This window comes from Paenibacillus agilis (assembly GCF_007786455.1).
In the GTDB taxonomy this organism is placed as follows: Bacteria; Bacillota; Bacilli; order Paenibacillales; family Paenibacillaceae; genus Paenibacillus_B; species Paenibacillus_B agilis.
In genome coordinates this window covers 461,370-519,040 of the sequence record NZ_VNJK01000001.1, presented here as the reverse complement: position 1 = coordinate 519,040, position 57,671 = coordinate 461,370, and the positions used below count along the sequence as shown (strand labels likewise).

45 protein-coding genes (2 of these 45 cut by a window edge) are annotated in these 57,671 nt (G+C 44.0%); 14 read left to right on the top strand and 31 right to left on the bottom strand.

Annotation, left to right across the window (positions count from 1 at the left end; translation table 11 throughout):
- The 3 genes from FPZ44_RS02300 to FPZ44_RS02290 all read right to left on the bottom strand — a co-directional run.
- A protein-coding gene (locus FPZ44_RS02300) for an FG-GAP-like repeat-containing protein (protein ID WP_144987011.1) crosses the window boundary here: on the bottom strand, nt 1-3,278 show its 5' portion. Its footprint begins 304 nt before the window's first position; the window shows 3,278 of its 3,582 coding nt (coding positions 1-3,278); the start codon lies at nt 3,276-3,278; the stop codon falls past the left edge of the window.
- Between the two features lie 371 nt (nt 3,279-3,649).
- Nucleotides 3,650-7,213: an FG-GAP-like repeat-containing protein gene (locus FPZ44_RS02295; RefSeq protein WP_144987009.1), complete on the bottom strand. Its 3,564-nt coding sequence runs from the start codon at nt 7,211-7,213 to the stop codon at nt 3,650-3,652.
- 384 nt (nt 7,214-7,597) lie between these two features.
- A complete protein-coding gene (locus FPZ44_RS02290; RefSeq protein ID WP_144987007.1) occupies nt 7,598-11,110 on the bottom strand; it encodes an FG-GAP-like repeat-containing protein in 3,513 nt (1,170 codons plus the stop codon).
- Between the two features lie 653 nt (nt 11,111-11,763).
- On the opposite strand from FPZ44_RS02290, the gene FPZ44_RS02285 reads away from it, so the two are divergent.
- The 5 genes from FPZ44_RS02285 to FPZ44_RS02265 all read left to right on the top strand — a co-directional run bounded on the left by FPZ44_RS02285 (nt 11,764) and on the right by FPZ44_RS02265 (nt 17,457).
- Entirely contained in the window at nt 11,764-13,464 is a 1,701-nt protein-coding gene (locus tag FPZ44_RS02285) for a peptide ABC transporter substrate-binding protein (RefSeq protein ID WP_144987005.1), read from the top strand.
- A 124-nt stretch (nt 13,465-13,588) separates the two neighbouring features.
- Nucleotides 13,589-14,527, top strand: coding sequence for an ABC transporter permease (locus FPZ44_RS02280; RefSeq protein ID WP_144991640.1), 939 nt, complete (start codon nt 13,589-13,591; stop codon nt 14,525-14,527).
- Entirely contained in the window at nt 14,524-15,480 is a 957-nt protein-coding gene (locus FPZ44_RS02275) for an ABC transporter permease (RefSeq protein ID WP_144987003.1), read from the top strand. Before FPZ44_RS02280 ends, FPZ44_RS02275 begins: the two co-directional genes overlap by 4 nt.
- A gap of 16 nt (nt 15,481-15,496) precedes the next feature.
- A complete protein-coding gene (locus FPZ44_RS02270; RefSeq protein WP_144987001.1) occupies nt 15,497-16,498 on the top strand; it encodes an ABC transporter ATP-binding protein in 1,002 nt (333 codons plus the stop codon).
- On the top strand, nt 16,495-17,457 hold the full coding sequence (locus FPZ44_RS02265; protein WP_144986998.1) for an ABC transporter ATP-binding protein: 963 nt from the start codon (nt 16,495-16,497) through the stop codon (nt 17,455-17,457). Before FPZ44_RS02270 ends, FPZ44_RS02265 begins: the two co-directional genes overlap by 4 nt.
- Nucleotides 17,458-18,271: 814 nt before the next feature.
- Here the strand turns inward: FPZ44_RS02265 and FPZ44_RS02260 are convergent.
- The 3 genes from FPZ44_RS02260 to FPZ44_RS02250 form a co-directional block, all read right to left on the bottom strand.
- Nucleotides 18,272-18,946, bottom strand: coding sequence for a DUF559 domain-containing protein (locus tag FPZ44_RS02260; protein ID WP_144986996.1), 675 nt, complete (start codon nt 18,944-18,946; stop codon nt 18,272-18,274).
- A gap of 336 nt (nt 18,947-19,282) precedes the next feature.
- Nucleotides 19,283-20,830: an L-glutamate gamma-semialdehyde dehydrogenase gene (gene pruA, locus FPZ44_RS02255; protein ID WP_144986994.1), complete on the bottom strand. Its 1,548-nt coding sequence runs from the start codon at nt 20,828-20,830 to the stop codon at nt 19,283-19,285.
- A gap of 24 nt (nt 20,831-20,854) precedes the next feature.
- Nucleotides 20,855-21,775, bottom strand: a complete 921-nt coding sequence (locus tag FPZ44_RS02250; protein ID WP_144986992.1) for a proline dehydrogenase family protein — start codon at nt 21,773-21,775, stop codon at nt 20,855-20,857.
- Between the two features lie 214 nt (nt 21,776-21,989).
- On the opposite strand from FPZ44_RS02250, the gene FPZ44_RS02245 reads away from it, so the two are divergent.
- Nucleotides 21,990-23,342, top strand: coding sequence for a sigma 54-interacting transcriptional regulator (locus tag FPZ44_RS02245; protein WP_144986990.1), 1,353 nt, complete (start codon nt 21,990-21,992; stop codon nt 23,340-23,342).
- Between the two features lie 254 nt (nt 23,343-23,596).
- Here FPZ44_RS02245 and FPZ44_RS02240 read toward each other — a convergent pair whose 3' ends face one another.
- From FPZ44_RS02240 to FPZ44_RS02200, 9 genes are all read right to left on the bottom strand, one after another.
- Nucleotides 23,597-24,679: a cation diffusion facilitator family transporter gene (locus FPZ44_RS02240; RefSeq protein ID WP_144986988.1), complete on the bottom strand. Its 1,083-nt coding sequence runs from the start codon at nt 24,677-24,679 to the stop codon at nt 23,597-23,599.
- Nucleotides 24,680-25,027: 348 nt separating this feature from the next.
- Entirely contained in the window at nt 25,028-25,543 is a 516-nt protein-coding gene (locus FPZ44_RS02235; RefSeq protein WP_144986986.1) for a DUF2179 domain-containing protein, read from the bottom strand.
- Nucleotides 25,544-25,812: 269 nt separating this feature from the next.
- On the bottom strand, nt 25,813-26,667 hold the full coding sequence (gene cobS / locus FPZ44_RS02230) for an adenosylcobinamide-GDP ribazoletransferase (protein WP_144986984.1): 855 nt from the start codon (nt 26,665-26,667) through the stop codon (nt 25,813-25,815).
- The gene (gene cobU, locus FPZ44_RS02225) at nt 26,664-27,230 is read right to left on the bottom strand and encodes a bifunctional adenosylcobinamide kinase/adenosylcobinamide-phosphate guanylyltransferase (protein WP_144986982.1); all 567 of its coding nucleotides are present in this window, start codon (nt 27,228-27,230) and stop codon (nt 26,664-26,666) included. Before cobU ends, cobS begins: the two co-directional genes overlap by 4 nt.
- Nucleotides 27,227-28,279, bottom strand: a complete 1,053-nt coding sequence (gene cobT, locus FPZ44_RS02220; protein ID WP_418789118.1) for a nicotinate-nucleotide--dimethylbenzimidazole phosphoribosyltransferase — start codon at nt 28,277-28,279, stop codon at nt 27,227-27,229. The genes cobU and cobT overlap by 4 nt, the downstream gene beginning before the upstream one ends.
- 62 nt (nt 28,280-28,341) lie before the next feature.
- Nucleotides 28,342-29,187 (bottom strand): ABC transporter ATP-binding protein, encoded by an 846-nt coding sequence (locus FPZ44_RS02215; RefSeq protein ID WP_418789162.1) that lies wholly within the window; start codon nt 29,185-29,187, stop codon nt 28,342-28,344.
- Between the two features lie 20 nt (nt 29,188-29,207).
- Complete coding sequence (locus tag FPZ44_RS02210; RefSeq protein WP_144986975.1) at nt 29,208-30,281, bottom strand: FecCD family ABC transporter permease; 1,074 nt, start codon at nt 30,279-30,281, stop codon at nt 29,208-29,210.
- Between the two features lie 17 nt (nt 30,282-30,298).
- Nucleotides 30,299-31,291, bottom strand: a complete 993-nt coding sequence (locus FPZ44_RS02205) for an ABC transporter substrate-binding protein (RefSeq protein WP_144986973.1) — start codon at nt 31,289-31,291, stop codon at nt 30,299-30,301.
- Nucleotides 31,292-31,612: 321 nt separating this feature from the next.
- Nucleotides 31,613-33,976, bottom strand: a complete 2,364-nt coding sequence (locus FPZ44_RS02200; protein WP_186785880.1) for a fibronectin type III domain-containing protein — start codon at nt 33,974-33,976, stop codon at nt 31,613-31,615.
- Between the two features lie 653 nt (nt 33,977-34,629).
- On the opposite strand from FPZ44_RS02200, the gene FPZ44_RS02195 reads away from it, so the two are divergent.
- Nucleotides 34,630-35,118 (top strand): phosphatase, encoded by a 489-nt coding sequence (locus FPZ44_RS02195; protein ID WP_261378177.1) that lies wholly within the window; start codon nt 34,630-34,632, stop codon nt 35,116-35,118.
- A 78-nt stretch (nt 35,119-35,196) separates the two neighbouring features.
- Here FPZ44_RS02195 and FPZ44_RS02190 read toward each other — a convergent pair whose 3' ends face one another.
- On the bottom strand, nt 35,197-35,754 hold the full coding sequence (locus FPZ44_RS02190; RefSeq protein WP_144986970.1) for a nitroreductase family protein: 558 nt from the start codon (nt 35,752-35,754) through the stop codon (nt 35,197-35,199).
- A gap of 127 nt (nt 35,755-35,881) precedes the next feature.
- Here FPZ44_RS02190 and FPZ44_RS02185 point away from each other — a divergent pair, with 127 nt between their 5' ends.
- The 3 genes from FPZ44_RS02185 to FPZ44_RS02175 all read left to right on the top strand — a co-directional run bounded on the left by FPZ44_RS02185 (nt 35,882) and on the right by FPZ44_RS02175 (nt 38,916).
- Entirely contained in the window at nt 35,882-36,886 is a 1,005-nt protein-coding gene (locus FPZ44_RS02185) for a lipoate--protein ligase (protein WP_144986968.1), read from the top strand.
- A 264-nt stretch (nt 36,887-37,150) separates the two neighbouring features.
- The gene (locus FPZ44_RS02180; protein ID WP_144986966.1) at nt 37,151-38,056 is read left to right on the top strand and encodes a DMT family transporter; all 906 of its coding nucleotides are present in this window, start codon (nt 37,151-37,153) and stop codon (nt 38,054-38,056) included.
- A gap of 50 nt (nt 38,057-38,106) precedes the next feature.
- Nucleotides 38,107-38,916: a Cof-type HAD-IIB family hydrolase gene (locus FPZ44_RS02175; RefSeq protein WP_144986964.1), complete on the top strand. Its 810-nt coding sequence runs from the start codon at nt 38,107-38,109 to the stop codon at nt 38,914-38,916.
- A gap of 143 nt (nt 38,917-39,059) precedes the next feature.
- On the opposite strand, the gene FPZ44_RS02170 is transcribed toward FPZ44_RS02175, so the two are convergent.
- On the bottom strand, nt 39,060-39,920 hold the full coding sequence (locus FPZ44_RS02170; RefSeq protein ID WP_261378176.1) for an MBL fold metallo-hydrolase: 861 nt from the start codon (nt 39,918-39,920) through the stop codon (nt 39,060-39,062).
- A 235-nt stretch (nt 39,921-40,155) separates the two neighbouring features.
- Between FPZ44_RS02170 and FPZ44_RS02165 the strand changes: the two genes are divergently transcribed.
- Together FPZ44_RS02165 and FPZ44_RS02160 are read left to right on the top strand one after the other, a co-directional pair.
- Nucleotides 40,156-40,872, top strand: coding sequence for a glycerophosphodiester phosphodiesterase (locus FPZ44_RS02165; RefSeq protein WP_144986963.1), 717 nt, complete (start codon nt 40,156-40,158; stop codon nt 40,870-40,872).
- Complete coding sequence (locus FPZ44_RS02160; RefSeq protein ID WP_418789117.1) at nt 40,869-41,240, top strand: SH3 domain-containing protein; 372 nt, start codon at nt 40,869-40,871, stop codon at nt 41,238-41,240. The genes FPZ44_RS02165 and FPZ44_RS02160 overlap by 4 nt, the downstream gene beginning before the upstream one ends.
- Before the next feature lie 125 nt (nt 41,241-41,365).
- Here FPZ44_RS02160 and FPZ44_RS02155 read toward each other — a convergent pair whose 3' ends face one another.
- The 8 genes from FPZ44_RS02155 to FPZ44_RS02120 form a co-directional block, all read right to left on the bottom strand.
- Nucleotides 41,366-42,457 (bottom strand): sulfate ABC transporter substrate-binding protein, encoded by a 1,092-nt coding sequence (locus FPZ44_RS02155; RefSeq protein WP_261378175.1) that lies wholly within the window; start codon nt 42,455-42,457, stop codon nt 41,366-41,368.
- Between the two features lie 22 nt (nt 42,458-42,479).
- Nucleotides 42,480-43,544 carry a sulfate/molybdate ABC transporter ATP-binding protein gene (locus tag FPZ44_RS02150; RefSeq protein ID WP_144986961.1) on the bottom strand — a complete coding sequence of 355 codons (1,065 nt, stop codon included), beginning with the start codon at nt 43,542-43,544 and terminating at the stop codon, nt 42,480-42,482.
- Complete coding sequence (locus FPZ44_RS02145) at nt 43,534-44,388, bottom strand: sulfate ABC transporter permease subunit (RefSeq protein WP_144986959.1); 855 nt, start codon at nt 44,386-44,388, stop codon at nt 43,534-43,536. The genes FPZ44_RS02150 and FPZ44_RS02145 overlap by 11 nt, the downstream gene beginning before the upstream one ends.
- Nucleotides 44,388-45,200 (bottom strand): sulfate ABC transporter permease subunit CysT, encoded by an 813-nt coding sequence (cysT, locus tag FPZ44_RS02140; RefSeq protein WP_144986957.1) that lies wholly within the window; start codon nt 45,198-45,200, stop codon nt 44,388-44,390. The genes FPZ44_RS02145 and cysT overlap by 1 nt, the downstream gene beginning before the upstream one ends.
- 258 nt (nt 45,201-45,458) lie before the next feature.
- Nucleotides 45,459-45,782, bottom strand: coding sequence for a LysM peptidoglycan-binding domain-containing protein (locus FPZ44_RS02135; RefSeq protein ID WP_144986954.1), 324 nt, complete (start codon nt 45,780-45,782; stop codon nt 45,459-45,461).
- Between the two features lie 338 nt (nt 45,783-46,120).
- On the bottom strand, nt 46,121-46,726 hold the full coding sequence (locus FPZ44_RS02130) for a TetR/AcrR family transcriptional regulator (RefSeq protein WP_028593160.1): 606 nt from the start codon (nt 46,724-46,726) through the stop codon (nt 46,121-46,123).
- 13 nt (nt 46,727-46,739) lie between these two features.
- Complete coding sequence (locus tag FPZ44_RS02125) at nt 46,740-47,372, bottom strand: YigZ family protein (protein ID WP_144986953.1); 633 nt, start codon at nt 47,370-47,372, stop codon at nt 46,740-46,742.
- A gap of 124 nt (nt 47,373-47,496) precedes the next feature.
- Nucleotides 47,497-48,852 (bottom strand): glucose-6-phosphate isomerase, encoded by a 1,356-nt coding sequence (locus FPZ44_RS02120; RefSeq protein WP_144986951.1) that lies wholly within the window; start codon nt 48,850-48,852, stop codon nt 47,497-47,499.
- 315 nt (nt 48,853-49,167) lie between these two features.
- On the opposite strand from FPZ44_RS02120, the gene FPZ44_RS02115 reads away from it, so the two are divergent.
- Nucleotides 49,168-50,076: an NAD(P)-dependent oxidoreductase gene (locus tag FPZ44_RS02115; RefSeq protein ID WP_144986949.1), complete on the top strand. Its 909-nt coding sequence runs from the start codon at nt 49,168-49,170 to the stop codon at nt 50,074-50,076.
- 137 nt (nt 50,077-50,213) lie between these two features.
- Here the strand turns inward: FPZ44_RS02115 and ppnP are convergent, their stop codons facing one another.
- The 3 genes from ppnP to FPZ44_RS02100 form a co-directional block, all read right to left on the bottom strand.
- Nucleotides 50,214-50,552 carry a pyrimidine/purine nucleoside phosphorylase gene (gene ppnP / locus FPZ44_RS02110; RefSeq protein WP_144986947.1) on the bottom strand — a complete coding sequence of 113 codons (339 nt, stop codon included), beginning with the start codon at nt 50,550-50,552 and terminating at the stop codon, nt 50,214-50,216.
- A gap of 82 nt (nt 50,553-50,634) precedes the next feature.
- Nucleotides 50,635-52,653, bottom strand: coding sequence for a transketolase (gene tkt / locus FPZ44_RS02105; RefSeq protein WP_144986946.1), 2,019 nt, complete (start codon nt 52,651-52,653; stop codon nt 50,635-50,637).
- 409 nt (nt 52,654-53,062) lie between these two features.
- Nucleotides 53,063-54,085: a Bug family tripartite tricarboxylate transporter substrate binding protein gene (locus FPZ44_RS02100; protein ID WP_144986943.1), complete on the bottom strand. Its 1,023-nt coding sequence runs from the start codon at nt 54,083-54,085 to the stop codon at nt 53,063-53,065.
- Between the two features lie 229 nt (nt 54,086-54,314).
- Between FPZ44_RS02100 and FPZ44_RS02095 the strand changes: the two genes are divergently transcribed.
- Entirely contained in the window at nt 54,315-55,505 is a 1,191-nt protein-coding gene (locus FPZ44_RS02095; protein WP_144986941.1) for an MFS transporter, read from the top strand.
- A 117-nt stretch (nt 55,506-55,622) separates the two neighbouring features.
- On the opposite strand, the gene FPZ44_RS02090 is transcribed toward FPZ44_RS02095, so the two are convergent.
- The 3 genes from FPZ44_RS02090 to FPZ44_RS02080 all read right to left on the bottom strand — a co-directional run.
- Nucleotides 55,623-55,898 (bottom strand): hypothetical protein, encoded by a 276-nt coding sequence (locus FPZ44_RS02090; protein ID WP_261378174.1) that lies wholly within the window; start codon nt 55,896-55,898, stop codon nt 55,623-55,625.
- Between the two features lie 96 nt (nt 55,899-55,994).
- Nucleotides 55,995-56,900, bottom strand: coding sequence for a formyltetrahydrofolate deformylase (gene purU / locus FPZ44_RS02085; RefSeq protein ID WP_144986939.1), 906 nt, complete (start codon nt 56,898-56,900; stop codon nt 55,995-55,997).
- A gap of 24 nt (nt 56,901-56,924) precedes the next feature.
- Nucleotides 56,925-57,671, bottom strand: the 3' portion of a protein-coding gene (locus FPZ44_RS02080; protein ID WP_144986937.1) for a deoxyribonuclease IV. The gene runs 378 nt beyond the window's last position; 747 of the gene's 1,125 nt are visible here — the last part of the coding sequence; its start codon lies beyond the right edge, outside the window; it ends in the stop codon at nt 56,925-56,927.

Sequence of the window (57,671 nt, the reverse complement as noted above, 5' to 3'; positions counted from 1 at the left end):
GTTACCGGAGCTAGGACCCCGCTCCGCTCCACAATTTCATACGACTCGATACCATCCAAATCGATTGCGCTTGGCCATGAAAGAGTGAATGACTGGTACGTAACATCACTTACGCTCAACTGTGCACCAACAGGCCATGTAGGTGCTACCTTATCGTCGTCACGAATGGTTATTTCCAACTGACGATGAGTACCTAACTTAGCACCCCGAGTTGGGGATTGCAGCTTCACTTTAAATAAACGCTCCTGATCTGACTTGTCATTATTAAGAAGTGGAATTAATACAGTCTTCTCCGTTTCTCCATCCGCAAACGTCAACGTACCTGTCGAAGCCACGTAATCGACCCCAGCCAGTCCAGTTCCGTTTTCTGTTCCGTATACAACACTCGTGACTCCACTGCGATCACCGACGCGTTTCACCTTTACTTGTGCATAGCCCGAATGCTCCCATACTTGCTGTGAAGCATGGTTGAATTGAAAAATTCCAGACACGAGAAGATTATCATAAATCGTTATGTCTCCTCTATCTTGATACCTGTTCGCAAGATCGTCTTTTCCATCTCCATTGAAGTCACCGATTAAATATTGTGAAAGGAACCAAAACATATCGCCATCAAACGATCCTTGTAGTTGGAAGCCACCGCTCCCGTCATTCACAACTGCTTCTACCCCTAGCCAATAAACAAACACGAAGTCTTTATAGTTGTCACCATTCAAATCGGCAAGATGAATCTCGCGTATCCACTCTGCCGTGGGAATACGATGAGTTCCATTGAAATTCCCTTGCGCGTCACCATGATAAACGACAACTTCTTGCTGCGTATTAGATCCATGAAAAACCACAAGATCCGTATAGCCATCACCATTAAAGTCTGCTGCCTGCGGGTGCCATGCATGTTCAATAACTTTCAGCTTCTCAAACGTTCGGTTTCCGTTGTTTTTGTACAAATGCAATTTCATATTTTGTTCTGTTCCCTCATAAGCAGCGACATCTAAGTGACCATCGCCATTCCAATCTCCACTTAATAAACGGTAGGCAGTATGAGTTAAAGGCTGTCTCATTACCTCAGTAAACGTGTAATTCCCGCTACCTTGTAAAATAATAAGTTGATTACCACTCTCATAAGCAATATCGTTAAGCCCATCCTTTGTGAAATCACCGACTTGATAGTCATAATGCGACCCTAGATGGATTTGTGCTACTTGCTCATAGCCACCATGCGCATTCTCGCTCGTGACACAAATTCCACTACCTCTTGGTCCCAACCACTCTTCTTTCCCATCCTGATTCAAATCAACACTATATTCAACTTGCCCACAACCTTCTATTGGTAGTCTTCCATGTAGCTGCCATGTATTATCGGACAGAAGCCTGACAACATTGGCTCGTCCCCAACCATCACGCACGATCAATTCATCAAAGCCATCTCCATTGCCGTCCCCCTTATACAAGACGTGTTTTCCCGCTGGCAGATCCCTGAAGCTCACACTATTTTTCTGATAAGAAGGAATAACGGGCGCTTCACCTACCTTCGGCAGCGTTACATGCCCAGACAAAGCTTTGCTTCGTTCGCCGTTAGCATTTTTCGCGGTTACCTGAACCTGATAGGTTTTCCCTGGTGCAAGCCCAGTCAACGTATGACGATAAACGTCCTTCGTCACCGTAACAGGAGTAAACGCTTGATTCGTTTCCTTAATCTCATACAATTCAATTCCTGCACGGTCTTGAGCTTGCGGCCAAGCTACAGTCATCGAGTATGGTGTAGCATCTGCAATATCCACAACTGCACCAGTTGGCCAATGAGGAACGGATGGGTTAGAACGAATAATGATATCTGTCTTCCGATTGTGGCCTAGTGCGACACCACTCGTCGGGTATTTTAATCGTACCGAGAATGTACGAACGCCTTCAAAGCTACCTATTTTTGTTATTGGCACCGTTACAGTTTTAACGGTTTCGCCATCGTGAAATGCTAACGTTCCTGCTGTTCTCTTATAATCAGTCCCAGCCTTAGCTGTCCCATCAGATGTGTCGTAATCCACAACGATGTAACCTGAACTTCCCCCTGTACGGTGTACTTGCACCTGCACCGTATCTGCATGCGAAGCTACTTCTTGTTCTAGTTGGTTAAAATGTACCTCTCCGGTCACAGGGAAGTTTATCGCAACTCTTAATGCATTGTAATAATAGCTCGGATAGGAAACCAAGTCCTCTCTCCCATCTCCATTAAAGTCCACCTTTTGATCAGGTAAGACAATGCTGTTCATTTCTTCAGGCATGCTGAACTTCCCATTTCGATTCCATAATACATATCTAAAATAAGCATCCCAATCGTCGTAGAGTATGAGTTCAGGAAACCCGTCCACATTCACATCCGTAATGCGCATTTTATAACCCTGGGTGACAAAATCAATCTCGGATTTGCGAGTAAATTGCGTCCCTGTGTCACCATAGTGAACTTCAATTTTCCCACCTCTACCGATAATGTCAGAAAATCCGTCTTGATTGACGTCTGCAACTTCGAAGCCACTTCCCAACGCAAGTGTCTTTGCCTGTGTGAATCCTAACTGTCCGTTCCCATTAAATAAAATAATTGGCTGCTGGTACAACTGATACGCGAAATCCAGATGCCCATCCTTATTCCAATCACCTGTTCTAACATTTACATGGCCGTACAGCGCATCCGACTGATGGGTATAGCTGCCTACTTCTGTATACGTTACATTTGCTGATCCACGTAGGAAGTGCACCTTTGTCGAGGAAACAAAAATGATATCCTTTATTCCGTCCTTATCAAAATCAGCAATTGCCTGTTCCAAATAGGGGGCTAGCGGAATCGTACTTTTCAATTCATAGGAGCCTGCTGTAGTGCGGCCGAATATTTCGACCTGAGATGAGCTAAATGCCAGCACCTCACCAAATTGGTCTCCATCCAAATCTTCAATATGTACTCGCTCTAAGGTCGAATCTGCTTGCTTGGCCGCTATCGGTTGACGAGTAAGTGTACCATCTGAAGCGATAAAATAAAGGACAAGTAAATAATTATCTGTTATTACGGCAAGATCAGCATTTCCTTCGTTGTTCAAATTCCCGACATAGTTATGGCGTGTTTGATCACTAATTGTAAACTCATTCCACCAGTAGTTGTTGTTCTTCTTGTTGTCCACTGGTGGAGCTGCCTGTGCAGTGAACGAAGTAGGAAACATAGAAACAACCAACAATACTGTAAGCATTCGCGCAATACTCTGTTTAACAGAAATACCCCATTTGATTTTCATACCATATTCTCCTCTACTAGATTAGTAAAAGCGTCTGCATGACCATGATGACGAAGCAATACATTGGTATAGAAAAAAATGCCGAGGTGCGAAACATCATGTCGAATATGAGGGTGTAACGCTGAGAGTAGTTCATCTGTAACAACGATGCTGTTTTGGAAAAATGAAGAAAATTGTCTATCCGTCTGTATCGTAGCATATTTATGAGACCATGCAACTGATCTGGCAAAACTAGTGAAATTGTTACAGCAACCTTCATTTTCTCTACCATTTCGAGCTGCTAGTACTTTACTATAAAAAAAGCAGCCTGCTCCATTATAGGAGCAAGGCTGCCTCTCTTCATGATACGTTTATGAAATTACGCGATCTACTCATACCGCTAAACTCAGCCTTTCATCACCTAACCACTGAGGAAGCACGTATGGAAGATCTATCAAAGGCGGCTCTATAGGTAGTTCACTTGGTGATTCTATCGGCACATCAATGGGTGCTGAATGTAACGGCTTCGGCAGCTTCACGCAAGCCTGCACGGTCACACAAGTCTGAAGCGGCCAGCTTGTCAGCCCCTTCCTATCCTTCGCTCTTACTTGCAACCGATATGACTTGCCTGGCGTCAACCCTGATGACCACGAATAAGTATTTACATTCCCAGCCACAGACACAGGAGCTAACGCTCCATCTCGCTCTACGATTTCATAAGAAGCAATGCCATCCAAATCGATTGCGTTCGGCCATGAAATCGTAAAGGAACGATAGGTTACATCGCTTACAGTCAACTTCGCACCAACAGGCCATGTAGGTGAAATATTGACGTCCTTACTAATGTTCACTTCTAGCTGATGATGTTGCCCTAGCTTGGCACCGCGAGTTGGTGATTGCAGCTTCACTTTAAACTTCCGATTTCCATTCGACGTGCTGTTCTTGATTAATGGAATCTTAACCGTTTTCTCCGTCTCACCATCTGCAAATTTCAGTGTTCCTGTAGAAGCGACGTAATCCACGCCTGCCAATGCGGTTGTATTCTCGGTCCCGTAAACGACACTCGTAACTCCGTGACGATCACCGACACGCTTCACCTTCACTTGCACGAACTCCGCAGTTTCCTGCACATTCTGTGAAGCATTGCTAAATTGCAAGGAGCCCGCAGTCAACATGTTATCATACAGTTCAAACCCGCTATAATCTTCCCGCCTGTAACCTATATCATCTTTACCATCGCCATTGAAATCTCCCATCAAATAGCGAGAGCTTAGCCACAGCATTTCATTATATACACCTTGTGGTTGGAAACTGCCCTTCCCTTGATTCACAACGGCTTCTACTCCTGAAAAATAGACGAGCACGAAATCTTTATTTGAGTCATTGTTCAAGTCTGCCGAATGAATTTCATACACTCCATCTGGTGGTGTGTAACGATAAGGCGTACTGTCAAAGGAGCCCTGCGCATCCCCATAATAAACAAACACATCTGAGCCCCAATGAGAAGTAACGATGTCATCATACCCATCTCCATTAAAGTCTGCTGCTTGAGGAGTTGTCGGGTTATAAATTTCTTTTATTTTCTCAAACGTGTTATTCCCCTTATTTTTGTACAGATGCAAATGCCCATCATAAGCAGCTACATCCGTCAAACCATCACCATTCCAATCCCCCGTTAACAACTTCACCCCATGATGAGAAAGTTGCTGTCTGGACAGTTCTGTATACTTATAATCACCCGTGCCTTTAAGTATGATTAGCTCCGCATTTTGATTCATGTACACGATATCGGCAATTCCATCATTCGTAAAGTCATCCACCTTATAGTCGTAGTGTGGCTCCAGCAACACTTCAGCTACTTGTTCATAATCTAAAGTCGCACCTTCGCCTATAATGCGGATACCTGTTCCACTTGGGGCTAGCCATTCTTCTTTGCGATCCCCATTCAAATCAGCACGATAATTGACTTCTCCCCATTGTCCAGTAGGCAGTTTCCCGTTGAACAGCCACGATTGATTGGAGAGAGGTTTCATCATCATCGTGACAGCAGAGTCATACACAATCAATTCATCCATGCCATCGCCGTTGCTGTCCACTGCATTCATATTGTACTGCCTTGGAAAATTATCAAAGTTCACAGCATTTAAGCGATAAGACGGATCGGCGGGTACGGGGTTATGGTTTGGAATCGTAATAGGTCCCGCTAACGTCTGACTTAGCTTGCCGTTCACATTTTTCGCATTTACTTGAATCTGATACGTTTTCCCAGGTACAAGACCTGTATTCCACGTATAGCTGTACACATCATTTGTCACGGAAATTGGTACAAATGCCTGATTTTTTTCGCTAATTTCATAAGCTTTAACGCCCGCGCTATCTTTTGCTTGCGGCCAAGCGACGGTCATTGAACTTGATGTAACATCCGCAATATCTACGGCTGCTCCATTTGGCCACTGCGGAACAGAAGAATTGGAACGAATATGAACCGTAAGCGTCCGATTAGATCCTAGATCAACACCGTTTGTTGGATTTTTCAATCGAATCGTAAACGTTCGTGAGCCATTAATCTGATCCACAGATGTAATCGGAACAGTCACCATTTTAGCCGTCTCGCCATGGTTAAATTCCAATATGCCTGCTGTCCTCGTATAATCCGTGCCGGACTTAGCCGTACCATCATTCGTTCCATATTCAACCACCGTACGGCCCGAACTGCCTCCTGTACGCTGAACCTGTACTTGAATGAATTTCTGATGTGCATCTACTTCCTGTTGGGTCTGACTAAACTGAATTTGGCCAGAAAAATCGCCGTTTCGCTTAATGATGATTTCATTCGTATTAAAGTCCTGATTCGAAATAAAATCTTCTTTTCCATCTCGATCAAAGTCCAACTTTTGCTCAATATAAGACGGATTGACGAAAAAGACAGTTTGTTCAGGGAAGCTGTACGTCCCTTCACGATTCCAAATAACGTACGAAATATAATCCATAGAATCATAGAGTACGAGCTCAGGATAACGATCCCCATTTATATCCGTGCTATAAATTCCATAGCCCCCTTCAGCAAACCCAATCGGAGACTTACGAGCGAATTGCCCCCCAGTATCACCATAATGCACGGCATAGTTTCTTTCATAGCCCACACGATTGTAGCCGATGATGTCGGAATATCCATCCTGGTTCATATCATCCACTACAAAGGAATCAATATCTAAATCCTTTACATAGCTAAATCCCAACTGTCCATTTCCTTTAAACAAAATAGCGTGCTGCTCATACAACTGATAGACGAAATCGATATGGCCATCTTTGTTCCAGTCACCAGTTTGTATGTCTACGATGGAATGCAAAGCTGCTGTTTTATGTGTGTAGCTGCCGACTTCCTGATAGGTGAGATTCGTTGTTCCTCGTAAAAAATGTAGTTTCGTAGACGACGCAATAATAAGATCTTGAATACCGTCTTTATTAAAATCAGCTATCGCCTGGCCTGAATACGATGCTATTGGGATCGTGCTTTTTAATACATAGGTACTAGATGCAGTGTCTCTACCAAAAATCTCGATTTTAGTGCTGCCAAATGCCAACACTTCTCCAATTTGATCACCGTTTAAATCAGCAATATGTAGTCGCTTTACGTTTGGGTCAGCTTGTTTAGCAGTAACCTGCTGGCGTGTAAGTGTTCCATCTGACGATACGTAGTATAAGACGAGCAAATTATTTTCCGTAATAACGGCCAAATCCGCATGCCCCGTATTGTCTAGATTACCTGCAGCTTGACTGTAAACTCGCTCGTTCAACTTAAGCGCTCTCCAATCGTAATAATTACCGCTCCATGACTTGTCGATAACCGTGGCCGCTTCAACAACATAAGAAGTTGGAAATAAGGATACAAACACGAAGACGGCAAGTGCTGCTGCCAGATGGCGCCGAGCAGCGATTAACCATTTCCTTTGCATGCAGGATTCTCCTTTACTTGATTAATAAATTACTGATACGACGATGAATGTAAATAGCAACTTTGTGTAGAGTGAGTTCATGCTGTAAGAGGCAATGTCGAATGCGAAGTTTTCGTAGATGAGTTATGCTGTAATCTTGATCAAACAGATGTAAATCATGTGGAAATTAATAGGTTTCGTCAGTATATTAGCATAGATAGAAGTACAATAATTCATATTGGCAAAACTAGTGAAAATGTTACATCGAACCTCTTTTTCTCTATCTTTTCGCACTTATACTTGTGTGTGGTACTGCTAGTTTTCACACAGAAAAAAAGCACCTCGCTCCCATATCGCTACTAGGAACAAGATGCCTTGGTAATAGAGAAAAATAACTTTTTTAAATTAGTATCTTGTATAAAGGGTCTTATGATTGCTTGTCTGTGTCACAGGTATTAGATGCGGAACCTGTATGATAACCGTCAACGATGCGGTACTTACTACTCTCTTCGTATCTCTTGCGCGCAGTTGGAACGTGTACGTTCTCCCCGGTATTAACCCGCTATTCCAAGTATAGGAATACTTATCTCCCGATACGATTACCGTTTCTAGCGCTGCATTGGTCTCCACAATCTCATATGTCGAAATGCCATCCACATCTAGCGCTGCTGGCCACGAGAGGGTCAACGTTTGATAGGTAGCTTCCGTTACACCAAGTACCGCGCTCTTACTCCAACTTGGCGATAACTGATCCATATCATCACCGTCATGGATCGTAATAGCTACTTCCTGATGCTCACCTAATTGAGTACCGCGACTAGGCGATTCGAGTTTAATGCTAAATGTTCGTTCCACATTTGAATCCTCTTGATCAATAATCGGAATGCTTATCGTCTTCTCCGTCTCACCATCGGCAAATAGAAGTGTGCCAGAAGATGCTACATAATCAACGCCAGCAATTGCCGTACCATTTTGCGTACCATAGACGACACTCGTCACCCCTGACCGGTCACCGATTCGTTTTACTTTCACTTTTACGTGACCAGCATCTCCTTCTACCGTGGCAGTCGGGTGCTGGAATTGCAGCTGACCATAAGCTTGCTCATTTATATAAGTGATATGCTGTCCCTCATACTCAGGATTATAAATCGATATATCTGTCTTTCCATCGCCTGAAAAATCACCAAATACGATAGTACTGGAGTATTTCAATTCTTTATTAATCAGTTCCTCAACGGCTTTGAATGAACCTTTCCTATCATTGAAACTGATCAAAGGTTTCGAATACCTCGGCAGCAGCACAATGTCAACATAACCATCACGATTCATATCTAGCAGTTCATAAGGATCATACCATTTAAGGATAGGAGAGTTCTCGATTCGTTTTGCTAAAAAACCTTGTTCACCTCCATAATAGATGACAAATCCCTGCTCAGAATGAGAAACAATATCATCATATCCGTCAGCATTCATATCGTTTGAACGCCCCGTTTTATAGCCTGGCAATTGGGTTACGTATTCAAAATGACCACCCTCATTTCCCTTATACACGCTAATCTTATCCGAAACGATCGCTACATCTAAAATTCCATCTTTGTCCCAATCACCACTGATAATGTTTTCAATGGAGTAGCTTGCATAAGGTAAGCGGCTTAGCTCGGTATAAGTATAGTTTTCTCCTCCTTTTAATAGAATGAGCTCATTATTATGGGTCGCATATAAAATATCTGCGATGCTATCTTGTGTAAAGTCCGCAATATGATATGCATGGTATGCACTTAAAGACGGAAGCGAAATATCTACTAAAAATCCAAATTTCTCAGTTTTGTCAAATCCATTAACACACAGATATTGCCCCCTATAGTAACTGTTAACTATCTCCTCTTTACCATCTCCATTCATGTCTATACTTTTGCCCGCCCGCGAACCACAAAAATTGGTTTCCGATTTGATTCGATACCCATCAGCAAAGTTCCTAACCAACATTTCTTGAGCAGGACTCACAATAATAAGATCATCAATCCCGTTTCCATCCACGTCTGCAGAACCGACTTCTCCAAGATCGAATGATTTACCCTGAATAATCGTAGAGAAAGCTGGGGCTTTGGCTGGATCATACCCCTCTGTTGGAACGGTTACCGACGCAGACAGCGGCAGACTAGCCACCCCTTTTTTCGTCTTAGCAGTAACCTCAAGTTCGTATTTCTTCCCCGGAGCTAAATTGGTTAGCCATGAATGATTGTACACATCTGCCGTAACACTGACTGGCTCCAAAGCCTGCTTTGCTTCTTTTATCTCATAAGAAACAATACGATCTCTTTCATTCGTCGAAGCCTTTGGCCATTCAACAGTCAGGCCCGACAAGCTGACATCTGCAATGGTAAGAGAGGCGTGCGCTGGCCATTTCGGTGCGCCTACATGTGGAATTTCATTACCGTCATCATCAGCAATAAAAATATCCACCTTTGAAACTTGTCCTAGTCCAGCTCCACGAGTCGGGTTGCTAAGTTGCACCGAGAAACTACGCTTTTTATTACTGCGCTCATCGTTATCGATTATCGGAATGGTCAGCCACTGTTCTGTCACACCGTGAGGAAACTGGATAATACCATGAGAACGCTTGTAATCCACACTAGCCTTTGCCGTTCCATCAACCGTCGTATATTCCGCATACGCAAGGTTGTCGTTTCCATCCGTACGTGTTACTTTTACTCTCACAGCACCGCTATTTTCAATGACCGGCAACTGCGAAGCTGCAAATTGAATGTAGCCATTAGCTGCCATATTCAAGTAAAAGGTTACTTTATTTCTATACGAGTCGTAGTAATATATATCTCTCTTTCCATCGCCATTCAAATCTGTAAATTTCGAGTTCGGTGTATATGTAAAATTTTCACGCTCAGAAAAAGATTGTCCGCGATTACTCCACATTAATTGAGTGGGTTTAATTGCAGAGATATCATTCCAATCAATAACAAGATCAGGATACCCATCCCTATTCATGTCTTCAGCAATTACACTTGAAAGTCCATCTATCCTAGTATTCAAAAAATTTCTGAATGTACCGCTCGCATCGCCATAAAAAATAGCAATGCTTCCTCCCGTTTGATTTTGCGCAAAATCCAATTCACCTACTATATCGTCGTATCCATCTGCGTTCATATCCGCTACTTCAAATGGAAATGAATCTTCATCCGATTTCGGTAAGAAAGTTACGTAACTAAAGGTCATATCCCCATTATTTTTATATACGAATGTGTTCGTCCACCCTGCCTGTAAAGCAAAATCTAGCTGTTTGTCATTGTTCCAGTCACCACTTTTAAGTGTATTTACAATTTTATTGTCGGTAGAAATGCTTCCTACGTTCGAATAAGATAACCCTCCACTTCCTTGCATAATATGCAAAGCCTTCGGAGCAGCTAATATCAAGTCACCGATACCATCATTATTAAAGTCCCCTGCCAAATACTGCGTTACTTCTCCAATCGGAATTTGCTGTTTGAATTCATATTTGCCTTTAGCATTAACCCCATAAATTTGAACCATCTTTTGATTAAACACTAACAATTCTGCCTGTTTATCACCTGTTAGCTCAACAATTTCAGCCTTGTGAGGGAGTAGACTTTCGTAAATGGGAACACACTCTTTTACAAATGTGCCATCTAACTTTGTCTTATACAGTACAAGCCTGCATTTGTCCGTAACGATAACGAAATCCCCGCCACCCTGATTGTCCAAATTGCCTGCGCTCAAATATCGTACGGATTCTGTCGGCACAAACTCTCCCGCTTTACGAAATAAATCGCTAGGCTCTTGCAAAGCTTGTGCCTGTACAGTAGAAAATGGAGCAATCAAGCTTACAACCATAACAATCGCTAGCAAAGTACTAAACATACGACGTAAATGATACCTTCTCATGTTAATTCCCCTTTATTTTGTTTTTTGTTACTTTTTTCTTGCCTATAACATGCGAGTTGAACAGAGAAGTTACGAGCTTACCATCCGTCTGTGAATGCTTGTTGTCGAGGAAAACTCATTTTGCGTGGTGATGTAAAATCTTGAGGTAGGTTGGAACAGCAGTATCGTAGCATACTCATGTGTACTTCTTGTGTTTTTGTCAAAATTAGTTTAAACGTTCCACAAAGTCCCACCTGATACGAAAATTACAGATTCCATCCTACAAAATTAAAGCGTTGTGATTCTAGTTAAAAACAACCCATCATAGGACAAATGATCTGACGGCAGTACAATAGCATATTTGGTTGTCTTAATGACCTTAACCCCAAAACTAGTGGACATATTACAATGCATTCCATTTTCTAACCTGTTTCGCTATATTTTACTAGTACATCGGTAAGATCTATTTGTCGAGTCTAGTATCTTTTTGAAAAATAAAATTACCAAAGATCCTCGCTCTATAAAATATTCGATTATAGTGAATAAATTTCAAACATGTAGATGAACGTTTGTACATATGATAGGGACTAACCAAGCGTCAATTTGTTCTTCAGCGCCTACAAACGACAGTTTGAACTTGGTTCACTATTTAAAAGGATGAAAGGGGATTAACGATGAAGAGACGAACGATGTTCGTATTACTCGTACTAATGCTATCAGTAAGCACGCTTCTAAGTGCGTGCACAAGCTCCACAACTCCTGAGGCGAATAAACCTACTGAAACGCAGAAGCCAAATAACGAAACGAAGACCGATCCTCCAACTGAGACGGCTGCCAAACAAGAATTTCGCTTCAACATAGGTACTGAACCCCCTTCGTTAGACCCAGGTCTAGCTCAGGATGTTACTTCATCGACGATTCTCTCTGCCACATTTGAAGGTCTAACGAGCACCGATCAAAATAGTAAAGTAATACCCGGCGTAGCAGAAAAATGGGACATCTCACCTGACGGCAAAAAATATACATTTACGCTCAGACAAAATGCCAAATGGTCTAATGGCGATCCCGTTACCGCACATGATTTTGAATATGCATGGAAACGAGTACTAGATCCGAATCTCCCGCAAACATCACCTTATAACTACCAACTGTATTACATTAAAAATGGTGAAGCTTACTTTACCAAAAAAATAACCGATCCCAATCAAATTGGTGTCAAAGCAACGGGCGACTACACGCTTGAAGTCGAACTTGAAAATCCAACACCTTATTTCCTTGATTTAACAGCCTTTGCAACCTATTTCCCAATACACAAATCTGCTAAGGACAATCCTGCATGGGCAAATGAGGCAAATACGCTCATCTCAAATGGACCATTAAAGGTGTCATCTTGGGCGCACTCCTCACAGCTCGAGCTTGTGCCGAATGAGCACTATCATAAACGTGATGAGATTAAACTGACAAAAGTTACAGCAGTCATGATCGAAGACACAAATGCCATATTGAATATGTACGAGACAAATGCGCTCGATTATATTGGACCACCGACCAATGGTGGTATTCCAAGTGAACAAATTCCGATCCTACAGCAAACGAAGAAAGATGAGATTGCCATTAAACCACTAGCTGCATCCTATTATTACTTATTCAACAACAAGCAGAAGCCATTTGATAATAAAAAGGTTCGTAAAGCATTGGCTCTAGCGATTAACCGCCAGCTAATAACTGAAAAAATTACGCTTAGTGGTCAGCAACCGGCATTCGGAATCGTTCCTCCAGGCATCAACATTGTCAATGATGAGTACCGCAACCAAGTGGATGGCAACTACTTCAAGGAAGATATAGCAGAGGCCCAGAAACTACTCGCAGAAGGACTGAAAGAGTCTGGTCTTGATAAAGTGCCTGCATTCACCCTCATTTACAACACCAATGATCTTCATAAAAAAGTGGCTCAGGCGGTTGCAGATATGTGGAAACAAAACTTAAACATCGATGTAAAACTGCAAAATATAGAATGGACGGTATTCCTAGATCAGCGCTCAGCACTTGACTATTCTGTTGCTCGTGCTGGATGGAATCCAGACTATAATGACCCGATGACATTCCTCGATCTATATACGACCGGAAGCGGCAACAATGATATTGGCTTTAGTAACAAAAAGTATGATGATCTCGTGAAGGCTGCAAAGAAAGAAGTAGACTTAGTAAAACGAAGAGATTTGCTTGCAAGCGCTGAAAAAATTCTTATTGAAGAAGAGATGGCGATACTTCCAATCTACTACAACGCCACTGCTCAGCTGCTCAAGCCTAACATCAAAAACGTATATGTAGATCCACTTGCTAATTTCCACTTTGCTCGCGGCTACGTCGAGTAATTCGCTTATAGGATCACCCGCAAGTCGGGATACAGGCAGCGTGCTGTTTGTATCCCGCTTTTACACATGAATACAAGCGTCTTAACATGAACTACTTGATTACGCGAGGGAGTGATCTCATGTGATGTTGCGATATATGTTGAACAAATTCGTATTTTTTTTCTTAGCTATGTTCGTTCTGTCTTCCATTACGTTTATCTTAATGAAAGCGATTCCTGGTGATCCTTTCATTTCAGAGAAAGCCGTTCCTCCTGACGTGAAAGCTCGTTTGCTAGCTCAGTATGGTTTGGATAAACCATTATTTATTCAGTACACTACCTATTTAACGAATTTGCTATCTGGTGATTTAGGCATCTCAATGAAGCTTGCTAATCGTGCTGTCGTTGATTTCATTCGCGATTCATTCCCACTGTCTCTCAGACTGGGTATTGCAGCCATTTTCACTTCCGTCATTATCGGCGTTACTTTAGGCATGACGGCTGCCTTTCGTCACCGCAAGCTCATGGATTCGACCGCCATGATCATCGCTGTGCTCGGGGTATCCGTTCCAAGCTTTGTTATGGCTGCTGTATTGCAATGGCTATTCGCCGTTCGTATCCCGATGTTCAATGTTGTCGGGCTCGTGCAAGCCAAAGATTACGTCCTGCCAACACTGGCACTTTCCGCTATGCCTATCGCCTACATCGCAAGACTAACACGATCGAACATGCTTGAAGTGCTGCATTCTGACTACATTAAGACAGCACGCGCAAAAGGGCTGAACAGTTGGACGATAATGCGGCGTCATGTGCTCCGCAACGGTATATTGCCGGTCGTCACCTTTTTGGGTCCACTTACTGCTAACGTTATCACAGGCTCTTTCATTATCGAGCAAATATTCGGAATCGGTGGGTTAGGCAAAATTTATGTTCAAAGTATCGGCAATCGCGACTACTCGCTCATTATGGGCATTACGATATTTTACGGTCTTATTTTAATGACCGCTCGACTTCTCACAGATATCGCTTACGGATTTATTGATCCTCGAATTAAGCTTGGCAAGCGAAAGGAGGGTTCCGCATGACCCTTCACAATCAAAATACTGCTGCTGCAGAGCTTGAGCTTGCGTTAACTACTGAACACTTTCAAAAGGCAGTGGTTGATCATCATGATGCAGAAGCTATCGAACGTGCCAGTACATCGGCTTGGAAAGATGTATGGTACAGGCTAAGCCGCAATTGGACAGCCATGACAGGGCTATGTATTTTAACAGCTCTCATTGTTATGGCGATTATCGGACCATGGCTAACTCCTTATGACTTTTCAAAAAATGATCTGATGTCTACCAGTCTTGCTCCATCTGAAAAGCACTGGTTTGGAACCGATGATCTCGGACGAGATATGTTCGCCCGTACATGGATGGGCGCACGCATTTCACTCATTGTCGGCTTCGCTGCGGCTTTCATTAACTTGATTATCGGCGTCATTTATGGCGGGATCATGGGTTATGTCGGCGGACGAATCGGTGACATCATGAACAAAATATCTGAAATCATATACTCGATCCCGGATTTACTAGTAGCAATCCTGCTCGTGGTCGTATTTGAGCCAAGCCTGCTTACGATTATATTGGCATTTTGCCTCACAGGCTGGATCAATATGTCTTGGATTGTTCGGGGTCAAATCATTCAGCTTAAAAATCAAGAATATGTACTTGCTTCACGTTCGTTGGGCGCGTCCGGGATGCGCATTTTATTCCGTCACCTACTGCCTAATACCCTTGGTCCCATTATCGTTATGCTCACCATGGCGGTTCCAGCAGCCATCTTTGGTGAGGCTGTCCTCAGCTTTCTAGGCTTGGGTGTTCAGTTGCCTGCAGCTTCTTGGGGAACGATGATCAACGATGGCACAAAGGTCATGCTGCTCTATCCATGGCGCATGCTGTTCCCTGCCATCATGATCAGCTTGACGATGCTCGCCTTCAATATGTTCGGTGACGGCTTGCGTGATGCACTTGATCCTAAACTGAAAAAATGATGGAGGTGAGCACCATATGCAGCAAACTACACCGCTATTGGAAGTGCAAAATTTACAAGTCTCCTTCAAAGTAAGGGATGGAGAAGTACAAGCAGTACGAGACGTATCGTTTCATGTCCATGCTGGCGAAGCCGTAGCCATCGTAGGTGAATCGGGATGCGGAAAAAGCGTAACAGCGCAGAGCATTATGCGGCTGCTACCTACCCCTCCATCCTTTGTTAAGAATGGAAAGCTGCTATTTAAAGGTCGTGATTTGCTTCGTTTGAAAGAAAAAGAAATGCAATCGATTCGCGGCAAGGAAATCGGCATGATTTTTCAAGACCCAATGACATCGCTAAATCCGACGATGACGGTCGGCAAACAGATTGCAGAAGTACTCCGTCGCCATCAAAAAGTTGGACTACACCAAGCAAAGCAGCAAGCAATCGAGATGCTTCAACTTGTCGGCATTCCAAATGCTGCTTCCCGATATGCACAGTACCCGCATGAATTTTCCGGCGGTATGCGACAACGGGCAATGATTGCGATTGCTCTCGCTTGCCAGCCTGCGCTGCTCATTGCGGACGAGCCAACGACCGCGCTCGATGTCACCATCCAAGCTCAAATTCTTTGTGTCATGAAAGATTTGCAGCATAAATTCAATACATCGATCATTTTAATCACTCATGATCTGGGCATCGTTGCTGACTTATGCGATCGGGTAATCGTCATGTATGCGGGAAAGATCGTCGAGACAGGTACAAAGTGGGAAATATTTAAAAACCCTCAGCACCCGTATACGAGAGGATTGCTACGCTCCCTGCCACGACTCGATCAGGCGAAGGATGAGCCACTGGTCGCGATTCATGGCACGCCGCCTGATTTGCTCAAGCCGCCTGCCGGTTGTGGTTTCTTTGCTCGATGTGAGCATGCCATGCAAATATGCAAAGAGGTAGAACCCAACCCGACAGCGCTTAGTGAATCGCATATATCTCGTTGTTGGAAGCTGCACCCGTTAGCGAAGGAGGTCGTCGTATGACAGACAGCTCACCTTTGCTACAAGTCAGCGGATTAAAGAAACATTTTTACGTGAAGCGCAAGGGAGTGTTACGAGCCGTAAACGATGTGAGCTTCTCCATAAGGAAAGGAGAAACATTAGGCTTAGTTGGCGAATCTGGCTGTGGGAAGTCTACCGTTGGACGAACCTTGCTGCGGCTGTATGAACCTACAGCTGGAAGCGTTACGTTCAATGGAACCGACATTTACAAGTTGAATCATAAGAAACTAAAAGCTGCTCGACGCAAGATGCAAATGATATTTCAAGATCCCTACGCTTCCCTTAACCCACGGATGACCATTTCAGAAATTATCGGTGAAGCATTGGATATTCATCAATTAACAAGCAGTAAGGCGCAGCGCAAACATCGCATTGAACAGCTGCTGGATCAGGTCGGGTTGTGTCCTGAGCATGCGTGCCGCTATCCGCATGAATTTTCAGGCGGTCAGCGTCAGCGTATTGGCATTGCACGAGCGCTAGCCGTCGACCCGCAGTTCATTGTATGCGATGAGCCTATTTCTGCGCTGGATGTATCCATACAGGCACAGGTCGTTAATCTGTTAAAAGATCTGCAAGGGCGACTCGGCCTGACTTACTTATTTATTGCGCATGATCTGTCGATGGTAAAGCACATTAGCGATCGTGTGGCCGTCATGTATTTGGGAAAAATAGTGGAGCTGGCGGACAGCGACAAACTATATGGTGAACCGCTTCATCCATATACGAAGGCACTCATGTCCGCCATACCTGTGCCTGATCCCGATGTAGAAGCAGCGAAAGAGCGCATCGTGCTGCAAGGAGAGATTCCGAGCCCGCTCTCCCCGCCTTCAGGCTGCCATTTCCGCACACGCTGTCCGGTAGCCACGGAACGCTGCTCTCGCGAAGTACCGGAATATCGAGAAGTACTTCCACAGCACTTTGTAGCGTGCCATCAGGTGTAGCTGTTAGGTGTGCTGTTAGGTGTAGCCATCAGATTTAGTTGTCATGTCTAGTTATCAGATCTAGTTTCAGATTTCGTTATCAGGTCTAGCTCTCAGTTCCAGCCGTTAGATACAGGAAACAGATGTAATCTTCGAATTTAGTTAGCATTTCTTCTATCGGCTGTAACTGTCAGAGATCTAGTTGAGTTCTACTATCAGCTGTAAGCAATCGTTCTGTCCGTCATTTGTATTGGAGGTGTAGGTGAAAGGCTTGTGAAACTAGCCCATACAGGGCATTCACAAGCCTTTTCCTGCATGCGCGCTGCCGATAAGAAGGAACTGAGCGCTACTTGAACGCTCATTATCACAATTTGAGTATTTGTCGAAAACCACGCCAATCATGTAACGGTACTAACCACACGCCATAAAATTCTCAAACTTCAAACTTCAAACTTCAAACTTCAAACTTCAAACTTCAAACTTCAAACTTCAAACTTCAAACTTCAAAACACATTTTGCACCTCGAACACTCGGATATGGACAAAAGTGCAGGTATTTTTCCGAAAATCATTCCTTCTTCAAGCCGAATGCGCAAAAATGCATTTATTTTTTCCTTAAACCCGGTAATTTAGGTTTTGGGTTCAAATTAACTGCACTTTTGTCCACTTTGGCCCTAAAATGTGCATTTCACCTTTAAATAACTGCATTTTTGTCCACTGTCCACTGTCCACTGTCTACTTCTACCTCTATTTCTATTTCTATTCTCAACTTCCTATTGCCCGCTGTCCACTCTCGAAATCTCGTATCCTCGTGGTACCCTTTCAAGCCAAACCATTTACAACAGTTTCAATGCATGCTGCTGTATCTCATACCGAGCAACCCGTTTCCCTTCACTTCCTATTACTGCACGGAACAGGCCTTTCGCTTGTAACGATTGCAGCAACCGTACCGCAGTACGATGACTAACTTCTAGATGACTTGCCACATCCACAGGTTTGAGCGGACGAGCTAGTTTGCAAGCAAGTCGGATCACCTCATGCTCATGCTCTGATACTTGCTTTAACTGAATCGGTTCTGCCCCTGAGAGATAACGACTTAACACCATGCGCAGCAGTGTTACGCACAGCTCAGGTCGATGAGCGATATCGTCGTAGGAAAATGAAATGACTTGATAGCCCATAGCCACTAGAAAAGTTTCTCGATTCAACTCGTAGCTATATTTTTGTCGATCCATATCACGTACATGCGGTCCAAATCCCTTAATCTCTATAATCAATTTCGCCGCTGGAGACAACCATACAAAATCACAAAAGTAGGATTGACCTCTCCAATCCACTACCTCGTATTCGGGATGTAAATGATCAAACTTCCCCTGCAAAGGCCACCATACCTGTTGACAAAATAACATTTCAGCATGCTGATGACCACGTTCGAGCCTCCCTCTTCTCTCGCCAGTTCTTCTCTTTATATGAAACTGAATAAATTCATGATGCGCTTCCTCAAAGCTCATTTTCATCCTCCTTTCCCATATAACAATCTGAAAAATGCGGTATGAAACAGGTAACAAAAAAAACGTCCCGCTGCATTCTGCTTGAGAATGAAAACGGGACGTTCTTCGTCTGTATGATATTATATCAGCATTTGTAACATTATCCCATGAGGAAAGTGGTCAAATGTTAAAATTAACTCTAAGCATTTTGGGTATGTCATAGTTATCACTACATGCACTCTACTAAAAAGAGCACTGCTAAATAAAGTTCTACTACATGAGCCTTATTTAGGGACGCCTTGTAATTGCCCCTCATCAAAAGGTTCTAACTTTTATCTCAGGCAGGCTAGAAATTTATTAATACTTCTCCGATACCAGCTTCGCCTGTGTGAACAATAGCAAGTAATCTTTGCCTCCAGCTTTCGAATCCGTACCCGACATGTTGAAGCCGCCGAACGGATGAACGCCTACCAACGCACCTGTACACTTACGGTTGAAGTACAAATTGCCGCAGTGCATCCGCTCACGCGCATACTCCAAATGCTCACGTTTTGCACTGAACACAGCACCAGTCAAGCCGTATTCCGTATCGTTGAATATAGCAATTGCCTCTTCAAAGCTATCCGCCTTGCACAACGCAAGTACAGGACCAAAGATCTCTTCTTGCATAATGCGTGCACGAGGAGCCACATCAGCAAATACGGTAGGCTGAATGTAATATCCGTTGCCCTCTGCGATAGAGCCTCCCGCGACTAAACGACCTTCCGCCTTGCCAATCTCGACATATTGAAGAATTTTTTCATAGGCATTTTGATCAATAACAGGGCCAATCGCAACATTTTCCACTGCTGTGCCTACCGTCAAAGCTTTCGTTTTCTCAATTACGAGTTCTACAACAGCATCGTACACATCGGCATGGATAATCGCACGCGAGCCTGCGGAACATTTTTGACCTTGGAAGCCAAACGCAGATTGTACAATGGCAGTAGCCGCTTCTTCAACAGGAGCACTATTATCAACGACAATACCGTCCTTGCCGCCCATTTCAGCAATTAGACGCTTAATCCAGATCTGTCCTGGCTGAGTACGAGAAATACGTTCATTAATCCGCAAACCTACATCACGCGAACCTGTAAACGATACGAAGCGAGTACGCGGATGATCGACAATCAAATCGCCTATTTCTGCACCTGAACCAGGAATAAAGTTAATAACGCCAGCAGGTAGGCCAACCTCCTCCATCAGCTCAACAAACTTCGCCGCAATAACTGGAGAAGTAGATGCTGGTTTCAGCACGACCGTATTCCCTGCTACAACAGCTGCTGCTGTCATGCCCGCCATGATTGCCAATGGGAAGTTCCATGGTGGAATCACTACGCCTACACCTAGCGGGATATACGTTAAGCGGTTATCTTCGCCTTCAAGTACAGTCAAAGGCTGCGGTCCACTTAAGCGAATCATTTCTCTACCATAGAACTCTAGGAAATCTATTGCTTCTGCAACATCTGCATCCGCTTCTCCCCAGTTCTTGCCGACTTCATAGACGAGCCAAGCGGAGTATTCAAACTTCCGTCTGCGCATAACAGCCGCCGCTTTGAACAAGTAGCCTGCTCGTACTTCTGGATCAACATACTGCCAAGTTTGGAACGTAGCATCTGCAACTGCGATCGCACGCTGTGCCAGTTCTGCATCCGCTTGAGAAAGGTGCCCAATCACCTCGTCTTTATTGCCCGGATTGATCGAAACTACCTGCTTCTCCGTTACGATTTTCTCTCCATTGATGATGAGTGGATACGAGCGGCCAAGCTCACTTGCCACTTGCTTAAGTGCCTGCTCCATTGCCTGTCGGTTAGCCTCTACTGTAAATGCTGTGAACGGTTCGTTGCGAAATGCTGCTATTGTCATCGATAAATTCCTCCTATGAATCCATTATGATTTGAATAAGGACTTCAGTACGAATAACACATTAGCGGGACGTTCAGCCAAACGGCGCATAAAGTAGCCATACCAATCATCCCCATACGGCACGTATACACGCATAGTGTATCCTTCATCAGCTAATTGCTGCTGTGCTTGCACCCGAATGCCATACAGCATCTGAAACTCAAACTGACTCTTCGGAATGCCTTTTTCCTTTACGAACTGCTTCACATGCTCGATGATAGCTTCATCATGTGTGGCGATAGCTGCATAATTACCGTCAAGCAAATGCTGCTCGATGATTCGCTTAAAGTTGCGATCCACATCTTCTTTGCGTGGAAAAGCGACCTCATGCGATTCCTTATAAGCACCTTTCACAAGACGTAAGTTCGGTCGATGCACGGCCAGTGCGGAAATATCATCTGCACTCTTGTAGAGATAGGCTTGAATAACAAGACCAATCGTCTCACCGTATTCCTTCCGTAACTGTTCAAATATTTCGATGCTTACACGGTTATGCGCGTAATCTTCCATGTCGATCCGCACAAAGTTGTTGTGCTGCTTCGCTACATCCAAGATCATGCGCATATGCTTCATGCACAGCTCCACAGATATATCAAGGCCTAGTTGCGTCATTTTCAAAGACAAATGAGAGTTCGCGCCGCTGCTTGCAATCTCATGCAGCGTACGGATGCAATAATCAGTTGCTTCTCGCGCTTCCTCTGCTGTCGTGATGAACTCTCCAAGATGATCGAGTGTTGCTACGATACCCTTCGCATTCAATTCTCGAATGGCTGTAACCGCTTCCGAAATTTGCACGCCAGCGACGAATCGCTTTGCTCCAAAACGAAGCCCATACTTTTTGGCTGTGCGGTTTGCAGCTCTATTTTTAGATAAAAACAAAAAGGTGTTCCGCAATAGACTTTCCATCTACTAAAACGCCCCCTAGCCCATTCAATAGTGTTTAATTTTTGAACACTTTTTTAGCTATTGATTAATTATAAACACAGGTGGTTTATTTTGTAAATACATATACAGGAAGTAATTCATTTCACAATCTACGGAAAATGGAAAGACCGTTGCAAACCAATACTACGTTTGACATAATATGGACAACAGCTATTGTGGAGAGGACATATTTGATATGAGGCTAGAACTGAATCAACAGGAACCTGTCCAGTCTTGGACAGCATTAGAACAGCACGCACTGCTTAATGGACTGCTCGAAACGGTGAATGATGCAGTCACAGTCGTGGATAAGGATGGAATCGTCCTATATTGGAATCATCAAGCAGAGATCATGTACGGTATATCCCGCGAAACGATCATTGGGAAGCGAATCGCAGAATTTTTCCAAAGGGAATCGATTATGCTGTTTCAAGTAATGGAGAGCCGCACTCCGATTCGTCAGCTATATCATGAGCCGCGCCCAGGCGTACACGTTATGATCAATACGAGTCCCATATTCGATGCGGAGGGTCAGCTACTCGGTGCAATTGCAATCGAAAGCAATATGACCTCTTACGTCAAGTTAAGTGCAGAAATGTATCGAAAATCCGATGCTGACAAGTTCGTTTCCGTCGTAGCACCATTTAAGCCTGAACAACTCCATCGAGCAAAACTCGTCGTGGAGCGAAATCGACCACTGCTGCTTACTGGCGAGGCTGGATCAGGCAGACGCAGCTGTGCAGAATGGATATACGAGCAATTAGAGCTGGAAGGTCTGTTTGTCACCATGAGCTGTGCGAACATGCCTGAGGGTATGCTTGAGGCCGAGTTATTCGGCTATCAAGGCGAAGGCGATAGTGAGCGGCCTGGGAAGCTAGATCAAGCGGAGAACGGCATCTTATTCCTAAAAGATGTCGACCTGCTGCCGCTGCCTGTGCAAGAGAAGCTGCAAGATATGCTGACAAGCGGCAGCTATAGCCGCATGAAAGGCAATACGCAGCTCACCTTCCGCTGCCGCATTATTGCAACGTATACAGGCGCAGCGCAGCGTGAGGAAGATACGGAGCTGCCGGTAACTTGGCTACCAGCGCTGTACTACACGTTCGTGCAGCACCATGTGCCTGCCGTGCGTGAACGTGAAGAAGAGCTGCCGCAGCTGTGCAACTTGTACATTGCGGAAGCCGCGGATAAATACGGTTTCCCGCAGCCTGCGCTCCAGCACGACGCCATGGCGCAAGTAGCGGCCTATGATTGGCCGAACAACTTGCCGCAGCTGCGCAGTGCAATGGAGCATGCCGTACTCGCCGCGCATGAGGCGAGCGCAAGCACCATTTCAGCGAAGGAGCTGCCGGACTATGCGCGGCTGACGACGCTCGCTGAGCTGACCGAGGATGAGCTGCCATTGAGCGCTCATTCCGAGGAAATGGAGCGCAGCCGCATTGGCGACGCGCTCAAACGCGCGCAGGGCAACAAGGCACGCGCTGCCCGGATGCTAGGCATCTCGCGCGGTGCTTTGTATTACAAGCTCCGCCAGTATGAGCTTGAATAAGGAAGGCGGCTCCCCCGAGCGCCAAGCGTTGCAAGGTTATTAGGGATACTGAGATGCAGTGCACGCTTTCTTCATGGGGCAAAAAATGCGTAAATATAAAAATGGCGGTACAGGGAGAGAAATGCTAACCCTGTACCGCCATTTTTTCGCTATATGTTTTGTTTGTTTATGAAATAGAAATTCCATTTCGTGAATCGTTGCCATTATTATGCTTGCTGTGCTGGTGATCATGTTCATAATTTTTATTTTTAGCGCTATTCGTGTTTATGTCCATGATCTTTATGATTAGGTTTGTGATCGTGTTTGTGGCCACTATGATCGTGTCCGTGATCATGTTTATGGCTATGTTCATGTCCACTCTCATCATCTTCATGATTATGATCATGCTGCTCTCCCGCTTGCGGCCCAACTTCACATATTAGATCCCCATGCTGCACCGAGGAGTCTTCAATCTGAACGGTAGCATGATCAATCTCATACTTTTCCTTCAAGAGCTTTAGCGCCTCATTTAATACAAGATAACTATCTGTCCCGTCCTTAACTTTCAAATGACAGCTTACTACGTCGAATCCTGAAGTCACCGTCCAAATATGAAGGTCGTGAACATCGGTAACTCCTGAAATGCCAGCTAACGTTGAACTTACTTCCTCCGTATTTAATCGAGATGGGGTACCTTCCATCAGTACGTTCACCGAATCTCTAGTGACACGCCATGCACTTAAAATGATAAGAATTGCGACGATAATGCTAATAATCGGATCCGCTATATACCATTCGAACTTCCACATAATGAATCCAGCTACAATGGCACCAATCGAACCGAGCATATCACCTAGTACATGCAAATAGGCACTGCGCATATTCAAATTGTTTTTAATATCGCCTCTCATGAGTACATAAGCGGCTGCGATGTTTGCCAAAAGACCCGCAAATGCAATCCCCATCATCGACAAACTCGCTACTTCCTGCGGATTTATAAGTCGTTCATAAGCTTCCCACAGGATAACGCCAGAAATAATAACGAGTGTAATACCATTTATGAGTGCAGCTAAAATTTCAAATCTGTAAAATCCATAAGTCTTCTTCGGTGAAGGCTTCCTAGCTGCAAAGATCATCGCAATCAAACTGAGCAGCAGCGATGAAGCATCGCTTAACATATGCCCTGCATCAGACAATAACGCAAGGCTATTCGTAATTACGCCCCCTACTACTTCAACAATGAGGAAGACGAAAATAATAATTAATGACCAGAGCAGCGCTTTCTTATTCGCGCCCCTTCCATGTGAATGCCCATGGTCGTGTCCATGACCGTGGCTATGTCCGTGATGCATGCCCATAGTAAGTTCCCCTTTCGTTCCATAACATTTCCTCTTAATACCCACATTATACTGTCATTCGTTATTATATTCAAGTGATTATTTGAATGTTTATAAAGTTTATTACTTTTAGCTCTTTAATTTTTAATCCTTAAATATTTTAGCTCTTTTTCCTTTGTTCTTTAATTTCTTTAACTCTTTATTTCTTTATTCCTCAATTCCTCTTCCTTCTGAAACAAACATACAAAAAGACCGCCACCTTTTAAGTGACGGCCTTCCACATATACATATTAAGCATTAAGGGTCTCAAATTATTTTGTTAGAGACACACCAAGCTCAATACCAGTCTGTGTCTTTGCCGTTATTTCGTTATCTTCGCGTCGACTTCGTCCAGAAGCCTCCATGCAGCTGTGTTGGCTCATACGTTACAATAAACGCTTTGGGCTCCATTTCCAATATCGATTGATACAACTTCTTTTGATTTTTGCGCTTGGCGAGAACTTCAAACATCATCCGATGGCCATCTCGGCCACTTCCCAGCCAACATGTAACCCCATAGCCAGAATCACGCAGCTGATTCGCCAACTGAGTATCCGGATCGTTTACGATAATTCGCAGCGTTACATAACCTAGCGCAATCTTCTCCTCGATCCAGGTACCGACTAGTACACCAAGTCCGTAACCTAAGGCGTATACGATCAAGCTGATCGGCTGATTCAAATATTGCAGTACCATATTGAGACCCAGCACATAGATCGTAATCTCAATACAGCTTATCCCTGCTGCATAATATCGTTGGTTCTTCAGCGTAAGGATCATTCTCAGCGTGAAGAACGTCACATATACAATTTGGATAAGAAATATCGCAATAAGTATCGTAATCATACATTTATTCGCTCCTGTCACTAATTCACCACTGTTCGCTACATTACCCCTTTTCTTTCATTCTTAACCTTGAAAAATAAGGAATTCATGCAACGATGCTAGAACATAGCGAAGAGCATATAACCGATACCCGACGAATCAATTTCACACCAAAAAATATCAAATGATATACAGGGCACTCAGGCACTCTATTACATCAAAACTGATTTATTCGATTACTTGTTATTTATTTCGATGCCTACTATTCAATTCCTTAGAACTTAGATCAATCATAAGCTCCCTAGCCATTTCACACCAATGACAAGCAGCACCAAGCCTACTGATACTGTCAGTTCACCCATGGCACCGTAAATATCCCCTGATAATCCGCCAATCCGTCGATTTACTACGCAAGCAATCCAATGCGTCACAGCAAGCAACAGAACAACGAGTAAAATCCCCCCGACAATTCCCCATAACCAGAAATCATGCATTGGAATAGCTAGAATAGAGAGATGTTCATAAGAACCCATGGAACCGATCATCGCCGTACCAAGCAAACATACGCCGAATAAAAAGAGCATGACAACGCCCGATGCGAGCAAATGCTTACGGTTAGTCTCCATAAAATAACGACCTAAGCCAGATTCCGCTTCTGTATGCGGATATACAACGATCGCCCATACCATGACATAGCGACTCATTATAAATGGCAGCATAACAAGTGGACTCCAGCTATCCATTTCGAATAGAGCACCAATAAGCGACCATTGCAGCAAAAGCACGAGAACACAAGCAAGTACCCCCATCGCACCTACTCGACTATCCTTCATAATTTCAATGACTCTGTCACGATCTCGGTTGCTTAACAAGCCATCTGCTGTATCCATAAGTCCGTCCATATGCAGTCCACCTGATAGCACTACCGCAAAAAATACAAGCAAAGCGGCGGCTGGATAGGCCGGTAATACTAGCTGAAGAACAGCTCCTGCCAGCCATATGCATAGTCCGATTGCGGCACCTGCTAATGGAAACCAGATGGTGCTCAGCTTCAGCACTTCAGGCGTAAATGGAACTTGCTTTCGGATAGGAATACGCGTCAAAAATTGCAGCGCAGCAATGGCGCTATAAAAATGATTTTTCATAGCTGTACCATCCTGCTTTTCAATTCAATCGGTATTCCTGCTGTCACAAGGTATACTTCATCAGCCATTGCTGCTATACGTTGATTCAACCTGCCCGCATGATCCCGAAATGATCGTCCAAGCTCATAGGCTGGCACAACTCCACTGCCTACTTCATTTGTGACAAGAATAACGGTCCCTTTGCTGTTATATTGCCGTACAGCCTCTTCGAGTTGAGCCATTCGATCGATCAGTAATTGATCTCTATCTGGCCGCTGCTCAACTGCCAACAGTTCATTGGACAACCAGACCGTGAGGCAATCAACCAGCACATAAGGGGACATTTCCTGCTGCAGCTGCTCTGGCAGCTCTAACGGACATTCTTTTCCACTCCATGCAAAGCCACTGTGTGCTCTATCTTGTTGATGCCTAGTTATACGTTCTTTCATTTCCTGATCAAATGGCTCTGCTGTAGCATAGTAACAACTACCTGCTGGAGCTAACTTCATCATATACTTCTCGGCAAAGGTGCTTTTCCCGCTGCGAGCACCGCCTGTTACGAGGATTATGCGATGATTGCTCATTCTTCCTTCCCCGACACTCCAGCCTGAGCAAATGTAGCCATCTCACGCATAATCGAGCAGGCAGCATCAATCAACGGAAAGGCTAGCACTGCTCCCGTTCCTTCGCCTAAACGCATATTCAAGTGCAGCACAGGCTGCAGTTCCATTTCACGAAGCACTGCTAGATGTCCTCTCTCCTCTGACAAATGAGAACTGATTAAATAAGGACGGGCTTCAGGGACAAGGCGAACAGCCGCAAGTGCAGCTACACTTGAAATGAATCCATCAATGACTACCGGAACACCATGCTTGGCTGCTCCAATAATGACACCAACCAAACCGCCTATTTCAAGCCCACCGACTTTAGCGAGCACATCCAAAGCATCATTCGGGTCTGGGGCATTTACATGTAACGCTTGGCGTACAACATCACATTTGTGCTTCCACAGCTCATCGCCGATACCAGTTCCTCTACCAACTGTTTCTTCAGGCGCCAAGCCTGTAAACGCACATAACATAGCAGAGCTCGCCGTCGTATTGCCAATCCCCATTTCCCCAGTTGCAATCAAACGATATCCTTCACCAACTAGCTGCTCTGCAACTTCGATCCCTACACGGACAGCTGCTTCAGCTTCTTGGCGGCTCATTGCTGCTTCTTTAGCCATATTGGCTGTGCCGCGTTTTACCTTGCGGGACAGCAGATTCGGATGATCCAAATCAGCATTTACGCCAATATCAACACAATACACATCAGCACCAGCTTGTCTTGCAAGTACATTAACAGCAGCGCCTCCATGTACAAAATTCATAACCATTTGCGGGGTTACTTCAGCAGGGAAGGCACTCACTCCTTCCGCACATACTCCATGATCACCCGCCATAACAATAACAGCACGCTTATCTATATTAGGAACCAGTTGCCCCGTTATCGCAGCAAGCTGCATCGACAAATGTTCTAATACCCCAAGACTTCCTTGCGGCTTCGTCAATTGATTCTGATGATCAAATGCAGCTTGGCGAGCTTCTTCATTTGGTTTCGGAATAGCTGGAATCCAGTTTGTTTGCATCATGTTCATTCCACCTCATTACATTCTTTCATAATCCCATTACTTTGATAGTGACTAGATACTATTCAATCTGCTTTATATAACTCTTCTGGACAAAGAAGCACTTGCGGACGATTCACTTTCGGATGATCGACAATTTCAGCATGAACATGAAACACTTGTTCAAAACATTCTCTCGTGATCATCTCTTCCGCACTTCCTTGTCCATGTATAATTCCTTCATTTAGAACCGCAATTCGATCGCAATAAAGTGCGGCCAAATTAAGATCATGCAGTACAGAAACAACAGTCAATCCGCATTCCTGCTGCCAATTTCGAATGATATCCATAAACTGCATTTGATAATGGATATCGAGATACGTCGTTGGTTCATCCAACAAAATAATACTCGGAGACTGCGCCATTAGCTTCGCCAGCGCGACACGCTGACGCTGTCCCCCACTCAATCGATCAATTCGGCGATCTGCTAATTGTTCCAGTTGCAGCCGTTCCATAATATGATCGATGAATGGGCCACTATCTTCGTTTTCCGTTCCCCACCACGATTGATAAGGAAAGCGACCCATTTCGACAACTTCACGTACGCTATAGTGCAAAGGAGGAATCGTTTCTTGCTGCAATACTGCCATTAACCGTGATAACTCCTTGCGCTTATACGCCCCCAAAGGACGGTCATATAGTTGAACTTCACCAGAAGTCGGCTGTTCAGCACGGGATAGTATGGATAACAGTGTCGATTTCCCGCTGCCATTCGGTCCAATAATACCTAGCCATTCACCTTTGTGTATTTCCAGGGAAATATCCTGTAACACAGGCAGCTTACCATAACCATGCGATATCGCCTGAGCGGATAAAATGACCCCTCCTTGAAGAGCTGGTCGAGCATCGGCCATTTGAACAAAGTGGTTCATGCTTTTTTGCTCTGTCATTGTCATCCCTCCTGCGACTTGCGCTTGTTGCGAATAAGTAAAAAGGCGAAAAATGGCGCTCCAAGGAATGAAGTAACGACACCCAATGGAATTTCTGTCGGAGCAAGCAGTGTACGTGCAATCGTATCTGCCCACAGCACATATAATGCACCGCCCACAGCAGACATCGGAATCAAGGCACGATAGTCTGCCCCAATGATTAATCTCAGTAGATGCGGAACGACCAGTCCGACAAATCCGATAACTCCTGCAACAGAAACTGCAGCCGCTGCTACAAAGGTTGCTGTCAATAAAACAACCCATTTCGTTCGTTCAACATTCAGCCCCATATGTGATGCTTGACGCTCTCCCAATGCAAGCATATTTAGGGAACGCGAATAGGCGATAAGCACAATAAGTCCTCCGACAAAATACGGCAGTAATATTCCCGCATATGACCAACCACGCATCGCCAAGCTGCCCATTGTCCAGAACAAAATTTCATTGATCCCATCTTGAGACATAGCAACCAAGAAAGATACAATCGCCCCCAGAAATGATTGCATGACCACACCAGACAAGATTAGCGTCTGAATCGGCAGCTTACCATTTTCTCTTGCCATTCTTAATACAACAAACAAAGCCATAACAGCTGTTACGAAGGCCGTAACTGGAATCGTCCATTGCCCTAAGAATGCATATTGCAATCCAAAATAAATGAGCAGCGCTGCTCCCACAGAAGCACCCGAAGATATGCCTAACGTATACGGATCAGCTAATGGATTGCGCAGTACGCCTTGGAAAGCAGCACCAGATACACCAAGCGCACCACCTACTAGCAGCGCCATAATGACTCGCGGCAAACGAACATGGATCATAATTTGTGCCGAGGAGGGGTCCCATGTAACAGGAATATACTCTCCTACCCATGGCAGATGGTGCAATAAAATACGGACGATGTCTCCAACCGGCAAATCCACAGACCCAACGGCTAAACATATAACAATGGACAAGAGGAGCAGCGAAATACCCGCTGCTCCTACTCCAATGCCCCTGTGCTTTTTAATCCGTGTATGTTGATGTGTAAAAGTTGTCATTCGTCTGTCATCCCAACTTATTTTACTTGATCCGGATGGATAGCTTTAGCAATCGATAGCAGCGCATCAGCCAATCTCGGACCTGGACGGCTAATCGTGTCATCTTCGATACCGATCAACTGATTATTTTTCAGCGCGTTCATCTCACTCCAGCCTTTGCGTTCACGAATGATCGTCTCAAGCGGCTTATTTGTTTCAAAATCTTGCATGCCTTTTGCATATAAAATAACGTCTGGATTTTTCTTAATAATCATCTCTTCATTAATTTGGAACCAACCTGTTTGATCAGCAGCTACGTTAACACCGCCGGCGATTTCGAGCAATTCATGCATATACTCACCGCTGCCTACTGTCCATCCAGGAGAGAATTCCATATACACATTCTTTTTAGGCGCGTCTTTCACACTAGCTTGTACATCTTCACGGACTTTCTTCATATGATCGGTTACTTTTTTCGCATCCGCCTGACGGTCCGTGATGAGTCCATAAGTCTCTACACTATTAATGACACCATCATATGATTTCGGATCCAACTTAAATGTACGGATTCCCATATCACGGAACTTGTTAACAGCTTCGTCCTTCATTGCAATGCCTGTAAATACAACATCTGGCTTGGCAGCAATAATAGCCTCTACATTCGGCTCCAACCCACCCATTTTAGGCTTAGTTGCAGCAGCCGCTGGATAATCATCATGATCGGATACACCTACAATTTCTTTATCCAACCCAATTGCAAATAGCATTTCCGTATCTGCTGGAGAAACAGAAACAATTCGTTCAGGCGCCTTCTCAAATGTAAATTCTTGACCTGTCGCATCTTTAAGTTTCAGAGGATAGGTTGTCTTCAATTCTTGGTCAGCTGGCTTTGCCTCCGGAGCTGGCGTCTCAACTTGACCTTGAGTCTCAGCTGGCTTCGCCGTATTTGCTCCACCGCAAGCCATAACTGTTAACGATAAAGCCATAATAGTTAGTACACTAAGTATGCGTTTCCAATTTCCAAGCTTCATAACCGGTTTCTCTCCTTATTTACCATGCAATGTAGTCACTCTGTCGTCTCAAGATGCAATATATAACACGAACACAATGGTTTCGACTCTTATATTGTAGATGAAAATTTTAACCTTATGCAACTCTCACCTTCCTTGAACACATGTTTTGATTATAGTAAGTAGCCTTACTAATGACAAGGAAAATGATCATATCGCTAGTCATTTTTCCAATTTATAATAAAAAGGCAGCAAACAACCTCGAAACCATCAATAACTGTTCCGAGGTTGTTCAAGTCAGTTCATTTAAACATTACATCAATCAATTGCATGATTTTTTAATTAATGTACTTCACTTAGCTCTGGCCCTATAACGTTTTCATTAGGAGTTTCTGTTTCGTCACCAGTTTGTCCCACACCAGAATCATAGCTATTTACTTCAAACGTAATAATTTTATCGAAGAAGACGTAATCTTTACGTGCCTTAAATGGACCTTTGTTGTTGTTATGCTTGTTGAAAGCAAACATCACTTTCCCTTTTCCAGCAGCGCGTGCTTCATACCAATCAATAAACTCGTTTACTTCTCTCATAGACAAATCAAATTCTTTCTGGATTCCCGTATTTAACGTAATTCGAAGCAAAGCACGATCTCCGAAATCCTCTGTTTCTGGGTCTGGAGGAGTTACTTCAGCAGCATTAGGTGTCGCTGAAGCTTCATTGGATTCGGCACTCTCTGCGCCAGACTTCACAGCTGTAACTACATAATAATATGTCACTCCATTTGTAACATTTATGTCTGTATAACTTGTAGCAATCGCATCAACAGTAGCAATCGTCGTATATAGACCACCTGCCACAGTACTGCGCTTCACATTATAGCCAGTCGCACTATCAACTTTGCCCCAAGTCAATACGACTCGTTTATCTCCCGCTGTTGCGGTCAAATCAAGCGGTGCCTGTATAGGAAGTTCCCCGCCTTTACCAAAGACATTCCATTCCATAAACTTTGCAGCAGGGTGCTTCAACACAACAGTTGTAACATTTTTTACAGGAGCAGGCATAGCCTCAACTTTATCGTTTTCCACTATTGAATAGCTATACAATAGGTTTTGCTTGTCATCGTAAAACTCTACTACAGAACCCAACACTTTTGAGGAATTCACAATGAGAGCATTAATCTCAACAGGATTGGCAAATGAATACCATACAAACTTTTCATTGTTCACATATTCACCAGTCGCAACGTTATTATCTGTCAATTTACGTTCAATACCTGTTGGTTGACTTATATTTTTGCCACTATTCAAAATCACTCCATCCAGCAAACCGCCTGTATACTTCGTAGCAGCTGGATTTACTGATTTTTCAGGTGAATTAGCACTCTCTCCAGCTTCATTGGTAGCAGATACGACATAATAATACGTTGTCCCGTTCGTTACCGTTTTGTCTGTATAAGAGGTTCCTTTTACATTCGCTGCAATTACGTCATATGACCCATTTGGAGTCGTAGAGCGTTTAACGTTATAAGTTTTTGCACCTGTAGACTTCCAATCAATGCGAACATGTTGGTCACCACCGTAAATCCACTCAATAGTAGTTGCTAGTGGCACTACAGATGGAGTACCATAGACGTTCCATTCTTGAATAGTAGCAGCTGTTTTCGTTGTCTTTAATACAACAGTAGATACATTCTTCACTGTATCCGGCAAAGATTGAATTCCACCGATATTCAACGGCTTATACGTCGTGAGCAGCTTGTTATTAGCATCATAGAACTCTACAATCATACTGTCGCTAGTGGCTACAAGCACAGCAGAAATTTCTACTGGAGCAGCAAACTTGTGCCATACAAAATTCCCATTCTGCAAGTAATCCCATGTCGTAACATCGTTATCCGTAAATTTACGTATCGTGCCTGTTGGATTGTCAAATGTTTTCCCAATGTTCAATTTCAACCCATCAAGCAAACCGCCAGTGTACGCTGTTGCTGAAGGTTTTGCCGGTCTTTCAGGCGAATGTGCGCTTTCTCCTGCCTCATTAACAGCTGAAACAACATAATAATAAGTCGTACCATTCGTAACTGTCTTATCTGTATATGTATTTCCCTTAACATTCTCAGCTAGCAGATCATAATGACCGCCTGATGTAGTAGCACGCTTAACATTGTATGCTTTCGCACCCGTTATTGCCCAGTCAAGTGTGACCATTTTATCTCCACTTTGTATCCATTCAATGGTTGTAGAGATTGGTTTAATTGGAGGTGTCGTAAATACGTTCCACTCACTAATACCAACAGCTGGAGTTGTCTTTTTTAACACAACCGTGGATACATTTTTCACCGTTTCCGGTAAGGATTGAATTCCATCCGTATTTAATGAGTTATAGGTTGTAAGCAATTTATTATTAGCGTCATAAAACTCTATCACCATACCATCGTTTCTGGATACAAGTACCGCAGAAATTTCTACCGGTGAAGTAAATGTATACCATGCAAAATTCCCGTTTTGCAAGTAATCCGTTGTAGATTCGTTATTGTCGGTCATCTTTGCTATTGTTCCAGTTGCTTGTCCAAGCACAGAACCAATCTGCAAGGGTTGTCCATTTAGCAATCCTCCCACGTATTTGTCCGGAGCTGCATGTACCGAATTAATAGCTAGCATCAAAAACAATACTAGCGTTAAGAATGAAATAGTGATCTTTCTCATTTGCATGTTATCCCCTTTATAAATGTTGTTTCGTTCAAAGACGAGCAGAGTCCCAAACTTAACTATTTAACTCCATAAATTCAAAAATTATTAAGTTTAAATTTCTCTGAAACAAAAATATCACGGGGGTGCATATGGTGTCTAAACATTATCTCCCTTACTAGGGATAGATTTACGCGAATTTTATTCCTTTTTATTAAAAATTATTCCATTTTATTTTTCTGTGTTAATACAATCATTAAACTCACACTCACTTTAACTCTCAAAAAATGCAACCTTGTACAACGAACACCGTCAAAATAATGAAAGGAGCATTTACAACGAATAAAGAATCTTGTACTCCTACACTACATTTGCATACCCACTAGAAAACAAACATATATCTAAGACGCAGTAAAATGCAGGACTATACCCGCTCGCTTACACATCGTTTTTTTCTACTTCTCAGCTATGCCAACAATCACTTTTTTTCATTTGATCCAACAATCCCATGCGTCGTATGATAAGGAAGCGCTTTTGATGTGTTCAAACCCTCCTCATAAAAGCGCTCACTATAACAACTCTGTTAAATGTTGTATAATAATTAAACTTTCTTTATTTTGTTTTCTTCTGTTTATTTATAAATCACCACCCATTAAAAGGAGGAGCCAACTATGCCGGTGCAGTACAAGACAGCTTGGGCTTCGCTAAGCGCCGCCATTCTCGTTACAGCCTATTATTCTTGGAATCTTCTTGCCCTCAAAGGGAATATAACGCTGCATAGTTCAGAAATGATGTCGTTAGCACGCAATGTATTCGCATTCACGATTATTATCCAAGTGCTAATCATATTCATCCATTTCGTTTCCAAAGACGAGCCTGATCTCAAAGAGCAAGCTCGCTTTATATCCCTTCGTTCTGGACGTGTGGCCCTCTTATTTTTAATCGTTGCTGTTGCGTCTTGTGCGGCTTATCTCATTTATGTCGCAGATACACGCTCCCTACTGCTCTCACCGCTTATTAGTGCACATCTACTCGTTAGTGTATTGCTTGCAGCTTGGATATTAAGATACACCTCTGAGCTATGGATGTATCATCGTGCGCGGCGATCAGCCATAGAAACGCCATCTGCACCGAGCGATTCAAATCAACTTCTATCGTAAAATGCTCTTCGCTCTTTCATTAAAAAAAGTCCCTGTTTACCTCTTAAGGTACCAGGGACTTTCACATTTATTATCATTTTAGAATTCTGTAAGCAACTCTGCTGCTTCCTTGCGCGGACGCACAGGACGTACTTCATCCGGATAGCCGATAAATAGATTACCGATAATCTTCTCTCCCGGCTGAATGTCTAACGCCTTTCTGTAAAATGGCTGATGTATATAAGCACCTGTATGCCACAACATGCCTACACCATCTTCCCATGCAAGCAATTGCAGATTTTGTACGAGTGCACTCACTGCCATTACATCTTCTTCCCAAATGTTCGGACGAGGATCTTCAGGCATGACGACGATAAGAAACGCTGGAATATGCTTCACGTAATCACGATATTTTTGCTTTTGCGCTTCATCGCCTTCTTTGAACTTGCCTAATTTGATAACAGACTCCACTAGCTTATCCGAATATTCCTCTTTCCCTTGCTCACCGATAAAAATAAAGCGCCATGGTTGACGCAAACCATGGTTAGGTGCATAGACAGCATCATCCAACCAGCCAAGAACTTGTTCTTTGGTAATAGGTGTATCTTTAAAATTATGGGTAGAGCGACGACCACGAATTGTTTCTTTAATAGACATTACGATTAAGCCTCCTTCTTTCTCCTCTTACTCCATTATATTGATAACGATTATCAATATCAAACTATGTTTATGTTTTTTCTTATATGGATTACAATAGAATATATATGCAAAGGAGGCACCCATCTTGAAATTTATTGATAATCAAGGGATTACCGATCCCCGTATTAATTTAGCAATTGAAGAGTTCGTACTTAAGCACCTTCCTATGGATGGAGACAGCTATCTTCTCTTCTATATAAATGAGCCGTCGATTATTATCGGGCGCAATCAAAATACGATCGAGGAAATTAACAGCGACTATGTGAAAGAGCAAGGAATTCATGTCGTTCGTCGCTTATCCGGCGGTGGTGCTGTTTATCATGACCTCGGCAATTTGAACTTCAGCTTTTTAACAAAGGATGACGGCGAGTCCTTCCACAACTTCCGTAAATTTACGCAGCCTGTTATCGATACACTTCGCACGATGGGTGTAGAAGCCGACCTTACCGGTCGCAATGATATTCAAGTTGGGGAGCGCAAAATTTCCGGAAATGCACAGTTCTCTACTCGTGGCCGCATGTTCAGTCATGGCACACTTTTGTTCGATTCGCAAATGGAGCATGTATCTTCTGCACTGAAAGTAAAGGCAATCAAAGTGGAATCTAAGAGCACCAAGTCCGTTCGTTCTCGCGTAGCCAACATCACTGAATTTATGTCGGACAAGCTGTCGATGGAAGAATTCCGCAACTCTTTGCTGCGCCATATTTTCGGAATCGATCCTGCTCAAGTACCTCAGTACAAACTTACTGAAGAAGACTGGGCAACAATTCACAAAATATCGGAAGAACGCTATCAGAACTGGGATTGGAACTATGGCTACTCTCCGAAATTCAATGTGCAAAATGCCAAGAAATTTACTGGCGGCATTGTAGACGTTCGCCTTGATATTAAAGACGGACTCATTGAGTCGCTCACGATTTTCGGAGATTTCTTCGGACTTGGTGAAGTAAAAGACATTGAAGAACGTCTTGCAGGCGTTCGCTACGAAGAGCAAGCTGTTCGCGATGCATTAGCAGATATCGATATCCCTTATTACCTTGGTCGTGTTGAGCGTGAGGAATTTATCTCCCTGCTCATGTTAAATGACTAACACAAAGTATCTTTCAAAATGAGGACTACGTAACCCAGGAGTTTGCTCAAATAGGAGGAACCTATCCTTTATGACAGCTGCTGGGTTATTCGTTATGTTTCTTACTTATATGATTCATCTATTCTATTCCCATCGACATCGCTATAATAGAAATGGGCCTTTATCTTTCCGCGTTCCTGATTATTGCCGACTTCTCTAGTGCGTATGGATAAACGTTCGAATAACCTAACAGCTTATGAGTGTCAGAGGAGATTATAACGCCATATGAAACGCGATTGGATTGTTTACGTGACCTTGTTGTTCGTGGCTTTTGTGTGGGGAGCGAGCTTCATCGTCGTACAGGCTGCTGTACAAACACTGCCGCCTTTAGCATTTAATGCCGTTCGTTTTATCGGATCAGCTCTATTATTTTTAGGTGTCTTGCTATTTTCACGAGTCAAGCTGAGAGAAAGACTTTCGCCAAAGTTGGCTGTGCATGGCATTATATTAGGTATATGTTTATTTGCGGCGTATGCCTTTCAAACCGTGGGCTTGCTGCATACGACTACGACCAATACAGGCTTTATTACCGGAATATCGGTCGTGCTGGTTCCTTTTTTCAGCGTCATGCTCGCACAGCAAAAGCTAGCTTTGCCAACTTGGATTGCTGCCGTGTTAGCACTAGTCGGGCTCTATCTATTAACATTCAACGGACAAGCGTTCCAATGGAACTATGGCGATATGCTCGTACTGCTTTGCGCGGTCTGCTTCGCGCTTCATATTGCTTTTACGGGAATATATGCATCATTGCACGACACGATTGCCTTAGTTACCATACAGTTAACTACAGTCGGTGTACTTGCAACGATAAGTTCCCTACTACTAGAACCGCTGCAATCACCAGCTAACTTCATACAATCAATTCTAGACCCACAAGTACTGTTCGCTTTAATCGTGTCGATTGGACTATCGACGGCACTTGCATTTTGGGCACAAACTTGGTGTCAGAAACATATTTCTGCCGACCGTGTTGCGCTTATATTTGCTACGGAACCCGTGTTTGCTGCTATTACGGGCATCGCCTTTGCAGGTGAAAGACTCGGTGCATTAGCAGTATGGGGTTGTCTTTGTATATTTTGCAGTATGATTGTTGCAGAATGGAAATGGACAAGACGACAACAGGTACAATAGAAAATGAAAATATAGACTACAGAAATCATAAATAAAGGGAGAAGCCTACTATGTATAAATTAATTGCTATCGACGTTGACGATACGTTGATTACCGATGAAAAAGTCGTTACGGACGGCACGAAACAAGCCCTGATCCAAGCGATTGAGCAAGGAACAGCTGTTACGCTTGCGACGGGGCGGATGTATGCTTCTGCGCGCAATATCGCACTGCAAACCGGACTAAATGTACCACTTATTACGTATCAAGGCTCACTTATCAAAAATGTCATTAGCGGCGAGGTTCTTTACGAGTGCGCGGTGCCTGAAGATGCAGCCATGAAGCTCTTTGAATATTGCGAAGAAAAAGGTCTTCATTTGCAGCTTTATGTGGATGACCAAGTGTACGCACAAGAAAAAAATGAGAAGCTAATCGCTTATTGCGAGCTGTCTAACATTCCTTATACGATCGAACCAGATTTTAGAGGGGTGCTGTCACGTTACCGTTCGACAAAAATGCTCATTATCGACGAACCAGCCCTACTTGATGAAGTAGCAGCACAACTGCGCGGCTTGCTTGGACCAGATGTCCATATTACAAAGTCGAAGCCGCACTTCTTAGAAATTACTCACCGTGAGGGTACAAAAGGTCATGCTCTTCGCTTCTTGGCGGAGCATTTCGGTTGCACATTGGAAGAAACGATTGGGATTGGCGACTCATGGAATGATCATGATCTGATTGAAACAGCAGGACTCGGTGTTGCGATGGGCAACGCTGTTTCTTCCTTGAAGGAAATCGCCGACTATATTACGCTCTCCAATAATGAAGAAGGCGTGCGCCATGTTATTGAGAAGTTCGTGCTGAACCGAAGCGAAGCGTAAAGCTGCAACGTTCACCGTTATAAAAATAGAGCCTTCATTAGCACAATGGAACATAGGGATTATCCCTATTTTTCCTGCGCTCGTGAAGGTTCTCTTATTTTGCAATAATTCTGCATGCCGGCTTGCGAATTGCTATGTAATTACTAAACTTGCAGCTCCAATCCAAACGAAGCAAGCTTCACATGAGCAGGCAGCTTATAATCACTGCGAACATCTACGCCATGAGACATATGCGTAAATATCGTTTGTCGTGGACAAATACGTTCAATTAACTCCAACGCTTCGACCATATCATAGACCGAACGAGTATGATACTCATAAGGCTCCTCATAGAAGTTCGTACCAAGAATAAGCACATCCAGCTCCGTAAAATGCTTCAATTCCTGCTCATCAAGGCCAATCGCGTCTGATGCATAAAGCCAGCTATAAGTCTGCACTTCGCCACTGTTAATAGCCACTTCACGATCAAAGCGATAGGCATAAGAGTAACCATTCTTGCCATGATTCACTCGAATCGGTGTTACCACCCAATCCTCCCATATCCATTCGTCTTCGATAGCCGTAAATGTAATGTGCAATGACAACCATGGATACATCGTTTGTATCGTTTGCAGCACTTCAAGCGGCGCGTACACTTGACCACGTCTTTCCATCCAACGGCAGCAGTCCGCATAAGCAGGTAAACCAGCAATATGATCTTGATGTGCATGCGTCACCAAAATCCGATCAATCCACCTTTTTCCGATACGCTCCATCTGTTCCGCCCAATCTGGCCCACAATCGATAAGTACATGCTCATACTCAGATGTCACTACTTCTTCACGTTCCAAGAGCACGGACGAACGTAGCCTGCGATTCAACTGGCTATCTCTCGCTTCCATGCAAACTTCACATTCACAGTAAACTCTCGGTACGCCAAGCGAATCACTTGTGCCAAGAAATTGTACTCGCCAAGGAGAGGAACCTTGCACGGAATGATTTGATGATGGTGATGACAATTCCACCGCATTCACTCCTTGTCTTATGTATTATGATTTACAGCACGAATAAAAGAAGAATTCCATTCAATAGAGCAATAATTACATATAAAATGTGAGCTCCTTCAAAATGTATCACCTTCAATATCCCACATTTGACTTTGAACTATTACGTAAATTGTATATCATAATTAGTATAAACGGTTATGGTATGAAGCTCCAGTTCCTTAACGGAGACGATGCAGCAGGAGGGAAAGTAAAGATGAAAATAGAAATTGTAGCTCACCGCGGACATGCTGGGGTATTTCCTGAGAACACAATGGAAGCGTTCCGTCGTTCAGTGGCACTTCGCGCAGACAGCATTGAGTTGGATATTCACCATTCACGCGAGGGAGTTCCTGTTGTCATCCACGATGACACAATGGATCGTACAACGACAGTAACAGGATCGGTTCGCTCACTTTCCGTGTCTCAGATTCAAGCAGCAGATGCAGGCAGCAAGTTCAAGTCTGAATTCTCAGGCTGCAACGTACCACTGCTAGAAGAAGCATTAAAGCTATGCCAAGATTGTGAAGCAGGCCTACAGCTCGAGATCAAAGAGCAAATTAATGAGGATGAAGCACGTGCCCTGCTGCATCTGCTATCGGTTTATGACATGAGCAAACGTACGATGATCATTTCTTTCTACAAACAAAACTTAGACCTGCTGCGTCGTCTAGACGCGGACATAGAACTGGGATTTCTAACGACCGAGCCAATTGAATTGGATTCGTTGGTTCCACTTGCTCCGTCCTGCCTTTGTGCTCATTATCCATTACTATTGAAGCATCCTGAGCTAATCAAACAAGCACGTGGATTAAATGTGGATGTGGCTGTATGGACAATTCGCGATATCGAAACCGCTAAACAGTTAGTCAAGCTTGGAGTCTATCGACTTACTTCTGATATTCCACTGAATCATCAGGAGCTGCAGCTATGAGCAAATCAACCAAAGTGAAGTATTCAGTTGTTACAAAACATAGAACAGAATACCCTAACCCACTCGTTTTATTTAAAGGTCAGTCAATACTTATTGGCGAAAAATACAGTGGACCAGAACAATGGGATAATTGGTACTTCTGTACACCATTAAATCATAATAATGGAGGTTGGGTGCCAGGCCAACTTATTGATACAAAGGGAGCACATGGGATTGTCTTGGAAGATTATACGGCAAAAGAGTTGAATGTTAATGAAGGAGAACATCTTGTTGGAACAAAAGAACTCAACGGTTGGGTTTGGTGCGTAAACAAGTTTAACTCTGAAGAAGGCTGGGTACCTAAAGAGAACTTAAACCCTATTAAGTAAAGAGGTTGCTCCTTCTATCTAAAAGCACACTATTTAAGAAGAAAACATCCTCTTCACAAACAGAAAGCGCGCCGAGCCCCTCCTTGAAAATAAGGAGCGATTCGGCGCTTTTTCAGCTTTATATATTACGATTTGTCTATCCCAGCAAGCACTTCGTACCAGATACCCCGTCTGCTGTACAAGTTGCTGCGCACTTGGTCCCAACCGCCTAAATCATTAATCGTAAACAAGCCTTCCGGTTGTATAAATGTATTCGACAACTGTGCTGCAATTTGCTCATTTACTGGACGGAAACCCGCTTCGACCCACAGCTGTTGAGCCTTTTCACTGCGCAAAAATTCAACAAATGCTTCTGCTACTTCACGAGTACCATGCTTGTCGACATATCGATCCACGACAACGACCGGATTCTCAATCTGAATCGTATGCTTTGGAACGACAATTTCATAGTCCACACCTTGATTCACTCGTGCTTTCAGCTCATTCTCATACGTCACGATTGCATCACCAACGCCATATTCGAAAGCTGCCATCGATGCACGCCCGCTCTTATCCATGGAAATGACTCGATCATGCACTTGATGAAGCAGCTGCTTAGCAAACGTTGGTCCGTCTACGCCTTGTTCCGCAGCCATCTTCAATCCTGCGCCGTAAATAGCGTTAATATCCCACTGTGCTCCACCAGACGTCTTCGGATTCGGGTACAGCACATCGACATCAGAACGGGTAAGATCCATCCAGTCTTTGATGCTAAGCGGATTGTTCGCTCTTGTACCGATAACGACGATCGAACGCGTCACCATCCCTTGATAAGGGTCTCGTTGTTTCCAATCATGCGGGATAAGCTCTGCATCAACAAGCTTGTCGATATCTCCTTCCATCGCGAGCAAGGCTACATCTGCTTCCATCCCGCTCGCGATCGAACGAGCTTGAGTTCCAGAAGCTTCATAAGATTGCTGGAATTCTACCGTCTGCCCCGTCTTCTCCTTCCATTCGGCTTGAAACGCTGGAAGGATCGGCTGAAGTGCATCCCTTGCTACAGAATAGGCACCAATAACAAGTGTCACTGAATTATTGCCGCTCGTAACAGGCTGCACATCTACGGATTCAGAAGATGAATTCGCGGATGGAGAGCTGCAAGCAGTGACGAATAGCAATATAAAGAGCATGCATACCTGCATGAACCGAGTATAGATACGTACGGCTTGAGGCTCCATCTGCTAATGCTCCTTTCCCTCGTTAAATCATGATAGGCATCGGATCTTCTTTCAACGAATTCTCTATGACTGAATGATTATCACCGTCAAATACATACACACGGTGGATGAGAACTTGAACGGTTTCACCAATTTGCAGCACAGGACTTTCCAAGCTGCGATACGTCTTTAGCAGTAAGTCTCCTACAGCTACCTCAATCATCCATTCACTACCGCGGAAATGCATCGCCTTGACGACTCCATTTTCACTAGCGGAAGCTAGTTTCAATTCGCCAGGTTGGCCCACTTCGATATATTCAGGTCTAATTAATACTTTCGTATCGGATTGTGCCGATACATCCCCGAAACCTTTCAGCTGCCCGATGCTCTCCAGCAACGTAGACTCACCGATAAACTCTGCCACAAACGGTGTTCGCGGAGACTTGTAAATGTCCCATGGCGTACCTTTTTGTTCAACAGTTCCTTGTTGAATAATCATAATTTCATCGGCGACTTCAATTGCTTCGTCTTGGTCATGCGTGACAAAGATTGACGTAATGCCGACACGCTCAATAAGAGACTTAAGCCAGCTTCGCAGCTCTTTACGAATCTTGGCATCGATTGCCGCGAACGGTTCATCCAACAACAGCAGCTGCGGTTCCGGAGCAAGAGCACGTGCAAACGCAACACGCTGGCGCTGACCGCCGGACAACTGATGTGGATAACGCTTCTCTATTCCACTCAACCCCGTAAGTTCGAGCAATTCAGTTACTCTGGCACGGATACGTGCCTTGGGCCACTTTTGAATCGTCAATCCGAAGGCTATATTGTCATACACCGTCATATGTTTGAATAAAGCATAATGTTGAAACACAAAACCAATGCCGCGTTCCTGCGGAGGAACATCGTTCATCACTTTTCCATGAAACAGAATCTCACCGCTGTCTGGATACTCTAAACCCGCAAGCATACGCAACACCGATGTCTTTCCACCACCACTTGGACCAAGTAGACCGATCAACTGGCCTGGTTCGATCGCAAAGTTTACATCACGTACAGCATGATATTGTCCGAACCATTTATTCAAGTCGCGTACTTCAATGTGCATGCGTATGCACTCCCTTCCGTCTCTTCGCCCATTCCATTACAAGTAATAGGGTTATCGAACATACAGCAAGCACCAACGCTACACTGTTCGCTGAAGCAATATTGAAATTGTCTACATCTTGGTAAACGAGTGTTGTTAAAGTCTGTGTCTTATTCATGATATTGCCCGACACAACTAATACAGCTCCAAATTCCCCTAATGAACGTGCTACAGTCAGAACCACACCATAAGTAACACCCCAACGAATCGATGGCCAAGTTACTTTCCAGAACGTCGTCCAACTGTAAGCTCCCAGCATAGAAGCAGCTTCTTCTTGCTGCGTTCCAATCTCCTGTAGTACAGGAACAATTTCACGCACCATTAATGGAAAGGTTACGAATAACGTTGCAAGCACCATACCTGGAAAAGCGTATACGATAGGCATACCTAAGTCCGAGAAGAAGGCACCCATAACGGTCTGCGGCCCTAATAGCAGCATAATCATAAACCCACCAATAACAGGTGACACAGCAAAGGGCAAATCTATCATACTGTTTAAAAAGTGCCTTACTCTAGAATTGAGCCACTGTCCCCGTACGAGCATAATAGCTGTCAAAATACCAAACAGCGTATTAAGAAGCGTAACAACCACCACGACAGATAGCGTTATCCACATGGCATGAAGAGCCTCTGGTCGTATCAAAGCCTGAAACAGTGACTGCACACCATGATCAAAAGCTCCAATGACGATCTGCACGAGAGGTATAATCAATAGTACAATGAATACAAAATACGTAATTAATATGAGAATCTTAGAAGAAGTTGATGGTTTCTTTGAGGTTAATGTAGATGATGTAGTAGACATCAACGTCCCTCCTTCGCTTGCAAGGTATTGATAAACCATAATACAAGGAACGACAACGTTAATAATATGACGGACACAGCAGCAGCACCTTGTGGATTGTCACTCTCGATCTCTCCGAAAATATAAACCGATGCTATCAAAGTCTTGCCAGGAATATTCCCTGCAACGAGAACGACTGCACCAAACTCAGCCATAGCTCTTGAAAAAGCAAGCATTCCGCCGCTAATAATACCTGGGCGCATCTGAGGCAGCAGCACTTGGTAGAACGTACGCCACTTAGAAGCACCTAATGTATGGGCAGCTTCCTCCTGCGTCTTATCCGCTTCTTCCAACAGAGGCTGCACCGCTCGAATAACGAAAGGAAAAGTAACAAAGACCATGGCAACCACAATAGCAGGTTCCCCGAATACAATGCGAATGCCCAACGAATCAGCCCACTGACCAACCATACTGTTCGGTCCAAGCAAGAGAAGAATCATAAGCCCACCAACTGCAGTAGGCAGTGCAAATGGCAGATCAACTAAGCTGTTCAACAATGTCCGGCCTGGAAACCGATAACGATGCAGCACCCATGCTGTAATCGTACCGATCACCATATTAATGACCATAGCTAGGACAGACAAGCGAAGCGTGAGCCACACTGCTTTCCAGGCTAATGGATCCGCAATGCTCTCCACAAACATATTCCAACCAGCTGACAACGAATGAGCATATATGCCCGTAATCGGTAAAATAATGAGCAAGAACATATATAAGAGCAGCGTCGTACGGAATCCCCACAGCGCTCCTTTATGGTTCAATACTGCATTCATGAAACATCCCCACCCCACATGGTTCTAGATTCATATCTCTTTATACATAATAATTCCTACCAACTTACTTGGAAATTATATTATTAAATATTACCAACTCGGACGGGATTCGTCAATACTTTTAAGCAAACCTGATAAAAGGTATTAAACAGGCTTATACATGTACGTAACAAACGCACATAACAAAAACAGCTCCCATCCTATTCTTGCCCAATAAGCAAGAGAAGCGAGAGCTGTCTAATACCAAGCTGCATCATATTAATATGGTGTTGGCTGACCTTGAAGTTGGTTAACTTCGCGTTGAAGCCTTCGAACCTGAGCTTCCAACAAAGAAACTCTACGCTCCAGTTCGTAATAGTTCATTGGAGGTGCTGGTGGTATTGGTGGCGGCGGTGAAGGAGGATATCCTGGCTGAATCGGAACGGGAACATCTGGTCCAACTGGTATTTTAATAACCTGCCCCGGATAAATAATGGCATTCGGACCAAGCCCATTTACAAGTGCAAGCCGTACAACAGATATCCCAAATCGATTCGCTATTAGTGATAACGAATCACCGGGTCGTACTACATAATCAATCACTTACAATGACCTCCTGCCCCATTTCAATGCAATGCATTGCTTTGTAGCAGCATCGCAGCAATACACTAAATAGAGAAGCTGCGGCGATGCTGCAAGATGCTCCACGTCTGCACAGGCAGACAAGCGGTATTTTTACACAGCAATTTGAAATGCAAATTTAGCGGACGTTATTGATTACGCAACTAGGCGTTTCTCTTTATCGTCCCTATACGATATGTGGGCAGATGCCATTACGTGAATTCTATGCGGGCTGTAACTAATGATGGTGATGAGCATACTTTCAATGGATCTGTTCGTACGTTCTGTTCGTTCAGTTATTCCATCTGTAATACATGTAATTAAGCGGATTGTGCTGCTTCTTCAAGCGCTCTTCTGCACAAAAAACGTACGTGAGCAGCCGCAGCTGGCTTAATCTCATCAAAGGTGACTTGATCTTGGATGTAGAAGGAAATGAAGCCATGTATGGATAAAAATAAACTTCGCGGGATATGGTGCCTTTCTTGCTCTGTTCTCAACTGGCTGTGAAGCGACTGCCTCACAATCGTAGAGAACATCTCGAGACATCGGCCTTGCTCTGCACGAGCGTAGCATAGCAGTTCCTCGTCTCTTGTCATGAACATAATTTCATAGTGATGTGGATTATTAAGTCCAAATGAAACAAATTCAAGCATAACCTGTTCAAGCTTTGACATACCATCTGTTGGTGATTGGTTGATAACCTTTTCAAATAAACGGCCTAATCGCTTGAAGTCATCTTGAACAAGCGCGGAGAACAGCTCCGCCTTGTCCTTAAAATGATAATAAAGCGAACCATGACTGTAGCCTAGCTGCTGGCCAATACTGCGCATTGAGATTGCTCGATACCCTTTTGTAACGAATAGGTGCCTTGCCACTTCCAAAATACGATCACGCGACAACTCCTGCTCCACTGCTTTTCTTGGCATAGCGGTACTCTCCTTATTCTCCCTCAATGTAGTACACAGCTTCTCCCCTTTGAATCACAGCTTGACCTTGCGTTAAATCGGTCATCCAAGCAATGAAACGCTCTGCTTCGGATACGACTGGCAGGCAGGTCAAGATGACTTTGTCAGTAAACTGTGTCTCGCCCATTCTGGTGCCTCGATTGCGCAACTCATTTTCTAATTTGCCTAGCCATGTATAATCAACTTCGACTAATACTTGCTGGTGCAGCACTTTTGTGATAGGACCTGCTCCTTCAATAGCAGCAACCGCACCATCTGTATAAGCACGGATAAGCCCCCCGGCACCAAGCATAATACCGCCAAAGTAACGCGTAACGACGATAACAACGTCTTTTCGATTCTGGTTCTTCATAACTTCCAAGATTGGCTTGCCTGCTGTTCCGCTAGGTTCACCATCATCAGATGCCTTTTGAATCTCATCTCTTTCACCTATTATATAGGCAGAGCAGTTATGTGTGGCATTCCAATGCTTCTTCTTAATCTCTTCAATGAATGCAACAGCTTCTTCTTCCGTCTTAACCGGCTTGGCATAGCCGATAAAACGAGACTTTTTAATGACGATTTCTTTACTGCCGTATTCACGTACAGTCTTATACGTTTCTAGCATGACTTTCACCTTCCACAGATTGCCAAGAAAGCAGCTCTCCTTCTGACTGGAGAACTGCTTTCTGCGGCAGATTGTGTATCTAAGCTGTATTTCTTATGCCGCTGAGATGTCTTTTCCGTATCAATTAGTTGGATAGACGTGCTTCAAGCTCGGCTTTTTCTTTCTCATATCCAGGTTTGCCAAGAAGCGCAAACATATTTCTCTTGTACGCTTCCACGCCTGGTTGATCAAACGGATTTACGCCAAGAAGATATCCGCTAATACCACATGCCTTCTCGAAGAAGAGAACGAGTTGACCGAATGTGTACGGTGTCATATCAGGAATCGTAACGATCAAGTTCGGTACTTGTCCATCTGTATGAGCTAGCATCGTACCTTGGAATGCTTTCTTGTTCACGAAGTCCATCGTCTTACCCGTCAAGAAGTTCAAGCCGTCCAAGTCCTCTGGATCTTCATTGATTGCAATATGATGCGCAACCTCTTCAACTTGGATAACTGTCTCAAATAGGTTACGTGTACCTTCTTGAATGAACTGTCCCATCGAGTGCAAGTCTGTAGAGAAGTCTACAGATGCCGGGTAAATTCCTTTGTGGTCTTTACCTTCGCTCTCTCCGTACAACTGCTTCCACCATTCAGATACATAGTGCAAGGAAGGCTCGTAGTTAACGAGAATTTCTGTCGTCTTTCCTTTACGGTACAACGCATTGCGCACTGCAGCATATTGATAGCTCAAGTTCTCTGCTACGTTCGGATTGCTGTACTCCGTTGCAGCGTCTTGAGCACCTTTCATCATGTCATCGATGTTGATGCCTGCTACCGCAATTGGCAGTAAGCCTACTGGTGTCAAAACAGAATAACGTCCGCCAACATCATCAGGAATAACGAATGTCTCGTAACCTTCCTCATCAGCCAACTTCTTCAATGCGCCCTTCTCGCGGTCAGTCGTAGCAAAGATACGGTTCTTCGCTTCTTCCTTACCGTATTTCTTCTCTAATACTTCTTTGAAAATACGGAATGCGATTGCTGGCTCTGTTGTCGTACCAGACTTGGAAATAACGTTGATCGAGAAGTCTTTGCCTTCGATAAGCTCCAAAAGATGCGTTACATATGTGGAGCTGATGTTGTTTCCTGCAAAATAAATCTCAGGCGTCTTGCGCTTGTCCTTCGGAAGCATGTTGTAGAATGAGTGTCCCAACATCTCAATCGCTGCACGAGCACCTAGGTAAGAACCGCCGATACCAATGACGATAAGAACCTCGGATTGCTGTTGAATGCGAGCTGCAGCTTCCTTCAGACGAGCAAATTCTTCTTTATCATAGTTAAATGGAAGGTCGATCCAACCTAAGAAATCAGATCCAACCCCCGTCTTATTATGTAGTTGTTCATGTGCCAAGCGAATTGGCTCAGCGAAGTAATCAAGTTCATGCTGTCCTACGAATCCAAGTGCTTTGCTGTAATCAAAGTGTATGTTGTTCGGCATATCATACACCCTCCTTCAATTTGGTTGACTTTGCCACTTTAACCCATGAAAATGAATATACGTTAAGGATACTGGATTTCGAAATGAAACACAAGGGAACAACCCGCCTTGTAAGGGTTTACATGATAAAACATATTTATTATTGTTCTTTAATTCGTACTTTTTGAACGCAAATTTATTGCATCCGAAAATGATCATACATACAGAAGAAAATGTTCTTACCCCCACCCCATATGTTTGAGTATACAGGAATGAGCTATGTTACTATAGATGTAAATTCATTTTGAATATCTAATTACGAAGAGGTGACCACTAATGAAAAAGGTAGCTGTACTTGGCATGGGCACAATGGGCGCCCCTATGGCACGCAACTTGCTGGAAAAAGGATTTGAAGTAATCGTCTATAATCGAACGATAGAAAAAACAGCCCCGCTAGCTGCAATGGGAGCATCTGTAGCCACAACACCTAAACAAGCTGCTTCAGAAGCAGACGTTGTAATTAGCATGGTTAGTGATGATACATCGATTACTCATATTTACGATGGACCGGACGGCATCCTTGCAGGATTGCGCTCTGGCACCTATGTCATCGATAGCAGCACCATTTCTCCCACACTCGTTAAACGATTGGCTGAAGATTGCGCCTTGAAAAATGCCGTATTTCTAGACGCGCCTGTGACAGGAAGCAAGCCTGCCGCAGAAGCTGGCACCTTACTGTTTATGGTTGGCGGTGAATCTGCTGCGCTAGAGGCAGTTCGTCCTGTACTAGAAGCAATGGGCAGCAGAATCGTGCATATGGGTACAACAGGAAATGGCTCTATTACAAAGCTAGCTCATAATGCGATTGTTGGTATTAACAACGCAGCACTAGCAGAGGGGTTTTCTATTGTAGCGAAAACAGGAGTTAATCCAAGTGCCTTTTTGGAAGTTGTGCAAAATGGAAGCGCTGGCAGCAAGGCTGCAGATTTGAAAGGTCAAAAAATTGTAGACGGCAACTTCGACAATCAGTTTTCATTGCAGCTAATCCTTAAAGATTTGAAGCTCGCTTCCGTATTGACGGACTCGGTTCAAACTCCCACACCGATGCTGGAGGCTGCGAAAAATATGTTCCAAATCGGACATGCTTCCGGTTATGGAGAAGAGGATCTTTCGGCTGTTGTTAAAGTATATGAACAGTGGCTTGGCCACAAAATAAACAAAGGCCATGAACCAACATTGGAATAGCAACATATTAACAAGAAAAAGAGCCCGGTATGCACCGGGCTCTTTTCGTTACTGCTTATATACGATCCTATTGTAAAGTGAACCGTTCATCCGATGTCTGTCGTAGCTGTTTAGTCGGTTCTTCCTGTACAATTCCACTATTCCGTAATGTAGGAACAGCAGTAATCTGCTACTTCGTGCACCCGCAATTTGAAGCTTGCATTCGCAGGTACGTAGAACTCGCCTTCGCCCTCGATGCTCAACCACTCTGTCTGATCAGGCAGCAATACATCCAGCTTGCCTGCTTGAATCTCCATTAACTCTTTCACATCTGTACCGAATTCGTAGTCACCAGGCATCATAATGCCAAGTGTCTTCTTCGTTCCATCCGCAAAAAGAATCGTGCGACTCGTAACTTTACCTTCAAAGTACACATTCGCTTTTTTCAAAACGGTTACTTCTTGATAACGATCTGCAGCAACAGTTGAATTTGACATCGGAATCGGCCCCTTTTTATATAGGAAATGGATGATCGTTCATGTTTCAATAGCGAACTATCGGAACTGTTAGAACAATTTCTTATAGCAAGCTTTTAACGCGGCTTACTACGTTCTCAACTGTAAAGCCATATTCGCTCATTACGCGGTCGCCAGGTGCAGATGCGCCGAATGTAGAGATGCCAATGATGCTTCCTTTGTCTCCTACATAGCGATCCCATCCGAATGGATGACCCATTTCAACTGCCAAGCGTGCTTTAACTTCTGGAAGCAATACGGAATCTTTGTATTCCTGAGATTGCTTGTCGAATAGATCCCAGCTTGGCATACTGATAACGCGAACTTGAATACCCTCTTCTGCCAATGCCGCTTGTGCACGAACAGCAAGCTGTACTTCAGAACCAGTTGCAAGAATTTGTGCTTGTGGTTTGCCGTCTTTTGCATCAGACACCACATAAGCACCGCGCTTGATACCTTCACGCGCATTTTCAACGGAACCTTCCAAGATCGGCAAGTTTTGACGAGTCAGTACAAGTGCTACTGGATTCGCTTTGTTCTCAACCGCATATGCCCATGCTGCAGACGTTTCGTTAGCATCAGCTGGACGAATTACTGTCAAGTTCGGAATTACGCGGATAGAAGCCAATTGCTCGATCGGCTCATGCGTAGGACCGTCTTCACCAACAGCGATACTGTCATGCGTCAATACATACGTTACAGGCAAGTTCATCAATGCAGATAGACGAACTGCTGGACGCAAGTAATCTGTAAATACGAAGAACGTACCACCGAATACTTTAACGCCGCCATGCAATTGCATACCGTTCATTGCTGCAGCCATTGCGAATTCACGAACACCGAAGTAGATGTTGCGGCCATCGTATTGGCTTGCATGGAATACTGGAAGGCCTTTCAAGTGCGTCATTGTAGAGCTCTCCAAGTCAGCGGAACCGCCTGTTAGGTAAGGTACGTTTGGCGCAAGACCGTTCAATGCATTACCAGAAGCAACACGAGTAGAAACTGCGCTGTCGCCTACTTGGTATTTCGGAAGGTTAGCATCCCAGTCGGCTGGAAGTTCGCCAGCAGCAGCAAGCTTGAATTGCTTAGCAAGCTCTGGATGAGCTTTCTCATAGCTATCAACTAGTGCATCCCACTCACTGTTCGCAGCGATACCAGGTTGCTTAATTGCAGCGTTGAAGTGAGCATAGATTTCTTCAGGAACGAAGAATGGCTCATGCTCCCATTGGTAGAACTCTTTTGTCAATTGTGCTTCGTCAGCACCAAGCGGAGATCCGTGCGTACCGCCGTGGCCGCCTTTACCTTGCTTGTTCGGGCTTCCGAATCCGATTACAGTCTTCACTTCGATAAGTGTCGGCTTGTCTGTCTCAGCTTTAGCTGCTTGAACAGCTGCTTCGATAGCAGCAAAGTCATTGCCGTCTTCAACAAGTAGCGTTTGCCAACCGTAAGCGTCGAAGCGTTGACGTACATTCTCACTGAAGGACAAGTTCAACTCGCCATCAAGAGAGATATCGTTTGAATCATATAGAACAACCAATTTGCCAAGCTTCAAATGACCTGCCATGGAAGCTGCTTCATGAGAAATACCTTCCATTAAGTCGCCATCGCCGCAAATTGCATAAGTATGATGATCAATTACGTTGAAACTTTCACGGTTATAAGTAGCACCCATTTGTGCTTCTGCCATAGCCATACCAACTGCCATCGCGATACCTTGACCCAATGGACCTGTTGTAGCATCTACACCAGCAGTATGTCCGAATTCTGGGTGACCAGGAGTCCTGCTTCCCCATTGGCGGAAGTTCTTAATATCGTCGATAGATAGGTCGTAGCCGCTCAAGTGGAGCAAGCTGTACAACAGCATCGAGCCGTGTCCTGCGGACAAGACAAAACGGTCGCGGTTAATCCAAGTTGGGTTAGCCGGGTTGTGTGTCATTGCCTTTGCAAATAGATGGTACCCCATTGGAGCTGCCCCCATTGGCATACCTGGGTGTCCGGATTTAGCTTTCTCAATAGCGTCGATTGCCAGCGTACGAATCGCTGCAACAGAGCGTGCATCAAGGTTAGATTGCGCTGCTGTCATTATTGATTTCCTCCTTCTATGTCTACAAGATTCCAGCACGATAGGGGACTCGTATACACGATGACCCATAACTTTTGCATTATTGTAACATTAGTTGATTCGCTTTTCCACTTCAAAGTGTTAATGAATATGTCGTTTTGACAAATTCACTTTGATAAATTCAATTATACCTTATTAAGCTTGATTTGGCTACTCGTTTATCGTTTTCTGTGGCGACCTCTAATATACGAACGTTTTTATATAGGATACTTATATAATAAAAGCTGCTTTCAATGTGAAAGCAGCCATGATGTAACGTTGCCACACTATTTTGTTGATAGACTAAAACTATTTCATGGATAAAATGGGTGGAATGGGAGGCATGATGTAATCGTGTAGTCGGTCAGCAAAAAGCTGCAGAAACCGAAACCTATTTCAACATATCCAACGATTTCAGTATTTCTTGAATCAGCTTCTCCTGCTCTCCTAAGAAAGCCGTGAAATCTGCGGAGTTCTTGTAGCCATTTTCCCAGCCGTTCGCTTCAAGCTCCTTTTTCCACTCTTCAGACTCAGAAAGCTGCTTCACTTTTTCTTCCCAATACTTCACATGGTTTGCATCCATATCTTTTTGACCAAACAATCCCCGCCAAATGACGAACTCTGCATCAATTCCTTGCTCTTTGTAGGTTGGAATGTCCTTGAATTCACCTGGCAGGCGCTCAGGAGCAGAAATACCTAACACTCTAACTTGTCCCGCTTCAATATACTCACTTAAGCCTGAAATATCAGAAGCAAGCACATTCGCCGTACCGCCGAGTAGTGCAGTCAGCGCCTCCCCACCACCATCATAAGAAATAAACTTAATTGTCTTCGGATCAATTCCTGCTTTATAGGCAGGCAGCATCGCAATCAAATGATCTTGAGACCCCGGCGCTGAGCCGCCTGCTAAAATAACAGAATCAGGGTTAGACTTCAAATCAGCAATGAGAGATGGCAAGTCTTTGTATTTCGAATCTACTGGAACCGCAATAGCCCCATAATCTTTGGTCAACTGAGCGAGAGGGGTAAGATCTTTGTGCGAATATGGGCTTGTACCCTCTCTTTTATAGTGATTGATGATGATTGGTGCAGAGGGCAGGAACAATTTGTACGGATCATTTTTGTCCTTTGTTATGTAATCAGCAAGACCTACAGCCTGTCCTCCTCCAGGTCGATTTTCTACTAGGATAGCTTGCTCAACTAATTTCGTGTTAGCCAAAGATTTAGACAATGCGCGTGCAGTCAGATCCAATCCCCCTCCAGCTCCGGAAGGGGCAACAATCGTAAACGGCTTATCCGGATATTTCGCAGTTGATGAGTTTGAACCACTTGGAGAGCAGGCCGCAGTCGTTAACATCACAACAGTAACTATCAAAGAAACCCACCAAAAACGCTTATTACGATTCATTTTCATTCATCCTCCCCAATTTAAGTACACTCTAATGATAACGCTTTCATTTGTTGGATCGATAATACCATATTTGAAAATAATCCCAAGTATTTTGTTCATTTTGAGCATAAGTGCTTTAAAAATAATATATTTCTTTTTGTTCACGCAGCAATTCAAGCCTTGTGTGATCTTGGAAGTGCTATAATTTTTCCATATACAAGAAATCACATTCAACAGACAAGGTGTGTTGCAGATGGCTCTTCTCATTCGTATTTACGCTATTATATTTGGAATGGAAACGATGCTGTACATGACCCGTCCTGTCATCTCCCTACTCGGCACTCAGCTTGGGGCTAGTACGTTCGACATCGGGTTGCTAACCGCTTCCTATGCTTTTTTGCCCGTTATATTTGCGATTTACCTTGGTAAAATGACAGACCGGATTGGGGACAAAATTCCTAATATAGCAGGAGTTATAGGTATGATGATTGGAATGTTTCTCCCCTATGTTTGGCCTTCATTGACTGCTCTATATATTTCACAAATGATTATTGGCATCTCACGAATTATGGTGACGATTTCTCTTCAAAATATGGTCGGGCGGATTGCTGCCCCCGCGCAACGCGATCAATATTACGGCTGGCTCAGCATGTCTGTAGCCTTAGGCGGCGTATTCGGTCCTATAATCGGTGGATATATCGCTCACAATACTTCTTATGTACATACCTTCTTCATTTCTGTACTAGTCGGTATCATCCCATTCCTACTATCTTGGTTTATCCCTGATCAACGGGGAGAACGCTCACTGCCAGCTTTGAATCATTCCAAGTCAAATAATCCGGATGCAGGAGGCGGATCATTTAGCTTACTTCGAAGTACTACTTTGCGTAAGGCTCTCTTATCGAGCGCTTTAGTCTTATATTCTCGTGATATTTTTGTCGCCTACTTCCCTCTTCTGGGGGCGGAATGGGGGATGTCTGACATTGGAATCGGATGGATAATCGCAATTCAAAGTATGGCTATGGTAGCTGTTCGTCTGTTCCTATCTCCATTAACCAAAAGGTACAGCAGGGAGGTTGTTTTAATTGGCTCCATCCTTATTGCCGGCATAGCATTTATGTTTGTCCCGCTCACGACTCCATTTATTTTAATGGCTGTCATTAGTACGGCAATGGGTCTAGGCCTTGGCTGCGGCCAGCCGTTATCGATGACGACTATATTTAATGCATCTCCACCTGATCGAACAGGTGAAGTTCTTGGATTGCGCTTATCTACCAACCGCTTGTCACAAGTGGTTGCACCTTTATTTTTTGGCTTTATTGGTGCATCCGCAGGCATCGCTTCCGTTTTTTATTTGAGCGGTATTTTTCTTATCGGAGGGGCACTCCTTACTCGCACATCTTCGTCTGAAGTTGAGGAGCATAGCAAAACCAGCGGATTATGACCACTTGTTTGGAGTTCCGGGCTTATTTAATGAAATAGAAAAGCCCAGTACCTACAAAATAGGACTGGACTTGTTTATGTGCGTAAAGTTGTTTTCTTTGCTGCATATTTTTCTTAGTTACAGAGGAAGCATATTTTGATGTTCTGCTTTTGGCCTACAATCTTTACACAAGCCAACAATAGTACCATTTTCTCTTGCATAGAAAATCAGCTTTTTGGATGGAGTTTTACAAAACGAACATTTCTGTCCTGTCTGCTGCAACGGCTTAGCCTTTGTTCGTTTCGTAATTGAAATGACGTTTGCCTGAGAACGATCTCGCCGCTTCATGACCATTAAACCATACACGACAATAGCAATGGCACATACAATAACAACAAGCCATAAAATTGGCACGCAACCTCCCCCTTCCCTATTAGCCAAATAAAGGGCCAGACGATTTTATAAACTTTTCGTCTGGCCCTTTATTTCAAACTAAATTCTTACTCGCTGCTAGTTGAAGACAACGGTCTTGTTCTGATGAACGAGAACACGATCTTCAGCATGCCATTGAACGGCACGCGCTAACACGACACGCTCAATCGTACGTCCAATTCGCTTCAGTTCATTTACATCCGCACTATGTGTAACACGCCCAACGTCCTGCTCGATGATTGGACCACCGTCCAATTCCTCCGTAACAAAGTGAGCCGTTGCTCCGATCAGCTTTACCCCACGTGTGTACGCTTGATGGTACGGCTTACCGCCAACGAACGCTGGAAGGAAGGAATGATGGATATTAATAATTTGATTCTTGTATACCTCAATAAAACGAGGAGAAATAATTTGCATGTAGCGCGCCAAAATAATGACGTCAGCATTTCCTTCTACTAGCTCGATCTGGCGACGCTCTGCTTCTGCCTTCGTATCAGGCGTAACTGGAATATGGTGATATGGAATGCCAAACGATTCTACGTATTCCCGCATATCATTATGATTACTAATAACCATCACGATCTCTGCATCCAAGTCGCCTGCTTGCCACTGCCATAGAAGCTCTACAAGACAATGATCTTCCTTGGAAACGAAAATAGCAAGGCGCTTCTTATCGCATACTCGCGTAATACGCCATTGCATTTCGAATGACTCCGCAATCGCTGAAAAGTCCTTCTTCAACTGTGCAAGACGCTCTCCCAGTCCAACCATATCGAATTCAATACGCATGAAGAACATCCCGCCATCTGGATCCATTGTATATTGATCAGATTGAACAATGTTCGCATCATACTCGAACAAAAACTTAGACACCGCCGCGACAATCCCTGCCCGGTCAGGACAAGAGATAAGCATTCTACCGCGATTCATACGCTCCTTATCTGCTTCCAGACGAGCTTGTGTCATTGTATGTTGATGTGTCATGTATTTCTCCCCCACTGGATCTTCTTATTTAGAAATGGCTTTGTCGCCTGCAAACCAAACGCTCAAACGTTGATTCACTTCTTCTTCCGACAGTTCCGGGAACAATCCAGCTACCATAATTGTGTCATATAGACGCTCCATCGGCTCACGCGGGTCAGCTTTGCGTGCCTTTGCATCGGACTTAATGACATCCCAAGTACCCAATACAAATCCGCGACGATCAAGACCTTCCTTGTTCATCAAGCTGTCAATGCGCTCCACATCCTCGATGAAGGATGCACCAAAGCGCTCCAATACATTGCCGCGCAGAAGCGCGATCTCAGCTTCATACATCGGGCGCTGTTTCTTAGGATCTTTACCAATCCATGGTGTTTCCAAAATAAACGGACGCCCTTGCAGTCCTTCATGATGAACGATACGATGGATGCCTTCAAATCCAATCCATCCTGCTCCGACTGGTGCATGGCGGTCTTTGCGAGCCCCCGTTGGATTTTTACTATCATTCAAATGCACAACTGCAATGCGGTCCAAACCGACAAGGCGATCAAACTCAGCTAATACACCGTCAAGATCATTAACGATATCGTAACCTGCATCATGTACGTGGCAAGTATCCAAACAAACGGTCAATCGATTGTTCGACTCTACTTTATCGAAAATCGTCGCAAGCTCCTCAAAGCTGCGTCCCATCTCTGTACCTTTACCCGCCATCGTCTCCAAGGCAATATTTACATCTGTATCCTGAGTATTATTGAGCACTTCATTAAGCCC

Bases quoted from the DNA above. Each gene is read 5' to 3' on its own strand.
- FPZ44_RS02295 (WP_144987009.1), bottom strand. From the start codon at position 7,213: ATGCAAAGGAAATGGTTAATCGCTGCTCGGCGCCATCTGGCAGCAGCA.
- FPZ44_RS02290 (WP_144987007.1), bottom strand. From the start codon at position 11,110: ATGAGAAGGTATCATTTACGTCGTATGTTTAGTACTTTGCTAGCGATT.
- FPZ44_RS02285 (WP_144987005.1), top strand. From the start codon at position 11,764: ATGAAGAGACGAACGATGTTCGTATTACTCGTACTAATGCTATCAGTA.
- FPZ44_RS02280 (WP_144991640.1), top strand. From the start codon at position 13,589: ATGTTGCGATATATGTTGAACAAATTCGTATTTTTTTTCTTAGCTATG.
- FPZ44_RS02275 (WP_144987003.1), top strand. From the start codon at position 14,524: ATGACCCTTCACAATCAAAATACTGCTGCTGCAGAGCTTGAGCTTGCG.
- FPZ44_RS02270 (WP_144987001.1), top strand. From the start codon at position 15,497: ATGCAGCAAACTACACCGCTATTGGAAGTGCAAAATTTACAAGTCTCC.
- FPZ44_RS02265 (WP_144986998.1), top strand. From the start codon at position 16,495: ATGACAGACAGCTCACCTTTGCTACAAGTCAGCGGATTAAAGAAACAT.
- FPZ44_RS02260 (WP_144986996.1), bottom strand. From the start codon at position 18,946: ATGAGCTTTGAGGAAGCGCATCATGAATTTATTCAGTTTCATATAAAG.
- pruA (WP_144986994.1), bottom strand. From the start codon at position 20,830: ATGACAATAGCAGCATTTCGCAACGAACCGTTCACAGCATTTACAGTA.
- FPZ44_RS02250 (WP_144986992.1), bottom strand. From the start codon at position 21,775: ATGGAAAGTCTATTGCGGAACACCTTTTTGTTTTTATCTAAAAATAGA.
- FPZ44_RS02245 (WP_144986990.1), top strand. From the start codon at position 21,990: ATGAGGCTAGAACTGAATCAACAGGAACCTGTCCAGTCTTGGACAGCA.
- FPZ44_RS02240 (WP_144986988.1), bottom strand. From the start codon at position 24,679: ATGGGCATGCATCACGGACATAGCCACGGTCATGGACACGACCATGGG.
- FPZ44_RS02235 (WP_144986986.1), bottom strand. From the start codon at position 25,543: ATGATTACGATACTTATTGCGATATTTCTTATCCAAATTGTATATGTG.
- cobS (WP_144986984.1), bottom strand. From the start codon at position 26,667: ATGAAAAATCATTTTTATAGCGCCATTGCTGCGCTGCAATTTTTGACG.
- cobU (WP_144986982.1), bottom strand. From the start codon at position 27,230: ATGAGCAATCATCGCATAATCCTCGTAACAGGCGGTGCTCGCAGCGGG.
- cobT (WP_418789118.1), bottom strand. From the start codon at position 28,279: ATGATGCAAACAAACTGGATTCCAGCTATTCCGAAACCAAATGAAGAA.
- FPZ44_RS02215 (WP_418789162.1), bottom strand. From the start codon at position 29,187: ATGAACCACTTTGTTCAAATGGCCGATGCTCGACCAGCTCTTCAAGGA.
- FPZ44_RS02210 (WP_144986975.1), bottom strand. From the start codon at position 30,281: ATGACAACTTTTACACATCAACATACACGGATTAAAAAGCACAGGGGC.
- FPZ44_RS02205 (WP_144986973.1), bottom strand. From the start codon at position 31,291: ATGAAGCTTGGAAATTGGAAACGCATACTTAGTGTACTAACTATTATG.
- FPZ44_RS02200 (WP_186785880.1), bottom strand. From the start codon at position 33,976: ATGAGAAAGATCACTATTTCATTCTTAACGCTAGTATTGTTTTTGATG.
- FPZ44_RS02195 (WP_261378177.1), top strand. From the start codon at position 34,630: ATGCCGGTGCAGTACAAGACAGCTTGGGCTTCGCTAAGCGCCGCCATT.
- FPZ44_RS02190 (WP_144986970.1), bottom strand. From the start codon at position 35,754: ATGTCTATTAAAGAAACAATTCGTGGTCGTCGCTCTACCCATAATTTT.
- FPZ44_RS02180 (WP_144986966.1), top strand. From the start codon at position 37,151: ATGAAACGCGATTGGATTGTTTACGTGACCTTGTTGTTCGTGGCTTTT.
- FPZ44_RS02175 (WP_144986964.1), top strand. From the start codon at position 38,107: ATGTATAAATTAATTGCTATCGACGTTGACGATACGTTGATTACCGAT.
- FPZ44_RS02165 (WP_144986963.1), top strand. From the start codon at position 40,156: ATGAAAATAGAAATTGTAGCTCACCGCGGACATGCTGGGGTATTTCCT.
- FPZ44_RS02160 (WP_418789117.1), top strand. From the start codon at position 40,869: ATGAGCAAATCAACCAAAGTGAAGTATTCAGTTGTTACAAAACATAGA.
- FPZ44_RS02155 (WP_261378175.1), bottom strand. From the start codon at position 42,457: ATGGAGCCTCAAGCCGTACGTATCTATACTCGGTTCATGCAGGTATGC.
- FPZ44_RS02150 (WP_144986961.1), bottom strand. From the start codon at position 43,544: ATGCACATTGAAGTACGCGACTTGAATAAATGGTTCGGACAATATCAT.
- FPZ44_RS02145 (WP_144986959.1), bottom strand. From the start codon at position 44,388: ATGTCTACTACATCATCTACATTAACCTCAAAGAAACCATCAACTTCT.
- cysT (WP_144986957.1), bottom strand. From the start codon at position 45,200: ATGAATGCAGTATTGAACCATAAAGGAGCGCTGTGGGGATTCCGTACG.
- FPZ44_RS02130 (WP_028593160.1), bottom strand. From the start codon at position 46,726: ATGCCAAGAAAAGCAGTGGAGCAGGAGTTGTCGCGTGATCGTATTTTG.
- FPZ44_RS02125 (WP_144986953.1), bottom strand. From the start codon at position 47,372: ATGCTAGAAACGTATAAGACTGTACGTGAATACGGCAGTAAAGAAATC.
- FPZ44_RS02120 (WP_144986951.1), bottom strand. From the start codon at position 48,852: ATGCCGAACAACATACACTTTGATTACAGCAAAGCACTTGGATTCGTA.
- FPZ44_RS02115 (WP_144986949.1), top strand. From the start codon at position 49,168: ATGAAAAAGGTAGCTGTACTTGGCATGGGCACAATGGGCGCCCCTATG.
- ppnP (WP_144986947.1), bottom strand. From the start codon at position 50,552: ATGTCAAATTCAACTGTTGCTGCAGATCGTTATCAAGAAGTAACCGTT.
- tkt (WP_144986946.1), bottom strand. From the start codon at position 52,653: ATGACAGCAGCGCAATCTAACCTTGATGCACGCTCTGTTGCAGCGATT.
- FPZ44_RS02100 (WP_144986943.1), bottom strand. From the start codon at position 54,085: ATGAAAATGAATCGTAATAAGCGTTTTTGGTGGGTTTCTTTGATAGTT.
- FPZ44_RS02095 (WP_144986941.1), top strand. From the start codon at position 54,315: ATGGCTCTTCTCATTCGTATTTACGCTATTATATTTGGAATGGAAACG.
- purU (WP_144986939.1), bottom strand. From the start codon at position 56,900: ATGACACATCAACATACAATGACACAAGCTCGTCTGGAAGCAGATAAG.